The organism is Roseibium sp. FZY0029 (assembly GCF_036350355.1).
Taxonomy (GTDB): Bacteria; Pseudomonadota; Alphaproteobacteria; order Rhizobiales; family Stappiaceae; genus Roseibium.
Window position 1 is genome coordinate 56,291 of sequence record NZ_JAZDVZ010000003.1, and the last position, 57,671, is coordinate 113,961.

At 57.8% G+C, this 57,671-nt stretch carries 42 protein-coding genes (2 of these 42 running past the window's edge); 20 read left to right on the forward strand and 22 right to left on the reverse strand.

Annotation, left to right across the window (positions count from 1 at the left end):
• The 7 genes in view from tagF to V1T76_RS08840 are tightly spaced (at most 59 nt apart) and all read right to left on the reverse strand, a layout consistent with a single transcriptional unit that may run on beyond the window.
• Positions 1-494: the 5' portion of a type VI secretion system-associated protein TagF gene (gene tagF, locus V1T76_RS08810; RefSeq protein ID WP_330560293.1), read on the reverse strand. Its footprint begins 181 nt before the window's first position; only the first 494 of its 675 coding nucleotides appear in the window; its start codon is at positions 492-494; its stop codon lies beyond the left edge, outside the window.
• Position 495: 1 nt separating this feature from the next.
• Entirely contained in the window at positions 496-4,149 is a 3,654-nt protein-coding gene (gene tssM / locus V1T76_RS08815; protein ID WP_330560295.1) for a type VI secretion system membrane subunit TssM, read from the reverse strand.
• Positions 4,150-4,182: 33 nt separating this feature from the next.
• Entirely contained in the window at positions 4,183-5,784 is a 1,602-nt protein-coding gene (gene icmH, locus V1T76_RS08820) for a type IVB secretion system protein IcmH/DotU (protein ID WP_330560297.1), read from the reverse strand.
• Positions 5,784-7,118, reverse strand: a complete 1,335-nt coding sequence (gene tssK / locus V1T76_RS08825) for a type VI secretion system baseplate subunit TssK (RefSeq protein WP_330560298.1) — start codon at positions 7,116-7,118, stop codon at positions 5,784-5,786. The genes icmH and tssK overlap by 1 nt, the downstream gene beginning before the upstream one ends.
• Positions 7,119-7,177: 59 nt before the next feature.
• The gene (tagH, locus tag V1T76_RS08830; protein ID WP_330560300.1) at positions 7,178-8,896 is read right to left on the reverse strand and encodes a type VI secretion system-associated FHA domain protein TagH; all 1,719 of its coding nucleotides are present in this window, start codon (positions 8,894-8,896) and stop codon (positions 7,178-7,180) included.
• A 21-nt stretch (positions 8,897-8,917) separates the two neighbouring features.
• Complete coding sequence (locus tag V1T76_RS08835; protein ID WP_330560301.1) at positions 8,918-9,514, reverse strand: DUF6931 family protein; 597 nt, start codon at positions 9,512-9,514, stop codon at positions 8,918-8,920.
• 50 nt (positions 9,515-9,564) lie between these two features.
• Positions 9,565-11,391 (reverse strand): type VI secretion system Vgr family protein, encoded by a 1,827-nt coding sequence (locus V1T76_RS08840; RefSeq protein ID WP_330560302.1) that lies wholly within the window; start codon positions 11,389-11,391, stop codon positions 9,565-9,567.
• A gap of 395 nt (positions 11,392-11,786) precedes the next feature.
• Here V1T76_RS08840 and V1T76_RS08845 point away from each other — a divergent pair, with 395 nt between their 5' ends.
• The 9 genes from V1T76_RS08845 (at position 11,787) to tssH (ending at position 24,036) form a co-directional block, all read left to right on the forward strand.
• Positions 11,787-12,491 carry an OmpA family protein gene (locus tag V1T76_RS08845; protein WP_330560303.1) on the forward strand — a complete coding sequence of 235 codons (705 nt, stop codon included), beginning with the start codon at positions 11,787-11,789 and terminating at the stop codon, positions 12,489-12,491.
• A 115-nt stretch (positions 12,492-12,606) separates the two neighbouring features.
• Positions 12,607-13,890 carry a type VI secretion system protein TssA gene (locus V1T76_RS08850; RefSeq protein WP_330560304.1) on the forward strand — a complete coding sequence of 428 codons (1,284 nt, stop codon included), beginning with the start codon at positions 12,607-12,609 and terminating at the stop codon, positions 13,888-13,890.
• Positions 13,891-14,160: 270 nt separating this feature from the next.
• Positions 14,161-14,715 (forward strand): type VI secretion system contractile sheath small subunit, encoded by a 555-nt coding sequence (tssB, locus tag V1T76_RS08855; protein ID WP_330560305.1) that lies wholly within the window; start codon positions 14,161-14,163, stop codon positions 14,713-14,715.
• Positions 14,716-16,239: a type VI secretion system contractile sheath large subunit gene (gene tssC / locus V1T76_RS08860; protein ID WP_330560306.1), complete on the forward strand. Its 1,524-nt coding sequence runs from the start codon at positions 14,716-14,718 to the stop codon at positions 16,237-16,239.
• Between the two features lie 204 nt (positions 16,240-16,443).
• The gene (locus V1T76_RS08865) at positions 16,444-16,929 is read left to right on the forward strand and encodes an Hcp family type VI secretion system effector (protein ID WP_330560307.1); all 486 of its coding nucleotides are present in this window, start codon (positions 16,444-16,446) and stop codon (positions 16,927-16,929) included.
• A gap of 144 nt (positions 16,930-17,073) precedes the next feature.
• Positions 17,074-17,625, forward strand: a complete 552-nt coding sequence (tssE, locus tag V1T76_RS08870; RefSeq protein ID WP_330560308.1) for a type VI secretion system baseplate subunit TssE — start codon at positions 17,074-17,076, stop codon at positions 17,623-17,625.
• Entirely contained in the window at positions 17,622-19,619 is a 1,998-nt protein-coding gene (gene tssF / locus V1T76_RS08875; protein WP_330560309.1) for a type VI secretion system baseplate subunit TssF, read from the forward strand. Before tssE ends, tssF begins: the two co-directional genes overlap by 4 nt.
• Positions 19,616-21,202: a type VI secretion system baseplate subunit TssG gene (tssG, locus tag V1T76_RS08880; RefSeq protein ID WP_330560310.1), complete on the forward strand. Its 1,587-nt coding sequence runs from the start codon at positions 19,616-19,618 to the stop codon at positions 21,200-21,202. Before tssF ends, tssG begins: the two co-directional genes overlap by 4 nt.
• 26 nt (positions 21,203-21,228) lie before the next feature.
• Positions 21,229-24,036: a type VI secretion system ATPase TssH gene (tssH, locus tag V1T76_RS08885; protein ID WP_330560311.1), complete on the forward strand. Its 2,808-nt coding sequence runs from the start codon at positions 21,229-21,231 to the stop codon at positions 24,034-24,036.
• Positions 24,037-24,128: 92 nt separating this feature from the next.
• On the opposite strand, the gene V1T76_RS08890 is transcribed toward tssH, so the two are convergent.
• The 6 genes from V1T76_RS08890 to V1T76_RS08915 form a co-directional block, all read right to left on the reverse strand.
• Entirely contained in the window at positions 24,129-24,425 is a 297-nt protein-coding gene (locus V1T76_RS08890) for a PAAR domain-containing protein (RefSeq protein WP_330560312.1), read from the reverse strand.
• A gap of 107 nt (positions 24,426-24,532) precedes the next feature.
• On the reverse strand, positions 24,533-26,347 hold the full coding sequence (locus tag V1T76_RS08895; protein ID WP_330560313.1) for a M23 family metallopeptidase: 1,815 nt from the start codon (positions 26,345-26,347) through the stop codon (positions 24,533-24,535).
• 313 nt (positions 26,348-26,660) lie between these two features.
• A complete protein-coding gene (locus V1T76_RS08900; RefSeq protein ID WP_330560314.1) occupies positions 26,661-28,565 on the reverse strand; it encodes an adenylate/guanylate cyclase domain-containing protein in 1,905 nt (634 codons plus the stop codon).
• A 29-nt stretch (positions 28,566-28,594) separates the two neighbouring features.
• Positions 28,595-29,275, reverse strand: a complete 681-nt coding sequence (locus V1T76_RS08905) for a hypothetical protein (RefSeq protein ID WP_330560315.1) — start codon at positions 29,273-29,275, stop codon at positions 28,595-28,597.
• Positions 29,276-29,435: 160 nt separating this feature from the next.
• Entirely contained in the window at positions 29,436-31,061 is a 1,626-nt protein-coding gene (locus tag V1T76_RS08910; RefSeq protein ID WP_330560316.1) for a caspase family protein, read from the reverse strand.
• Between the two features lie 368 nt (positions 31,062-31,429).
• Positions 31,430-34,045: a caspase family protein gene (locus tag V1T76_RS08915; protein WP_330560317.1), complete on the reverse strand. Its 2,616-nt coding sequence runs from the start codon at positions 34,043-34,045 to the stop codon at positions 31,430-31,432.
• Positions 34,046-34,425: 380 nt separating this feature from the next.
• On the opposite strand from V1T76_RS08915, the gene V1T76_RS08920 reads away from it, so the two are divergent.
• Positions 34,426-35,277, forward strand: coding sequence for a GNAT family N-acetyltransferase (locus tag V1T76_RS08920; protein WP_330560318.1), 852 nt, complete (start codon positions 34,426-34,428; stop codon positions 35,275-35,277).
• Positions 35,278-35,313: 36 nt separating this feature from the next.
• On the opposite strand, the gene V1T76_RS08925 is transcribed toward V1T76_RS08920, so the two are convergent.
• The 7 genes from V1T76_RS08925 to V1T76_RS08955 all read right to left on the reverse strand — a co-directional run bounded on the left by V1T76_RS08925 (position 35,314) and on the right by V1T76_RS08955 (position 42,744).
• Positions 35,314-36,258 carry an ornithine cyclodeaminase family protein gene (locus V1T76_RS08925; protein WP_330560319.1) on the reverse strand — a complete coding sequence of 315 codons (945 nt, stop codon included), beginning with the start codon at positions 36,256-36,258 and terminating at the stop codon, positions 35,314-35,316.
• A gap of 102 nt (positions 36,259-36,360) precedes the next feature.
• A complete protein-coding gene (locus tag V1T76_RS08930; protein WP_330560320.1) occupies positions 36,361-37,461 on the reverse strand; it encodes a calcium:proton antiporter in 1,101 nt (366 codons plus the stop codon).
• Positions 37,462-37,596: 135 nt separating this feature from the next.
• Positions 37,597-38,376, reverse strand: coding sequence for an ABC transporter ATP-binding protein (locus V1T76_RS08935; protein WP_330560321.1), 780 nt, complete (start codon positions 38,374-38,376; stop codon positions 37,597-37,599).
• On the reverse strand, positions 38,373-39,128 hold the full coding sequence (locus tag V1T76_RS08940) for an ABC transporter ATP-binding protein (RefSeq protein ID WP_330560322.1): 756 nt from the start codon (positions 39,126-39,128) through the stop codon (positions 38,373-38,375). The genes V1T76_RS08935 and V1T76_RS08940 overlap by 4 nt, the downstream gene beginning before the upstream one ends.
• Before the next feature lie 11 nt (positions 39,129-39,139).
• A complete protein-coding gene (locus V1T76_RS08945) occupies positions 39,140-40,276 on the reverse strand; it encodes a branched-chain amino acid ABC transporter permease (RefSeq protein ID WP_442970100.1) in 1,137 nt (378 codons plus the stop codon).
• Positions 40,277-40,279: 3 nt separating this feature from the next.
• Complete coding sequence (locus V1T76_RS08950) at positions 40,280-41,308, reverse strand: branched-chain amino acid ABC transporter permease (protein WP_330560323.1); 1,029 nt, start codon at positions 41,306-41,308, stop codon at positions 40,280-40,282.
• Positions 41,309-41,397: 89 nt separating this feature from the next.
• Positions 41,398-42,744: a substrate-binding protein gene (locus tag V1T76_RS08955; RefSeq protein WP_330560324.1), complete on the reverse strand. Its 1,347-nt coding sequence runs from the start codon at positions 42,742-42,744 to the stop codon at positions 41,398-41,400.
• Positions 42,745-43,227: 483 nt separating this feature from the next.
• Between V1T76_RS08955 and V1T76_RS08960 the strand changes: the two genes are divergently transcribed.
• The 5 genes from V1T76_RS08960 (at position 43,228) to V1T76_RS08980 (ending at position 49,078) form a co-directional block, all read left to right on the forward strand.
• The gene (locus V1T76_RS08960; RefSeq protein WP_330560325.1) at positions 43,228-43,836 is read left to right on the forward strand and encodes a pyridoxamine 5'-phosphate oxidase family protein; all 609 of its coding nucleotides are present in this window, start codon (positions 43,228-43,230) and stop codon (positions 43,834-43,836) included.
• Between the two features lie 179 nt (positions 43,837-44,015).
• Positions 44,016-46,058 (forward strand): M3 family metallopeptidase, encoded by a 2,043-nt coding sequence (locus V1T76_RS08965; protein WP_330560326.1) that lies wholly within the window; start codon positions 44,016-44,018, stop codon positions 46,056-46,058.
• 75 nt (positions 46,059-46,133) lie between these two features.
• The gene (locus V1T76_RS08970; RefSeq protein ID WP_330560327.1) at positions 46,134-46,520 is read left to right on the forward strand and encodes a DUF423 domain-containing protein; all 387 of its coding nucleotides are present in this window, start codon (positions 46,134-46,136) and stop codon (positions 46,518-46,520) included.
• Positions 46,521-46,577: 57 nt separating this feature from the next.
• Positions 46,578-48,008 (forward strand): cytochrome P450, encoded by a 1,431-nt coding sequence (locus V1T76_RS08975; RefSeq protein ID WP_330560328.1) that lies wholly within the window; start codon positions 46,578-46,580, stop codon positions 48,006-48,008.
• Positions 48,005-49,078: a lysophospholipid acyltransferase family protein gene (locus V1T76_RS08980; protein WP_330560329.1), complete on the forward strand. Its 1,074-nt coding sequence runs from the start codon at positions 48,005-48,007 to the stop codon at positions 49,076-49,078. The genes V1T76_RS08975 and V1T76_RS08980 overlap by 4 nt, the downstream gene beginning before the upstream one ends.
• Position 49,079: 1 nt before the next feature.
• On the opposite strand, the gene fghA is transcribed toward V1T76_RS08980, so the two are convergent.
• The gene (gene fghA, locus V1T76_RS08985; protein WP_330560330.1) at positions 49,080-49,907 is read right to left on the reverse strand and encodes an S-formylglutathione hydrolase; all 828 of its coding nucleotides are present in this window, start codon (positions 49,905-49,907) and stop codon (positions 49,080-49,082) included.
• Between the two features lie 151 nt (positions 49,908-50,058).
• Positions 50,059-51,171 (reverse strand): S-(hydroxymethyl)glutathione dehydrogenase/class III alcohol dehydrogenase, encoded by a 1,113-nt coding sequence (locus V1T76_RS08990; RefSeq protein WP_330560331.1) that lies wholly within the window; start codon positions 51,169-51,171, stop codon positions 50,059-50,061.
• Between the two features lie 393 nt (positions 51,172-51,564).
• Here V1T76_RS08990 and V1T76_RS08995 point away from each other — a divergent pair, with 393 nt between their 5' ends.
• From V1T76_RS08995 to V1T76_RS09015, 5 genes are all read left to right on the forward strand, one after another.
• Positions 51,565-52,818, forward strand: a complete 1,254-nt coding sequence (locus tag V1T76_RS08995; protein ID WP_330560332.1) for a sarcosine oxidase subunit beta family protein — start codon at positions 51,565-51,567, stop codon at positions 52,816-52,818.
• 14 nt (positions 52,819-52,832) lie between these two features.
• Entirely contained in the window at positions 52,833-53,138 is a 306-nt protein-coding gene (locus V1T76_RS09000) for a sarcosine oxidase subunit delta (RefSeq protein WP_330560333.1), read from the forward strand.
• On the forward strand, positions 53,135-56,137 hold the full coding sequence (locus V1T76_RS09005; protein WP_330560334.1) for a sarcosine oxidase subunit alpha family protein: 3,003 nt from the start codon (positions 53,135-53,137) through the stop codon (positions 56,135-56,137). Before V1T76_RS09000 ends, V1T76_RS09005 begins: the two co-directional genes overlap by 4 nt.
• Positions 56,130-56,705, forward strand: a complete 576-nt coding sequence (locus V1T76_RS09010; protein WP_330560335.1) for a sarcosine oxidase subunit gamma — start codon at positions 56,130-56,132, stop codon at positions 56,703-56,705. Before V1T76_RS09005 ends, V1T76_RS09010 begins: the two co-directional genes overlap by 8 nt.
• A 79-nt stretch (positions 56,706-56,784) precedes the next feature.
• Positions 56,785-57,671: the 5' portion of an HD-GYP domain-containing protein gene (locus V1T76_RS09015; RefSeq protein WP_330560336.1), read on the forward strand. 475 nt of this gene lie beyond the right edge of the window; the window shows 887 of its 1,362 coding nt (coding positions 1-887); its start codon is at positions 56,785-56,787; the stop codon falls past the right edge of the window.

Below are 57,671 nucleotides of genomic sequence, written 5' to 3' on the forward strand. Positions count from 1 at the left end.
ACAGCCTCCGACCCAGGCATTGCCCGCAGCACGGCCGCGCTGCTCTTCTTGCCACCCACCTCCACCGCAAGTGGCGTTTCCAGACGAGCTACCGCCTGCTGAAAAGCTTCCAGACTTGCCTCTTCCCGCAAGGTGTCACGCAAGATCGCTTCGACACGATCGTACCAGTCCTCCGCAGGACGACTGTCTTGCTGTGCCGATTGAACAGCGCTGACCAGCGTCAGCGGAAAAGCCCGGCCAACCTTGTCGACATTCGGCATGAAAGCACCGGCGACTGGCTCAACAGGATCATTTCCCTCTGTGCAGGGGCTCAGCCAGAAGCGCCACACCGGCATGGTCATGAAGGCCTCCTCCCATCCCGCACCCAGATCCTGACGGGACTGCGCAAGTCCTGCCATCAGAAACGCCTCCCAGCTTTTCAGAAACCCGGCTGGGCACTGTCCCGTTACGAAATCCGCGCGTGCCGGCAACTTGCCGAAATAACCGGCTCCCATCCTAGAAACTCGTCGGGCAGCTGAAATCTCCCACGGCCGACAAGAAGAACGGGTTCGGACTCGTTCTCAACGTCACCGTGAAGGCAACCTGTCTGCCGCCAAGTGTTTCACGCACAACAAATTTGTTCTGACCGGAACTCACTCTGTTGTCACGAACGAAACGATAGAAGGCCCAATCCCCATGGATTTCCCGGCGTGACCGGTAGCCCGGAACTTCCGGCTGGATCACCAGAACCACACGTGGTGTCGCCGTGTTGCTGGGCCAGTCGAAGTTGGCAGGCAGCGGCTCGATTTCCGCGTTGAACCCTGGACCACGTGTCACCAGGACTAGATTGCCGTTCACTTCGAGGCTCGCAGCATCTGCCTGCTGCGACAGCGCCCGGGGAACCACCTGAAGCCCGACGGACGGGAATGCGTTCCCCGTCGGGAAGAAAGCCTGTTTGATCAGGTCCGCCCGTTCGAACTGTCTGAGCGTTGCATTCGACAAACGGTCCGCTTGCGAAACCTCCGGTTTCCAGTTCCATGGACGCGTCGAGGTATCGACGAGTGGCTTCAGGTTCTCATCAAAGAACCGTTGCATGATGCCGTTTGGCGCAAACAGCTTTGCAAACTCCGTCATCGGCACTTCGGAGCGCCCGTTTTCAAACGGATAGTTCCGGGCCACGATCCTGCGGCATTCGCCAAAAACCTGGGTGCTCAGCTTTTCGTTCAACTGCGTGATTGAGGTTTCCTTGTATTCCTCGTCGAATTCCTTGGCGGCCTGAATGATCAGCTTATCGAAGGGTGGCGGGAAACGCGTGGCGTTGCTTCTCAAAAGAGACGCCTGGATCTGCACGTTGGAATTTGCCGTTTCGCTCTGAAGCGGGTTGTTGGCAACGATCAGAAGGTTATCGAGGATGTTCTTGAAGTTCAGCAGCAATGCATCGATCTTGCGGCTGTTCTCACCTTCCACCAGCACATGATACGGGCGGAAGTGATCTTCGATCGCCTTGCCTGGAATGATGGTCGGACCGCCAGCGCCTGTGGCCGCGCCGAGCGCACCGGACAAACCTCCCGGAGCAATTGCCTGAAGCCCGGCTTCAAGGCCGATGCGCTTCAAACCGCCTGACGCGTCCAGTACGTAACGTTGAAAGATCTTCTGGGCTGCGTCGGTGCCGGCGTCTTGCGCGTTGCCCCCTGTCAGGTTTCCGGCCAGGCCTTCACCCGAGAGATCCTGCGTCAGCAGGGTTTCGCGTCGAATGCTCTCGAGAAGCTGGACGACCGGTGACGTGGGTGCCGAGACTGCCTGAAGCGTCGTATAAAGGGGCTTGTCATTGCGCATCGACTTGAATTTCAAATTGCCGAGCGCCTCTTCCCAGGCTTCGATGAAATCCTTGGTGTAAAGCGCCAGGATCTCGCCAGGGAGCGATTGGTATTGGTCGGAAAAGGCATCCGCCTCACCGACATCGCCAAACACCCATTTGTCACGCTCCAGTTCTTCGCGGATACCGGCAAGGTTCGGCAGCACCGAAAGATGGAACCCGGGATATGTGAAGAACTTGTCGACTGCGACCGTATCCAGAGTGTCGCCGTTTTCGGTCTCGAAAACGGTCTCCATGTCGGACCCGCCGCGTTGTTCTGCAATCCAGTCCTCGCTGGCTAGGCCCTTTGCGCGTGACTTGAGCAGCGCATACCCTCGCTCGGCAAGGCTGACGCGGCCGAGTTCGCGCTGCACCTCGGCAACCAGAATGCCGTCAAGCTGATCGGTCAGGACGTTGCCGCCGAAATCGAGATCCAGCATCGCCGCAACATGGCTGTTGAGCTCGTTGCGCAGGATCTCGCCCTGTGGTCCCGGAAAGCTTTGCAGGAAATCGGCGCGGAACGAATTCTTGATCTGCTCCTTGTCGATCTCCGGTGCATCGCCTGCGACCATGCGGTAGAGCTTTGCAAGATTGTAGAGCGTTTCGACATCCTGTCCGCCCGGGCCGGTGCGGTTGTCGAGCACCTCGGTCATCTGCTTTTCGATTCTCAGAAGCAAACGTGGTCGAAGAAGTCTCTCCAAACCACTTCGATAGGACGTTACACCGGCGGCTTCCAGACGTTCGCGCTGACTGAGACCAAACTGTTCCATGATCGGCGTGGGGGTATCCCGGCTCTCGTAGCCGGCAGGCAGGCCTCTCAACATGGACAGGATATAGGCGGTGTCCGCTAGATTGTCGTCCCGGACTACCCGTTCAGCCAGAACCGTTTCTCCGTTGACGCGTACCGTGTCCACCGCCTTCGCGGTTTCGTCGATCAAGGCCTTGTTGTTGAGATAGCTCATCCCCCACAAGCTGCCGAGGCCAAGGGTTACAAAAGCGATGGCCGCGTACGCCGCAATGCGCGTTGCTGTCGCCAGCCGCACAGCTTGACGGTTGTGTGTAACCCAGCCGGCTTCCCCGATAATCACCTTTGAAAGCAGATCGCGCAGGAAGTAGCTTTTGCCCTGTCCGGACAATGCCGCTGCCTGATAGGCGGTCCCGAAAGCCTGGCTCATGGAACCGATCACCCGGTCGATGGCCGTGCCCTTCTGGGTGCCGGAGGTAAAATAGAAACCGCGCAGCACCGCATTCGGGTAATACCGGCTCGGTTCGAAAATGGCATTCAGAAACCCGGTCAACCGGTCCTTGAGAGCAGCGACCTGCGTCGGAAAACCGTAGAGCATCAGCCGGGCGCGCGGATCCGGTTCTTCCTGAAGTCGATCCGCCATTTCCTCGTTGAGACGCTCCACCAGAAGGTCGAATTCCGCGGGAGCTTCCGACACCATATTCTTGGTTTTTTCGCGGGTCTGGAAGGTTGCCCCCCAGACCAGGTTGCGGCGGGTTTCCGGATAGGAACCGAAGAACTCCATGAAGCCCGCAACCGTGTCGGCCTTGGTGAATATCACGTAGACCGGGAAATCGATTTTCAAGGTCTTGTAGAGCTCGATCAGCCGGGTTCGGATGGCATCGGAATGCTGCTTCAGCTCATCGTCGGACAGGGTCATCAGGTCTTCAAGGCTGATCGACACCATGACGCCGTTGATGGGCTGCCGTGGCCGAGCCTTGCGCAGGATATTGAGGAACCCGAGCCAGGCCTCACGGTCATGCTCTTCGTCGGAATCCTGGGTCGTGTAACGCCCTGCCGTATCAATCAGCACAGCCGTTTCCGCGAACCACCAATCGCAATACCGTGTTCCGCCGAGGCCCTCCAGTTTCTGGGCTTCTCCCTTGGCGCGCGAGCCTGCGAATTTCAAACCAGAATGCATGAGCGCTGTGGTCTTGCCGGCGCCCGGAGGACCGATCATCAGGTACCAGGGCAGGTCATAGAGATAGGTGCGGGCATTTCCGCTCGAGTTCTTGAGCGTCTTCAGGGCGTCCTTCATGCGCTCGGACATGATCTGAAGATCTGCGTCGCTTGCCTTGGGCTGCAGGATCTCGCGTTCAAGTTCCCGATTTGCCTTGGCGCGCTTGTAGATCCGGTAGCCTGTCCAACCACCAATGGTCAGCAGCACGAGAGCGATCAGCGACAACCTTATCCAGAGAGGTTCGAAGGGCCTCACACCGGCGATCGACAGAAACGGTCCGCCAAACCAGATCAGTCCGATCAGGGCGAGTATGCCGATGACGATTGCCGTTATTCCGAGCCAGAATTTCATAGATACAGCCTTGTTATGCGGTTGCCCCGGATATCAGTTGTTGATCACCAGCCCAGTGGCCGGTGGTTTCAGGAAGACTTCCACACGTCTGTTAAGCGCCTTGCCTTCCTTGCTGGTGTTGGGAGCAATCGGCTCGTCCGCGCCGCGCCCTTCCACCTGCACCCGCCCAGGAGTTTGCAAGACAGATTCCATTACGGCAGCGACTGCCTTCGCCCTTTCGACAGACAGATGCCAATTGGTTGGAAACCGCGGGTTGTTGCGGATCGGGTCGCTATCCGTATGACCAACAACCAGAATTTCCCCCTCCACCTGATCGAGGGTCTGACTGACCTGCTCGACCAGTAGCTGGAATTCCGGACGCAATGTGGCCGCCGCGACATCGAATTGCGCACGCATGCGCAGCATGATCGCCGGACCCGCCTGGGAAATTTCGAGCCCTTCGAGCCCGGCCAATTGTGCGGAGACCGTATCGATGGTCGCATCTTCGGCTGGCGGGGGCGCCGGCGGCGGTTTGGGCTGATAGCCTTCGCGTGCCAACTCTATCGGCCCTGACGGATAAAGCGCGCTCGCCCGTCCGGCGACGACTTCGCTACCGCTGGACAGAAGAAGCATCAGGGTCACATAGCCACCGAGCAACAATGCTCCGGCGACTGCCGCGACAGACCAGATCGGCACGGAAAACCCTGCCCGCTTCTGCAAGAGTTCCAGGCCACGCCAATGAGGCGAGAGATCATCGCCGGGCCGTGGCCGGACACGTCGCAGAATTTCGTGAAGGTCGCGACGCTCACGCTCAAGCCCCTGCTGCCCGCCCTGGATCGCGCGGTATTTCCCGTAAAAGCCGAGCGACAGACAGGAATGCATGACCTCCAGAACACCATAGTTGCGGCCCGGGTCCTGCTTCGCCTTTTCCAGCAGTTGAAAAAACTCAACGCCGCCGGTTGCCTGACCGAAGAACTGCGTCAGCATGGAATACTGCGTCCACTGGTGACGTCCCGCCGACGGCAAATTCTGCACGATATCATCGGAGGTCGCACACAGCGCATAGGCGGCTGAACGGATCTGATCGTCCGTGATACCGGCGCTGCGCAATTCCTTCTCGAACGTCTTGATGGCGCCGTAGACGTCGCGCATCAACTGGTCGAACTGGGCATCGGTCATTGTCAGGTGAAGCCGCCCCAAAAGCAGAAGCAGTGGTGCCGCCGCACGGGAGATCGGGTTTCGGTTGGCAACGCGAATCTGGTTGATGTCCGGCATATGTGCCAGTTTCCCGGCCCCCTGCCCTGGCGCGCCACCCGGCTGCGTAGCGCCGCCTTGCGGCGTCTGATATCCGCCAGGCGGGGTTCTGAGATCCGGCGCCTGTTGCTGGCCATATTCGTAACCGGCCGGCGTCGGGGCATAAGGATCCCGGCCGCCACCTCCCGCGCTTTGCCAGGGGTCGGCGCCACCGGATTGCGGATGCTGCGGCAGCGGGGCCGCGTGCCCGGGTGGCGCATGAGGTGGTACCGGCTGCGGTGCTGGCTGCTGAGGAGGCTGTTGCCCCGGCTGCCCTTCGCTCCATCGCCCGCCCGGATTGGGCATCACAATTGTCTTTCCCTTGCGTTTGGAAACGCCAAAGGGATCGTCATTGTCGGACATCAGCGTCCCTCCCGGACGGCATAGAACTCAAGCTGCAGGTCCGGCCAGTTGCCGGAAAATTGCAGCCCGATTGCCGAATCCTGGCTGAATTCGCGCCAGAGCGGCGTCGTCTTGTCCAAGCGGAAATACACCCGGTCGGTCAGTGCCCTGATCTGCGCAGGTGGCACCGGCATGTGGATCAAGGGAATGCCCGGCAGGTTGGAATAGACGATTTGGCGCATCTGGCTGAAAGGACCGACCTTGAAGAGCCGAGGAAACTCGTTCTGAATCTCCGTCAACGGCCTGCGGGCAGCCACTTCGATGACAAAGCCCGCCTGAGAGAACAGGTTCCGGTCGACGATGGTCGACTTGAACGCATTCGGCGCAAGCTGTTCCAAAGGCAGACGGATGGCTCGCCTGTCGTAGCCGGCAGACAAGAACGCCTGGATATCAGCAAGGACCGGCTTGAAGACATCATGCAGTTTGTCGTGGTCGTAAACCGGGTAGTTGCGCGCGCGCCGCTCTTCTGTCGCGAATGTAGCCAGTTCGCCGGCAAGCTGCAGGAAGACGGAATAAAGCCTTTCGGGATGCACATAGGCCGATTTGCGCAGGTGCATCAGCAAGGGATAATTGCGATTAAGCAACTGAAGCGTCAGATAATCGAAATTCTGCAGCCCGCCGCCCGCCGAAGTGTCGGCCGCATAGCGCGCAAGTTCGCTCAGTTTACGCTCCACCCAACCGATCACGGAATCGATCCAGCCGGTCACAACGGGATGAACATGGCAGGCCAGGACCGGCGGTGCAAAGGTGCCGTCGGTGATGACGATGCGGTCCTTGATCTCCGTAATGCGGGCAACCGGCAGGCAGACCTGCCCGGGATGCGGTGTCGAGCGGATTGAATACTGCAGGCGCGGATGCGCCACGTCGATCTCTTCCTCCTGCCGAATGGTGGAGGTTGAGTCGATGATGGTCTCTCTGCCCTGAATGTAGCGCGTCGCGGCATCGTCCCGGCCGTTGGCGACTTCCACAGCATTGACGGTCGTCTCGGGAATCCCCAGCCAGACGATCTGACCGGCAGCATCTTCGGGAACATCGATGGCAGGCGGCGGCATTCCGTCCGCCGGGAAATTGAAGACCGTTCCGTCGGAAAAGATGCCGCGCCCATAGCGCAGAGCAAACCGGCATTGCTGACCGACGTCCTGGTCTATTTCCAGCTCCGAGAAGCCCCAAGGATAGGGAGAAGCAAAACGGACCCGCTCATCCACCAGATGCTCCGCGTACCGGTCGCTCTGCTGGAGATGATGAGGCCGCAGAAACAGGCCTTCGGTCCATGCAACCTTGCTATACCACGACATACAGGTACTGCTCCCTTAAAACTTTCACGCCTTCACGCCTTGAAAACCGGCGAATGCTCTTAATTCATGAGACCGGAACTCTGTTCCGGGTCGTCTCTGCTCAATTCTTCATAACCTTCGGTAAAGTATTGCGTGAAAAGCCCTACCACGCCATCGTCATACGATCCCGACAAGGAACTCCAGCGCTCCTGAATACGTTCCCAAAGCTTGGCCTTCTGATTGCCAAATGTGCTTTTGGCGACCTGACCTTCCGCTTCGATCGCCCTCGGCGAAAGCTTTTCCTCAAATCTTCCGGCTGCCTTCTGCATGGCGGCATAGGTCCAGACATGGTGTTTCTGAATGTCCTTGAAGGCCGCCTGCATGGCTTTTGAAATCGGCAAGTAGCCGTTTTCCTCCGCTCCCGGTGCCAGCATTGTCTGCAGCGCCATTTGCGGTGTTGGTGAGAATTTAAGGGCATTGTTGCCGCTGCGCATGATCAGCGTGCGGTTCGTATTCCGAGTCATCGCCTTGACCTGACTGCGTGCCTGCAAAAGGCTCATCAGATCACCGGTAATGCCTTGCAGAATGGCCCCGATTTCGCGGGCGAATTCCTCCGGGTCGCGTCCTTCAAGCATGGCTGCCGGAATACCGGCTCCTTCCGCGAAGGCCTTTATGAAGTCGACATTGCCCGCCAGGGCCCCTGGCAGCGTCGCATCTGCCGTTGCTGCCGGTGCGACGGCGGCTTGCTCCGGTTCTTGCGGGCTAACGACGACAGGCTCTTCCTGAGCAGCCTGTTTTACGGGTGCAGGCGGTTCTGGCAGGGGCTCAGGGGCAGGCTCGGGTTGAGTTGCATCCGACACCGGCGTGGTCCAGACCGGCGCCTCCGGAAAAGGAGATGCGGCCGGTTCGCTTGCTGGTGACGGGCCGGTATCTGCAACTACTTCCTGCGGGAGACTATCCTCCTGAAGGTCCGGCATCTGGAATAACGGTTCGCCAGTTTCCTGGGATGGATTTTCCGAAAGCGCCGGGAACGGAGACTGAGCTTCCGCAGCCGGGGCGCCAAAAACGGGATTGGCCCCGGCCGAGCCGGAAGGCTGCAAAAAAGGTTGTTGGGCAAGATGATCGAGCGGGTCGGCCTGGGCTGGCCTCGCTTCTTCCCGTTGACTCACATGTGCATTCGGATCGTAGAGCGATGGGTCCGCCGTTCCCCAGCCATGGCCCTGCCGGCTCCAGACATCATCGGCTGGTGTGCCGACCCCCGGGTTCGACGACGGTGGTGCATGCCGTCCTTCCATGCCGGTAACTGGTGAAGCCCAGGGCCCACCCTGATTGTCCATCGGATAGGGAGATGCCGGTCCTGCGGAAGGACCGGGACCCGTGGGCCACGCCGAGCCTGCAGATACGGGCGAGTTTTGCGGTGTATCCCACGGGTGCGATGCGGCAGAGGCAGCCGGCGCGGCTGACGCAGACTGAAACGCAGATGGTGCTTCCAGCGAAACGACGATGATGTAATCACCAATCATCAGACGGTCGCCTGAGCGCAGCACATGTGCCTTGTCCATGCGTGTCTGGCTGCCGTTCAAGAAGGTGCCGTTCGTGGAGCAGTCGTATAGAATGAATTGCCCGTCTTCAAAGCGCACTTCGCAATGCTTGCCGGAAATGACGCGCTGGGGATCTGGCAGGCTCCAGTCCAGATGTTCGTGCCGGCCAATGTCAAATCCGCGGTCGGCGCAGCTATAGGATAACTGACCGCCGGTCTCCAACCGGTCAACGTTTTCAATCTGGAGCGTTATGCGCATTCCCGCGGTTCCTCCTTGCGCTTAGGAAAAGGGTGACGAAGATGTGCCGATGGTCACGACAGGCATGGTCCCGCCTTCGGCAAAAGAAAGCCCGGCTGACAGGCAGGATTTCAAAGCGTCGTCCCGTTTGTCGGGCTCAACGGTACCCAGCGCAATCAGAACCGCAGTATTCACAGCTTTGGCAGTCAGATCATCTGGCATGTCCACACGCTGATCCTGGTTGGGTGATATCGAGCCGCCCGACCAGCCAGCGGCAAGCCCGATCCAAACGGAGGCGCTATCCTTTTTCGCTGCTTCAGCTGCTGCATGAACCGCCGAGCGGGCATCTTCGTCGCCTTCACGGACCCAGGTTTCACTCAACTGAAGAACCTGCCGGTCATGCTCGGTCTTCGCCTGATCCAGACCTGCGACGCAATTCATGCCCCACCAAACGGTTTCCCGCTTAGGCAGAACGTGCGCGAAATAAGCGATTGCCGACAGAGGTGTTTCGCCCTGTTGCAATTCCAGCGCATAAGCATCCGGCGCCATTTCCTTAGCTGGCTCAACAACCATTTCGGAGAGCTCCGGATAGGCTTCAAATACCTGGCTAGCCTTTGTAAAGCGGATCCGTGATCCCATCTGCTCTACTCCGTTTTTCTTTTGGCTGCATTGTTTCGCGAACCGGGGCATCAATTGATCATGACAAGGGCGCCCTTGATTTTCATCAAGCCGGCGGCTGTCACATTGGTCATTGTGCCTTTGGCGTTCAGCACACCAGACGCAACAACATCGATCATCGGCGCTTCGATCTTGATCGATGCAGGCGTCATCGTGATTTTGCTAGCCCCGCAAATGAACTCGATCTTGGTTCCAGCAGTCACTTTCCAGTTCATGCCGATGTTCTCTGTCGTGTTCCTGCCGACCTTTTCTTTCCGGTCGACGTCGATCTTTGTTTCACGGCAATTCTTGACATGCAGCAGTTCGTTATTCTCTATAACGGTCTCCATGTCTTTCTGGGCATGCATCCCAATGAGCTCCTCGCCCTTGGTATCATCGAGCACGAACTCGTTGTATCCGCCGCCACCGACTGTCGACTCCGACTTGATACCAGCCTTGTTTTTCTGTCCAGGCAAGTCATACGGTGGCATGTTTTCGGCATTATAGACCGTGCCGACGATAATCGGCTGATCCGGATCACCTTCCAGAAACTGCACTATGACTTCCTGGCCGACACGAGGGATGTAGATGCCACCCCAGTTTTTGCCTGACCAAACCTGCGCCACGCGTACCCGGCGAGACTGTGTCTTGTCTCGGTCCCAGTGAAAGGCGACCAGGATCTGACCGTATTCGTCTACATCAATTTCGCCCTGCCCCACGACTTTCGCCGTCTGAGGGCCAGGTATCCGCGGTTTGCGGGTCATAGCCGGCGCGCGGAACGGTATGTCTGAAGTCAGAACATCATAGGTCCCGGTATAGGCTTCGCCCTGGGCTCCACCACCACCGGTGCGATACTGCTCGGTGATGATCTGGTGGCTCGCCCGCACGATCAGGTATTCCTTGTTCTGCGGAGAGTGGGGATGGTCTTTCAGCGTGAACAGACCGCCTGCGAAGAAACGCGGCACTTCACCTGCCGTCTCGATCCGCTTGTCGGCAGCCTGTTCGGCTTCCAGGCGAATCTTGCTGAAGGTGGTGCCTTGGTTCGTTTCGGTGTAGCGGCCTGGATAGTCGTAATTTTCAAGAGACCCCGCCCGATACTTGGCACCCGCGTCACGTTCGGCTTCAAGCAAGGCGCTCGGCTTTTCAAAATCGTAGTCGTTGACCGCAAACTTTCCGGTTCGGAACTTGCGGGTCGGGATCCAGTGGTAGAGGTGCTCCTCCTTCCTCTGGCTGTCGCCGCCAAGAGCGATATAGGGAATGGAGCTGCTTCCCACGATTGAACTGTAGGACGATTTCGCGTCCGCCAGAATCATCGTATGCCTGCCGTCAAGTTGCTCGAAGAAATAGGAAATCCCGAACTCTTCCATCAACCTGCAGCAGAAATCGTGATCTGATTCCCGGTACTGTACGCAGTAGTGGATCGGATCATAGTTTTCCGTGAGTTTGTTCCTGAAGTCGGCAAAGTCGTGCTCCCCAAGAACAGCGGCAATGATGTCAGGCGCGGACATGTCCTTGAAGATTCGGCAATTGGAATTCTTGGTGAGAAGCCAGAACCAGGGTCGCACCGTCAATTTGTACACGTAATAGGAATCTCGAAAGCCCATCCATTTCGCGTCGGTCAGCAGGCCGTCGAAATATCGCGTGTCACCGTTGTTGGTGACCACTTTCACCGTCATGTGAGTCGCGATGGCCTGGTCGAAATTCAGGTCTTCCTTCTGGCTCAGAACCTCAAGCCTGATCTCGAAATCTTCGCTGAGTCCTTCGTCGCACTCGATGGTGACAACGGAAAGCTCGTCTTTGCCAAAGACCGATGTCAGCTCGGCCATACGCTTGGCTTGTTTGAGTTGTCCTACGGCCACGAAAGGTCTCCTCGGAAATAACGCGGTTTTCTGCATCTGGCAGCCCGGAGGCTACCGTGTTTCAGATACTAGGGCGTTTCCGGCAAAAATAGTGTGCTCAACAACACACTTGATGCAAATACTTTAAACTTCAAACCCTTTTGTGGCGAAGAGGACACGTCCCCCTCCCCAAACTGCGGCGAAAAACACCGCCTGATGCTTTTAAATATTAACTCAATTCAGCAATATCACCCCAACGGCTCTCCTCTTGCTTCTTGCCGATAAAACGACATACTGACATCAAATCGCACTTTAGTGACTTTCGCCACACTATTATTCTTATCCATATGGCACGATCCATTTCGACGCCCAATGCGCTATCGCATTTGAACACTCCACAAGGGAGGATTGAAATCGTGACCCTTTTTGTTTCTTCGCTCGCCCGAACCCCCGGTGCTCGCGCCGGCCTTCGCCGCTCTTTGCTGGCTGCTTCAATTTCACTTGCCGCCATAATGCCGGTCGTGGCTTCGGCCCCTGTGCTCGCTCAGGATGCCACCTACTCGGCAGATGAAGTCAGCAAGCACTTCAAGCAACTGAAGACGCGTTCACTGAAGCCGACTGGCGGAACCCGCGCGCTGTGCATCGGAACACGGGATGAATGTAATCCGAATGCCAAACCGGACGAAGGTGGTCAGGTTGCCGTCTCACAGGACGGCGCAAAGTCGGATGGCGGTGAAACCGAGCAGACCCTTGTCGTCGACCCGGAGACCAACGCCATCGACGCTGCCTTCAACCTGCTGGTTTCGTTTGAATATGCCTCAGCACGACTCAGCCCCTCCGCACAGGCGAACCTGCGCGAGTTCGCCAAGGGCATCAACGACCCGGACCTGGCTAAAGCCACGTTCGTCATCGAAGGCCACACGGATGGTATCGGCTCAGCCTCCTACAATCAGCGTCTGTCCGAAGACCGAGCCCAGGCTGTCACACAGTTTCTGGTCAACCTCGGTGTCAGCCGAAACCGTCTGAAGACTGTCGCCTATGGTGAAACACGGCCGAAGGTTGCCGATGTCAACGATCCGGCCAACCGCCGCGTCGAAAGCAAACTGGTGCTTGAACAGTAACCTTCAAGATATCCCAAAAGCCGGACCGGTACGCTTTTCGGTCCGGCTCTCCTGAATTATAAGCGGGTCCGATTCCGGGCATACAACCGGAAGGCATACCGGGCTGGGGGCACGAATGAATTTCGATCCGGAAACCTATGGCACTGAAGTTGCGCCAGGTGCAGGCTGCGGGCCGGACCTTTACGACACAGAGCCAGCCTTCGCAGCATTGCTGGATTCGTGTGAGGAACTGCTGCCTGAACGGTTCAGCGAGTTCGACCGGTCAGAAATCGATTTTACCGACCTGTTCAAGCAGATGGACGGTTTTCTGAAGCAATCCAGAGACCTGAGACTGCTCGTCATACTTGCTCAGTTCAGCCTGTTGAGCGGACAGGTCCATACGTTTGCAAACGCCATACGAATCATCCGCAAGCTGTTGGAAAATCATTGGGATGAGGTTCATCCGAGCGACGCCGACTTCGGTCACATGGAGCGAATCGGTGCGCTTGAGTCTCTCAATAACAGGCCTACCGTTGTGCTGCCGCTGGAGGCAGCGCCGTTGCTCAAGACCCGCCGAACGGGACCTATAAGCTATCGCGCGATTCAGATTGCCACCGGTGAGGCAACGGCCCGCGCGGACGAGCATACGATTTCGCTCGGAGCGATAGAGGCCGCGCTTACGTCTGGCGAACTTGAACAAGATGCCATCGAAGAAATACTCAAGGATCTTGGCGACCTTCCGGATGAGCTGCAGGCGATTGCCGACCTGTGCACCGAGAAGCTGAGGGCAAGTGGTGCCAAGGCCGCACCTCCAAATTACGAGGCTTTGTCAACTCTCCTGAAGGAGATGAACGTCGAGCTGAACACTCGCCTCGGACGTCTTACACCCGAGGAGACGGAATCGTTAGATTCCGATGACGGTGGCTCGAACGCGGCGGAGGCTGACGTCCCCCAGGCGGCTCAGTCCGAAATCCAGAACGCTGCACAGGCGAAACTCATTCTGGATGCGGTCGAAGACTACTTCGCCTCCCGGGAACCTTCGCACCCTGCCCTTTTTCTCGTTCGGGAAGCGCGCGGTCTCGTCGGCAAGTCCTATCTGGACGCCCTGAAAATCCTGATGCCTCGCAGGTTCGATGACGTTGCCCTGATACTGGGCGCAAGCGGCCTTCAGCTTTCCAACGACCGTCTTGTCGACCTGAATGACGGCGGTGATCGGGATCTGGGTGAAATCGACGATTTTGCTGTGATGGTGATCGAAAGCCGGAATGACGCGATGAGGGGAATCGCGGCGGTCAAGGGATACTATACGTCCAACGAACCAACCAGTCCGATACCCCTGTTGCTGGACGAAGCTCAAAACATGAGTTCCGGGTCATTTACCGGTCTTCTCAACCTGTTTCTGCGGCCAGAGGAGGAATGAGCGAACTAGCTATACAACCCGCATGTTACCTAGGGTTTTCAGCTTCTTACTTGACACCAAACGCCAACGGGTCCTCAATATTTCAAGAAAAATATAAACCATCGATCGTGTGACAATGATCACTTCCCGTTCCCCAAAAACGAAGTACATAGATAGCAACGAAACGCAGCGCCGACCTAAGAACAGCAATTAGCTAACAAGAGTTACGCGCTAGTATTTTACTAAAATTGACCTTTTTCTTGTGGGTCAGGAAAATGAAAGGCAAGTAAAATGGCATCGAACAGCGGGCAAGGCTTTATCAAGCGCAACAGACCTCCGCGGGTCCACATTTTCTACGAAGATCCGTTCGACGCGGAACAGAAGGTAGAACTGCCTTTCGTCATGGGCATCATGGCGGATCTTTCCGGCGATAACCCAGGTGTCGAAAAAGCTGATGTCGACGAGCGCAAGTTCCTCGATATCGATATGGACAACTTTTCCAAGCGCATGGAAGCGATCGAACCGGGCACGTCCTTTACTGTGAAGGACAAGCTGTCTGGCGAAGAAAATTCCAAGATGAGCGTCCAGTTGCGTTTCAAGAGCATGGACGACTTTACCCCTGGCCGTGTTGCCGAGCAGGTTCCCGCGCTGAAGAAATTGCTCGATGCGCGCCGCAGCCTTGCTGCTCTGCGCACCATGATGGACGGACGTGTTCAGGCAATTTCCCAGCTTGAAGAACTGACCCGGGATCCGGCCCTGATGCAGGCACTCGCTCAGAAAATGGAGGCCGACAAGGCATCGTCTACCGATAAGCAGGCAGATGGCGACGGCACGGAGGAGGCATAAATGAGCAGCACAGATACCAGCGCTCAGACAAGTGGCGCAGCAGCCGGCGAAGTCGCGGTTGAGAAGAGCCCCGAGGAATTCGCCTCGATCCTGAAGCAGAACTTCCGGATCAAGAACGAAAACGACACGGCGAACCAGTTGGTAGACAACGCCATGTCCACCTTCCTGGCCGAAGCCCTGTCCGATCAGGCGCTCATCAAGGAAGATGTGTACGACACGATCGACGAGATGATCGCGAAACTGGATGAAAAGCTCACTGCACAGGTGAACGAAATCATCCACGCGCCGGAATTCCAGACGCTGGAAAGCGCCTGGCGCGGCATCGACTATCTTGTCCATCAGTCTGAAACCGATGCGTCGCTGAAACTGCAGTTCCTGAACATCTCCAAGAAAGAACTTGCTGGTGTGTTCAAGAGCTACCGCGGTGCCAAGTGGGACCAGAGCCCGCTGTTCAAGCAGATCTACGAAGCCGAATTCGGCCAGCTGGGTGGTCAGCCCTATGGCTGCATCGTGGGCGACTATGAGTTTTCCTACGACCCGCAGGACATTACGGTGCTGCGCGGTATGGCCAAGATCTCCTCGGCCGCTCACGCTCCGTTCCTGGCGGCTGCCAATCCGCAGCTCATGCAGATGGACAGCTGGACGGAACTGCCGGCCAAGCGCGATCTGTCCAAGATCTTCGATACGGAGATCCATGCCCAGTGGCGGACACTGCGGGAATCCGAAGACGCACGTTACCTGGGTCTGACGATGCCGCGTGTGCTGGCCCGCCAGCCCTACGGTGCAAAGTCCGATCCGGTGGAAGAATTCGCCTTCGAAGAAGAATTCGGCGAAGACAGCCACAACAATTACGCCTGGATGAGTTCGGCTTACGCCATGGCTGCAAACGTCAACCGTGCCTACAAGGAATTCGGCTGGACAGTGCGGATCCGCGGCGTGGAAAGCGGCGGTCTGGTGGAAAACCTGCCAACCCACGTCTTCGAAACCGACGATGGCGGTGTGGATCAGAAATGCCCTGCGGAAATCGCGATTTCCGACAGGCGTGAACACGAGATCTCCCGTCTGGGCCTGATCCCGCTGATCCACCGCAAGAATACGGACCAGGCAGCCTTCCTGGGTGCACAGTCTGTCTTCAAGCCGCGCCAGTTTTCAGGGCCGGACGGCAAGGATGCGACCGCATCGGACAACCTGTCCGCTCGCCTACCCTATATGTTCGCGACCACTCGTTTCGCCCACTACCTGAAAGTGATGGTGCGCAACAAGATCGGTTCGACCAAGGAATCGGCGCAGCTGCAGCGTTGGCTGAACGACTGGATCATGGATTATGTCGATGGTGATCCGGACAATTCGACCGAGGAAACCAAGGCGCGCAAGCCGCTTCGGGAAGCCAAGGTCACGATCGTGCCCGACGAAGAAAACCCCGGATATTATCGGGCCCAGTTCTTCCTTCGTCCGCACTATCAGCTGGAAGGCATGGACATCGGCATGAGCCTGGCGTCCCGCATTCCGCAAGACGGCAACTGATTTCACGAATTGCCGGTGGGCGGCAGCCCGCCCTCCGGCAAGCATCCTCACCGGATGCAGCCCGGTTTTCCCGGGCGGAGGTGCAAACAAGGTGCGCAAGCGCTTAGGGGTTTGGACCGAGAGGTCCGAGGTAGTTGTCAAGAATAGCAGAGTTTGAGCCAGGAACATTTACCTGGCCCTCAACAACCAAAAGGATCTATTAAAATGGCTGTCGATTTTTATCTGGAACTTGAAGGTATCAAAGGCGAAGCACAGGACAAGACCCACAAGGACAAGATTGACGTTCTGTCCTGGTCCTGGGGCGCTTCCCAGTCCGGCACAACCCACATGGGTTCGGGTTCCGGCTCCGGCAAGGCACATTTCCAGGACCTGAGCGTTACCAAGTTCGTCGACAAATCCACTCCCGTGCTCCTGCAGCACGTGTCGACCGGCAAGCACATCACCAAAGGCACCCTGTTCGTTCGCAAGGCTGCTGGTGACACCCCGCTGGAATACATCAAGCTCGAAATGAAGGACATCATCGTGACCAACGTTTCGACCGGCGGCAGCGGTTCGGACGACCGTATCACGGAAAGCGTCACGCTGAACTTCGGTGAATACAAGTACATCTACACCGAACAGAAGCCGGACGGCTCCAAGGGTGCAGCTCCCGAGTTTGCCTGGGACATTGCAGCAAACGAAAAGAAATAAGGCTTTGGCCGACAAGGCTGCCGCGCTTCGGTGCGGCAGCCTTTTTTCGTTGGACCCTCAAATACGGAAATACGGCTTTCGAAGCCGCACCGCGAGGGGCATACTTTAAATTTTCTGGGGCAGCAGTCAGCGTGGGCTTGGCCGATGGCTAAATCAAATGTGAAAATGCACTCCCCGCTGATGTGGGCGTTCCGTGCGCTGGACGACCCGGACTACAAGGCCGCTCAAGCCAGGCAAAAAGAGGCACAGGGCAGTGAAAACCTGAAGTCCGGACGCCGGCTTTCCAGATCCTACGGGGTTTCGGAACATACGTTGCTTTCCGAAGTCCGGCGCGACCTCCAGGCGCTGCTCAACACGGTCAACCTAAATTCCACGCAGGACCTGTCCGACTTTCCGGAAGTCGAGAGCTCGATCATAAATTACGGTCTGCCAGACTTGTCTGTGCATATCGTCGATACCATCCGTATCAATCGGCTCGCCGAAGACATCCGTCAGGCTCTTCTGCATTTCGAACCTCGCATGGATCCGCGTACCTTGAAAGTGGAGCGCGACGACAAGGTCGAAAGCGACACCTTCAAGGTCAGATTTCTAATCAAGGCTGAAATTCGATGCGATCCGATCCGGGTTGCCAGTGAATTTGTTGCAGACGTCGACCCTGCTTTCGGCCGTATCAAGATCATCGGGGCAACCGCATGAACCGCGAATTTCTCGACCTGTACAATCAGGAACTGACCTATCTGCGGGAACAGGGCGCCTCGTTCGCGGAGGCTTATCCGGCTGTTGCTGAACGTCTGGGTGGCCTCCTGGAAGACCGGTCCGACCCGATGCTGTCGGGTTTGCTTGAAGGCACAGCCTTCCTCTCGGCGCGCGTCCAGCTCAAAATGAAGCATGAATTCGCCGAGTTCACCTCGAACCTGTTCGAACAACTCTATCCGACTGCGCTAGCCCCGATTCCCTCTCTGGTTCTGGCTCGGATCACACCGAAATATGGCGACGCCAATCTGCGAAATGGCATCAAGATCGAACGTCATGCGCCAATGGAAGCTGTTTTCCGCGAGCGGCAGGGTGAGGTACGCTGCCGGTTTACCCTCACCTCTCCGGTTACACTCACGCCGCTTGAGCTGACGGGGGCGAAGTACCTGAGTTCTGCAGCCCAGGTGTCAGGCCTGGGTGCGGAAATGGCAGAAGATCGGAGGGTGCGCGCCGGCCTTTCGATCACCCTAACCCACCGGATGTCCGATGATCCGGAAAACGAGGTGTCCGCCGAAGAGGCACTGAAAAAACCTGAATACCAGGTATCCGGTTGCAGGATCGACACCCTTCCAGTTCGCTTGATCGGGCCGCTTGATCTGGCGGCAAAGGTTTACGAGCAGATCTTCGGACACACGATTGCGCTCTACATCCGCACAGAGGACGCCTTCGGCCAATCCAGCTTGCAACGCCTGCCGGTTGATGCCATCGAACAACTCGGTTTCGATGAAGAAGATGCCCTGCTTCACAATGATCTGCGGCTGTTCACAGGCTTTGACCATCTTCGAGACTATTTCAACTTTCCCCGCAGCTACCTTGGCTTTCGCCTTATGGGCCTGCGCCGGTATCTGGACAGGGTCAAAGCCAAGTCTTTCGACCTGATATTCGTCTTTGATGAGGTCGAAAACCGCTTGCCTTCCCATGTCGAGCGAAAGATCTTCGCTCTTCATTCGGCGCCCGCCGTCAACCTTTTCGAACGGCAGACAGACCGGGTGCCGATCAAGAAAGGACAGCACGAGTTTGCGGTCATAACGGACAGGACGCGACCGCTGGATTACGAGGTGCATGCGGTAACCGAAGTATCCGCCCACTTCTCAGGCGGTGAAAAACGCCCGGTCGACCCTCTCTACAGCGTGGCTCCAGACACCGAAAAAGCCGGTCATGAGTGGTTTTATACGATCCGCCGCCTGCCAAGGCGTCAGTCGTCTTCCGAAATGCGGCGTATGCAGCCAAGCCCCTACATGGGCACGGAAACCTTCATCTCCATTTCCAGCGGTGCCCAGGCTGCCGCTTTGATGCAGACCGGCAAGAAACGCCTTTCGGAGTTGTCGCTCAAGGTTCTTGCGTCGAACCGGTCGCTTGCAGCAGATCTGCCCGTTGGGTCCAATCCCGACAAGTCCGAAATTGGAGATTTCCGGATCCTGGAAGATACTGGCCTCAAGGTGGATTGCGTGGCAGGACCGACGTCCCCGAGACCACCGCTGCTTTCCTACAATGAAAGACTGGGAGAACAGGGCCACGCCGGGGCGATTGCCTGGAGGCTCATCAACATTCTGGCCTTGAACCATACAGGACTGGTTCACGATGCTGCCGGGCGCGACGGCCGGTCTTTCCGCGATGTGCTGAGCGTCTTTGCACCGCTTTCCGACAGCGCGGCAGACCGCCAGGCCCAGTCCGTCCAGTCGGTATCGACCAGGCCGGTTGTGCGCCGCCTGCAACAAAAATCCGGAACAGGCGTTGCCAGAGGCCTGGAAGTCACGATCACGCTTGATGACAAGGCCTTCGAAGGCGCAAGCGCTTTCCTGTTGGGCGCTGTTCTTGACCGGTTCATCGCGGAATACGCCTCAATCAATCATTTCACCCAATGCGTCATCGCAACGACAGAGCGCGGAATAATCATGAAATGGCCGCCGCGGATTGGTGCGAAGGGAATTCTATGACCGGGCCGGCGGACAAGGATCTGACCAAAACCCGCGTTGCGCGGGAAAAGACCGTCGTACCAACGTCCGCACGGAAGGCTCCGGTGTGGCCGGCGGAAGAATATCAGGTGACGACGGCAGACAAATCTGAAACTGCCGGGACGGACACCGTCTGGACCGAAGAAGCTCGGGGCAACAACACCCCTGATAAAGCGACTGAATCGCACGAAGGACAATTGCACGCGATCGAAAAATCTGAATCCGACTCACCGGGAGATGATGCAAGCCCCTCCATCCCTGAAACACTACCGCCAGAAAAACCGGATACGGAGGTTTCTGCGCAGGATGAGACCCCTGCAGCGACGACTGAAGAAGCGCTTCAGCCTGAAAAAGCCTTGCCTCCCGTGCCAGATGCGGCAAGTGAAGAAGCCGTGCCGGAAGCGCCTCGTATCGAAGTCCCTGTCCAGCAGCAATATGCTTCATTGCTTGCAGCGCTTTCTGAACGCATCCAGAAACATCCCGGTGGACACGACCTTCTGGCAGTGCTGAGAATGCTTGAGGGGCAGACGGCCCCCGGTCGGTCCGAGCCGGGTGTGAAACCAAAGAAAGCCGAAGAACCGGCACCGCCCAGGATCGGCAAAAGCCGGCGCATGATGGAAGACATCGTCCGCTTCGGCCAGGATCCGTCGAGCGAATTCGCGACCTCCACGATCGAGCGCGCTACGCGTGACGGAGACGGCGGCCTCGTCTTGCTGGAACGTTTCCTCGGCATGCTGGGACCGCAAGGCGCCCTTCCCTCTGCCTATACCGACGAAGCAATCATGCGCGGGCTGACGGGTGACGACAGTTTTCCGCGGTTCCTGGACATATTCAACAATCGCTTCGTTCAATTGTTTTACCGCGCATGGGCAGATGCGCGACCGATCGTTCAGCATGACCGGCCGGACGATGACAGGTTTCTTGCCTATCTCGGTTCGGCAATTGGCATCGGCTCTCCGATTTATCGTGATCTCGACAGGATCGATGACCGGCTCAAGTTGCTCTATGCCGGGCTAATGTCGCCTAAGACAAAAAGCGCCGCCCGCTTGAAGGCCCTTATCACGGGTGTTTTTGACGTAAAAGTTGAAATCGATCAGTGCGTGGGAACGTGGCTGCATCTGGACAAGGACGATCAGCTCAAGCTTGGGGGCTTTGGCCCGGGAGGGGCCGGCAAGCTTGGCGCCGATACCATCGTCGGCTCAAAGGTCTACAGTGTCAGCGACAAGATCCGGATCAGGATCTTCACACGCAATTTGGAGGAATATCGCAAGTTTCTTCCACCGACGCGGGTCAAACCCAATCCATGGACAGAAAAGCTGTTTGACCTCATCGATTTTTATCTCGGTCTGGAAATTGAATACGAGATCGAGCTGGCTTTGCCCAAGAGATGCGCGTCCGCCGTTCGGATGGATGCGACCAATTCCGCAACATTGGGACATATCGGTTGGCTGAAGCCTCCTGCGTCCGTCGCCGGCGATGAGGCCGAACCGGAGGCAGAAGAAGAGGACATGCTCACCGACACCCGTTTTCGGCCAGTGCGCCGCCACACCACTGTTTATCAATAGGTCTCAAGTCCGAAGGACCGGAAATTATGAGTGACATTACGGTTGAAAAAGTAACCAGCAAAATTAACTCGGTCGCCTATGAAAGCCTGGATAAGGCCATGCGGCTTACAAAGGATGCCGGCCATCGGCACCTCGAATTGCTCCACTGGCTCTACTACCTGATCCGCAACGAAAACTCCGACCTGTTTCACATTCTTCGCCATTTCGACATCGATCTGAGTGCCGTTGACAAGGATCTTCAGGCCGCCCTTGCGGAGCTGAAGATCAATCAAACCGAATTTCCCACAATGTCCAAGCCGTTTCGCGAGGCATTGCAGGGCGCCTGGTTCGTCGGAACGCTTACCCACGGCGACTACAAGATACGGACAGCCTATGTGCTTCTTGCGATCCTCGGAGAAGAAAGCACACGGACACAGTTGTTCCAGCTATCGAAAGCTCTCAACAAGCTCAAGCACGATGAATTAGAGAGTCAACTGGATGCCATTGCCGGATCATCCGGTGAAGTTCGGTCCCGGCCGATCGACGGCTCCGGTCCTGCTTCCGGCGCTACCGCCGGCGAGCCGGGATCAGAGTCTTTGGCCGCCGGCGGCCCCGGTGAAGATGCGCTCAGCCAGTTCACCGTGGATTTCACTGCCAGGGCCCGTGCGAAGGAATTCGATCCAATCGTCGGACGGGACGAGGAAATACGCCAGGTTATCGACGTGTTGATGCGCCGCCGCCAAAACAACCCGATCCTGACCGGGGAAGCGGGTGTCGGCAAAACAGCTATCGTTGAAGGCTTTGCGCAGAAAATCGTCTCCGGGGACGTTCCCCCGGCGCTCCTGGGCACTCGACTATGCGCCCTGGATCTCGGCCTGCTTCAGGCCGGCGCATCGATGAAAGGTGAGTTCGAGAAACGGCTGCGTGCAGTCATCGATGCGGTCCACGGATCCATTGTGCCGACGATCTTGTTCATTGATGAAGCGCACACGCTGATCGGTGCTGGTGGCGCGGCTGGAACGGGCGATGCGGCCAATCTTCTTAAGCCTGCGCTTGCCCGCGGCACGCTCAGAACCGTCGCTGCCACCACATGGTCGGAGTACCGGCAGCATTTTGAAAAAGACCCTGCCCTTACTCGGCGCTTTCAGCCTGTCCAGGTTGATGAGCCGGATGAGGAAAAGTGCTTTGCCATGGTGCGCGGCCTGCTGGGCCCGATGGAAGATCATCACCAGGTCCGCATCCTCGATAGCGCTGTTCGGTCGGCGGTATCGTTGTCACATCGTTACATTCCAGCGCGCCAGTTGCCGGACAAGGCGGTCAGCGTTCTCGACACCGCCTCGGCTCGCGTCAACATCTCGCAAGCAGCACAGCCAGCCCGGCTGCTGGACCTTGTTGCCCGTAAAGGTTTTCTGGAAACAGAGAAACAGGCCCTGACGAACGACGCCGAACTGGGCGTCGACCATCAGGAGCAACTCGACGCCCTTTCCGAAGCGATTGCGGAAACCGAACGCGACATCGAGACGGTTCGCAATCAGTGGGAAAACGAGCGGAAACTGGTTGCCGGCATCCGACGCCTGAATGCGGCTCTAGCAAAGCTGCGCGGTGTTGAACCTGCCCCTCATCCGGAAAGCGAAGCAATCGAAGATCCGCAGCACGACAAGCCCGCTCTGGTTCCTATCGACGAGATCGAGCTGGAACTTGATGTGGACCTGACCAACGAAGACGCCATTCGCGAATCGCTGCAAGCCATGCGCACGGAACTTTCGGAAATCCCGGAAGACGATCGCATGGTCTATGCCTATGTCGACGATGAAGCTGTGGCCAGCATCATTTCCGACTGGACGGGCATACCGGTCGGCAGGATGGTGCAGGACGAGATGCAGACAATCCTGACGCTGACCGACAGTCTCAACAAACGTGTGATCGGTCAGGCTCACGGTCTTGCGATGATCGCAAAGCGTATCGAAACAAGCCGGGCTCAGTTGGGCAACCCGGACAAACCCATCGGCGTGTTCATGCTGTGCGGCCCATCCGGTGTCGGCAAGACCGAAACCGCGCTTGCGCTTGCCGAAACGCTATACGGCGGCGAAGAAAGCCTGATCACCATCAATATGTCCGAGTTCCAGGAAGCGCATTCCGTTTCCGGTCTCAAAGGTGCTCCTCCGGGATATGTAGGCTATGGCGAAGGCGGCCGGCTGACCGAAGCCGTGCGTCGCAAGCCTTACTCGGTGGTGCTTCTGGACGAGGTTGAAAAGGCGCACCCGGATGTTCACGAAATCTTCTTCCAGGTTTTCGACAAGGGCTGGATGGAAGACGGCATGGGCCGGAAGATCGACTTCCGCAACACGCTGATCCTGCTGACGTCGAACGTCGGCACGGACATCATCATGAATGCAGCGAGCCATATGCTGGATGCGCCGGTTTCCAGCGATCCGGACCTTGCCGCGACAGACCCCAATGCTCCGGATCCGGAAAAGCTTGCGGAGACCCTGAGACCGGCTTTGCTCGACGTGTTCCCGCCCGCCCTGCTCGGCCGTATCGTGACCATCCCCTATTATCCGCTGTCGCCTTCGATGCTCGGATTTATCGTCAGGCTTCAGCTCAACCGCATTGTCAAGCGGGTCAAGCAGAACCGGGATGCCGTGCTGAACTACGGAGAAGATGTTGTCAGCCATATCGTCTCGCTGTGCCGCGACCCGGACAGCGGCGGCCGCATGATCGACAACATTCTGACCAACGATCTTCTGCCGAAACTGTCGCGTGCGTTCCTGACCGCGCAGATGAACGGCGAAGACTTGAAGGGCGTTACCTTGAAGGCCACCGAAACAGGGATTGAAATCGAGCCGGAAAGCTGAGCCAGAAACACTAAAACGCCGGACAGGTTCAAGAACCTGTCCGGCGTTTTGTTTCCGGGTCGAGAAAATGTTCCTCTTCAGGGTGACAGAAGTCAGCCGCCGATAAGAACCGTGAAGTCGCCGGTCGTTATCACGCCGCCCTTGGCTGTCGGATCTCCTATCCGTGCTGCCGGCAGCATGCCGACAAGGACGGTCAGCGACCCCATAACGATAGGATCGACATTTGCCGGCGGCGGGCCAACGCAAACGCACATGTCCGTCATTCTTGCGGCAGGACGCATCCCGATCAGAACATTGATCTTGCAAGGCGGTGCGATCGGCAATCCCGGAGGGATAGGCGACATCGGACACACATGGAAATCGCCCAGGCGGGCAGCTGGTCTCGTCATGGCAGCCTCGTGTGGTGTTACACTCTTGCCAGAATGAACGTTCCTGCAGCAATTACTGCGACCTGCATCACAGTCTGGCGCAATTCAGCGCTTGTGCAAGACCTCTTTCACTGCACACTCAGAATATCGGCGATCACCGTGCGATAATCCTGCAGGTCCTTGCTTCCGACAGATTGCGGTGTGTCTGCTCCGGTTTCCATTTCAAAGGCCAGTGGATCCGTCGGTTCGCCCCTGTGCCTGATTTCAAAATGCAGGTGCGGACCGGTGGAAAGCCCGGTAGTTCCCACATAGCCGATCAGATCACCAGCCTGCACGACCGATCCAAGCTGAATACCGTCGGCGAACTCATGCATATGGGCATAGCGGCTTGTGATGCCGTCCTTATGGGTGAGTTCAATGAAGTTGCCATAACCGCCGCGGACATCCCGGTAAGTAACCTTGCCAGAAAAGGCTGCGTGGATTGCAGTGCCGGTGGGAGCCGCCCAGTCGACCCCGGCGTGAAGGCGTTCGGTCTTCTTGATCGGATGAAACCTCATCCCGAATTTTGACGTCAGCACGCCTTTGACCGGAACGAGCATGGCACCGGACACACTGACCTTGCCGCCTTCGTTCACGCAGGCAAATCCCCGATTGCCCGGTGCCTTGAGCACGTAGCAGCGAACCGACCAATCGTCCCCTCGCCGCACGCCTGCGAAAAGCACCCTGCCGCCGCCGCGTTTCTCGTCCCGCGCAGAATCCGTGAATACGAGTGTGACCCTTTCGTCCGGTTTGATCGCCCGCTTGAGGTCGGTCATGGGAGCGAGATAGGCGATTGCCTCGCCCACGATAGAAGCGGGCACGGCATTTCGAACCGCGGTCGCATAAAGACCGTCGATCAGGCGATGGGTGTTGGCAGGCTGCGTCGCTTCCTCGGCCGACGGTTTTTCTTCAACGATGGTCTTGCCGAACCAGGGGTCGGCCCCGGCCACATAGCTTTCCCCGTCCCGTCCGGCTGAATAGGCCGCCGTCCCCACATAGCCTTCGCGGCCATATATCGATATCTGCACGGGCCGGTAATAATCGCCAATCCGGCCGACCTTGTTCGGCATGCGAACACCACGCACAGCGATCTTATCGCCTGCGATCAAATCGCTTTTGTCGAAGTTTTCCTGAACAAACTTTATCAGCGGGTCGAGGACTTCTTCGTCGAACCCGTTGCCCTTCAGGAATTCCTTGAGCGAGGCCGGCTTTGCCACTTCCTCGCGTACTTCAATGCGGCTTGGCCCCTGACCGATGGGACGTTCGGTCAAATAAAGGTTCAGCGTGTCGGTCGATGGCTTCAAGAACACCGGCAAGTCGGGAGAACTGTCGTCGGCGGGGCTGGCATCTTCTTCAACGACAATGCCCTCGGCCTCGTCGCCGCCGCCGAAATTACCGAACTGAAAGTCTGCTTCGCTGCCCGGCGCACGAATAACAAGATTGCCATCATCGTCGAGCATCTGACTATCGAGTACGAAAGCGGCGACAGAAGGTACCGACGCCTCGCCGTCGCCAACCGCAGCGGCCGGCACCGGTCTTTCCGACAGATCTATCCGCCGGCTGGCCGCACCATCTTTCAGGAGCACCGGGTCCCCAGCCAACGGAATGACGGCGGACAGCGCCATGTCGAAAAACGGGTCAGCCGGGACATCGAGGTCCTCCTCATTCGTCAGCGCCGCATTCTCGATATCCTGTTCCAAGAACTGGGCACTGCCGTCCGTTTCCTCCGGACCCTGCGCTTCCGGCCCCTGCGCCTCTGAACCCTGTTGCGCTGCATTTTCTGACGCGGAACTTCTTTCCAACGCGTCGACGAGTTGCTGCGTTCCGCTTTCCTCAGGCGGTGACAGGGAAATCGCGCCGGAAGAAATCAGATGAGCAATGCCACCTGCGGCGCCGCCCAGCACAAGGAAGCCTATTGCCAGCGCGGCATAGAGAAGGACGGGAGACCGTTTGGGAGCGCCTGCTTTTCCAATTGAAGGCGCAGGCTTCGCTGGCGGGGGGGCAGCAGGCCCAGCCGGAGGGGCTTTGTGTGACGGACGGATCACGGTCCTGTCAAACTCAGGGCGATTGCCACCCGGATTTTGGTTGTCAGGCCATTGAACCATAGTGAGACCTTAAGCGCAGCGCCAGTGCTGCTCAGGCTGCGAATAACCAGTTACCCGATCATGCCGGATGATTGGGAAAGATGCAAAAAATGCTGTGTTTGAAGGAGCTTCGTCAGGATCGTGGAAAAGTCACCAGCTTGCTCCTGTCCTGCTCGTCACGGGCTTTCACCCGCTGGTCTTCCGGCTCCATGTACATTTCAGGAAGGTCCAGCGTGTAAACGCAGATGTCGGAACTCAGACCACGCAATTGCCCCTTCCATATCTCCGAAACCGGATAGGACGCGGGCAGTTTCTCGGCAACCGATTGGCTGACAGCAAGACGAACCTTGTGGTCCTTCGCAACGGATTCAATCCGGCTGGCCGTGTTGACTGTGGTTCCCATGACCGTAAAAGAGCGGCGATGTTCGCCGCCAATATCACCAACCAGAACAGGTCCTGCATTGAGCGCGATACGCAAGTCCAGCGGCGGTTGGCCGGTGATTTTCCGCAACCGGTCGAGCAGATTTATGATTTCGGTTGCTGCATCGACAGCCGATTGTTCCGGGTGAGCGACCGTGTTGGGTGCGTTCCAGACCGCCATGATGGCGTCGCCAATGTATTTGTCGATGTACCCTTGATGGGCGGTGATCACCTGCCCGATCCTGTCGAAACAGGAGTTGACCACGCGCACCACGTCCTGGTCGGCGAGTTTTTCCGACATCTTCGTAAAGCCGACAATGTCGATGAAGGCCACGACAACATGCCGGGTTTCTCCCCCGAGCGCAGGCAATTGCTCTGAGCTTGCCATCAGCTTGATGACATCTGGCGCTAGGTAATGGCCAAAGAGCCTCACCAGAGATCTTTGACGGCGTTGAAGGATGCCAACCTTTCCGACAGCGGCGACTATGGTTGCAGAGACAAAGGCAACCGGCGCGACGCCCGGTGACGGAAACATCCCGAATTCGATACTGCCCAGACTAAGCCCCAGGCCGCAGAGCACACCGCCCACGGCCACGAAAGGCAAAACGAACAATGGCAGGGAGAGGCCTGCAAGAGTGCCAATGACTGCGAAGAGAACGGCAAAAGCAGGAACCACACCGGCGGGCGGTTCGGTTACAATTCTGCCAGCCAGCGGAGAGCCGATGAAATCGGCCAGCACGAACACACCGGCCGTTTGCGGTTGAACCCGAGGCCGTCCGCTTGGTCCGGTCTCTGCCTGCTGGTCGGAGAGATGTGGCAGAAAACGGTCTGAAAAAAGATGCTCGTCTTCATAGGGCAAAAGCCCGCCGAACAGGACGATCCGGCCTTCGGCAAACCGGGCAAGTTCCTGTCTGCCTTCCTCACTTTCCAGGAGTTGGAGGACATCGATGAGAGAAAGATAGGGAACGGAGGTCGCCAAGCGGGCTGAGGGTACCGGTATATAGGTTTCGGAGATCTCGGCTCCTGCCATACCGAGTAGCGCATCGATCAAATGGGGCGACTCGGTCAGAGGCAAATTCGGCTCGTGCCGCCTGACCACACCATCGCTATCAGTCGAAACGATTACCGACCTTACGCCTCCTTCACCGGCCGCGGCGGAAAACATGCGCTGGGGCACGCCGATTTCGGTATGAGCGATGAAGACCTTGCCTCGGTTCTGATAAAGGAACCGCTGGAACGCCAGATCAAACCCCTTGAGCCTTGCCTCGCCGGTGCTTGGATCCACAAATCCGTCTGCGCTGTAGGCGAAGACAAAATCATATCCCAGCGCAACGGCCCCGGCATTCAGCATGGCCTGTCCGGCTTCCGCCAGAACCGGGGTCATCAACACACGCGGTATCGGCGCCAGCCGGTCGGAGTTGAGGGCCTTTTGATCAAGACCGACCACGACAACAGGAGCAAGATCTGCCTGCTCCTTGTCGTGCAAGTGGGCCTTGATCTGGAACAGGCGGTCTGTCACCCAGCCTTCCCAGATGGCCTTTTGAGCGGATAAACCGATGGCGATGCCAGCCCCCACCGCAACGAGCGCGATGAGAATGATGAGCTGCTTGCGTCCCATGGCCGCGTCCGCGAACCGGCCGCCAAATATCATTTCACGATGACAACCGCGGTTTTCCGTCCGACCTGGACCGGATCTATGGTGATCGTACGCATGACGACACCATAGTCAGGCGCCTTGCCTTGCAGGAATAGCTCAACTTCAACCGCTTCGTCTTCCGGCTCGCGATCCGGCATGTCGGTAAGGATGTTGTCGAGCATGTCGAAACGCTTGGGTTCACCACCTCCGAAGGAAACAAATACGGTGTCGTATTGGTCGCGCAGCTTGTTGTCGAAACGCAGCATCAACGACGCGGCTTTCTTGTTTTCCAACGTCAGCCCACGCAGTGTGACAGTCAGGCCTTTGTCTGCCTTCTCGCTTTCGGTGCCGCTGTCGGCCTGCAAGCAGTTGCCGGCTCTCAGAACCGACTGCTCAGACCCTTCGGTCGTATAGCCTTCGGAAGAAACCTTCAGCACACCGGCCTGGATCCTGACTTCCTGGCACGCCGAATAATCCAGCAGATCGACATGTCCGGTCGTGCCGAGGTCCACCACATCGCCGGGCATAAGCTCGGTAAACGCGGACACATCAACATCTTCCGACTTGTCGAGCACAAGCGCGATCGGGTCTGCAAGTGCAGAACCCGCCGATACCGCAAAAATCAAACCGGCGAGAGCACTGGTGCTCCGCAAACTTCGCCTTGAACAGGCATGCTTCAAAATCTGTGTCATGAAAGGCTCCTGATTCCCTGGTCTTTCCAATGCGCCCGGCCGTTACGATGAAGCCCAGCGCTGTCTATTGTTCAATATTACCAGAGGATGGCGTAATGAGTGTGGCCATGGTCACAAAAATTCTTTTCAGCCGCAACAGGATAGTAGCTGATCTCCGGCCTTAGCCAGCGGGCTGCGTATAGACGCCGGCAATCCCCACCGCATCGGCACTTTGGGAAATCAACTCCAGCAGCTTGGGCGACAGTTCGGCGCTGAGAGGTTTACCGTCGAGCGCAGACAACACACCGACCAATTGAGGCATGGGTTGGGATGACCGCACCATGATGATGTGATCGGCTCCGAACGGCTGAGCCGCCCGAAGGTTGAGCACATATGGTCTTTCTGCCTCAACCATTGTGTCCTTGCCCAGCGGATCTGCCTTCTTGTTGGGAGCAAGCAGACGAAGTGTGCCATCTGCCTCCAATGCGAACACCGCCATATTGCCTGCCTGGTCAGAGGTAAGCCCGACCTTGAACGCATCGCCTTCCGGAATATGCCCGACAGAGGGTTGGAGCGTTCCTTCGATAGGTTGTCGCTCTCGTGACAAAGCATAAAGGTCGGCCAGAAAGCCCCATTTGGTCACGACGTCTGCAAACTGGCCGATGTTTGTGGCCTTGCCACGCAGCACCACGTCGCCGAATTTTGTCAGGACGTCACCTTCCTCGATATCCCAGAACAGATCCGCTGTGCCATCCTCGACCACTTTCAACCGGCCTTCCTGTTTGCTGGTCAGTTGCTGCAAGGCCGGCGTGGCCTTGTCCGAGCTTGCAGACAGAGTGAGGACACCTGTTTCCTGCGCAAAAATCTGCTGACTGACGCGTGGCAGGACGGCGGCGCGGCTTTCACTGCTGATGCTCAGGCTAGGCGACTGGCGGCCTTCTGTTGCCACACGCACGGTTTCCTTCAGGAACAGGCTGAGTTCCTGCATGGATATACCGCCATCACGATCCAGATCCGCCCTTCCCTCAACACCGCGCGCAAATGCCCAGCTCAGCGCACCACGCGGTTCTCCGGCTATCACCAGCTCGGGGATCACCTGACCGTCTGCCGTAGCTCCGACATAGATGACATTGGGCATGTCCTGAACGTCCTCGGACAGAGGCGCGTTTTGGGCCAGGAAGGGAGGAAGAGAATGAGAGCGCAGGGCATCGTTCTCGAAGGGCGGCAGACCGACCAGCCGGGTCCCCAGTCTCGTGACACGTGGGTCCACAGACCGGGTCATCGTTCCCGAGTGGCAGCTATCGGCCAGTACCAGCACATTGCGCCCTCCGGCGGCCCGAAGCATTGCAGCAATGTCGTCGTCTCGCAGTCTCTCGGCATTTCCCGGAGCGGAAATGTCGAAGCCGGCAAGAAGAAACACTTCATCCAAGCCGTCTTCTTCAGATCCCTTTACCCACTCAGGCTCCTGAGCACCGTGCCCTGCGTAGGACAAAACAAGAACATCGTCAGAGGCGGAGCGGGAAATCAGGTCTTCCCAGGATGACAGGATCGCCTGCCGGGACGCATCAGCGTCCAATAATGTGGTCAGATCGGTAACACCGGCGGCGGTCAAGGTCTGGGCGATGTCCCGGGCGTCATTCACCGCCCCTTTCAAGGGAGAGACATGCTGATAGGCGTCAACTCCAATGACAAGAGCGCGCCACTGCCCGGCGTCAGCAGAAGTGCTGACGCTCACTGCGAGGAAAAACAGGCCGCACAGTCTGGCCCAGACATGTCGTCTGGTCGCCAGGCCAATTGAAACAAACATCGGTGTTACCTTTTCTGCGCGAGGTCAGCCCCAGCTACCGCCGCCACCTCCGCTCGGGCCGCCGCCGCCACCACCGCCGCCGCCGCTACTTCCGCCTCCGCTATTACCACCCCCGCTGTTGCCACCGCCGCTGTTGCCACCGCCGCTGTTGCCGCCGCCATTGTCGTTATCACGTGCGGCAGGGTCGTTGATCGGGTCGTACACGGGTCTGGATGCCCGAGTGCTCGTTGAAGGTGCTGATACTGGCTGCGTTACTGTCTGTGGAGCCGGGTTTTGCTGTGTCTGGCATCCTGCGACCAAGAGGCTCAGCACTCCGGTAACCGGCAGTAAGAACAAAAAGGTTTTCACCTGAATATCTCCCTCAGTGATTAGAACAGATCATATCTGGGGCGGTCCTGCTCCCATTGATGCTTGATCAGAGCGATCAGGGCGTCGTCGCCGTTGGCGGGTGATCGACCCGAGGCTTTGAAAAAGTCCGCCAGTGCTTCGCGGGTTTTCCGGCCAGGCTGACCGTCGACGGGCCCCGGATCGAAGCCGAGGTCGGTCAAGGCTTGCTGCATGACCTTCGCCTTGAGGTTTTTACGCGATTCGCCGAGAGCTTTCCGTGCCTGTTCCGCAGCCTGCGAGGAGGGTTCGACGGCGACTGCCATGGCCAGCATGCGAATACGGTCCTGCCCAGCTGCGTCTCCATCCTTCTGACCGAGCATCCAGGCGGTGTTATAGGCGCCCCAGGGATCGCCACGCTGAGCGCTCTCGCGGAACCAGCGCGTTGCCTCTTCGTCGTTTTTCTCTACGCCCTGGCCGTTGTAGTAAAGCAGTCCGATAGCCGTGCCTGCGGCTGGATGGCCGCCGTCATGTGCTTTCCTGAACCAGCCAAGCGCCGCTTCGTAATCCTGCGGCACGCCTTTGCCATCGCGGTAGAGCGTTCCCACATTGAGGAAACCGTAGATGTCGTTCCGGGATGCCGAGCGATTGTAGTAGTAAACGGCACGGTCGACGTTTTCTTCCACGTGCTGGCCATTCAGATAAAACCCGCCAATGGCATTGAACGAGAAGGTGTGACCTGCCTCCACCGACTGGAGCAGCTTTTGCAAACCGTCTTTTTCGTTTTGCGCGGTACCTTCCCCCTTGATTTCGGCCATTCCCAGGGAATGAAGCGCATAGGCGTCGCCCCGTTCCGCTGCCTTGCGGTAAAGTTCGACGGCCTTCTTGCGATCCCGGTCGATGCCGGCGCCCAGAAAATACATTCGCCCCAGCACCTGGCCTGCCCGGACGTGCCCCATCTGGTAGGCCTGTTCGAAGTAGCTGATAGCCTGCTTCAGGTTGCCTTCGGCGAATGCACCACGGCCGCGCTGGAAAACGAAACGGCCGATCTCCGGATAAGCTGCCATCGCTTCCGCGCAGGCTGCATCCACCGCAGCCGGATCGAGATCGTTTGCCAGACGCCCCTCCGTCACAGCCTGCAAATCGAACGGCTGCGTTGCCAGGCGGTCGCACTGCGTGACGCGGGGCTGCACGATCTGCGTGATCGTTTGGGCCGACCTGCCTTCTACCGCCGGCAATTCCAGTGCGAATTTCCGCGCTTCACGTTCGCTGCCGATCTGTGGTCGAACGGTCAGCGTCGCCAGCGCGGAGACAGGAAACCGGTCACCGGCCTGCAGAAGACGGTTGTCGGATGAAAGCTGCAGGTCGCTATCAACGGAGACGACCTTCAGCCAATCGCTCGTTGCCGGCAAATCTTCAACTGGAGCTTCAGGGTAGACCGGCACAGCGCCGACGCCGATGTTGGCATCGACGGCCCCCTTGGATGCAGCGTCTTCAAGCCATGCGAGAAGGGCCTCAAGCCGCTTCGTCCGGTTTTCGTCCTCCTGGCTGTCTTGGGCCGGTGTCTCATTCTGCGCAACGGTAATGGAAGCGATGGCCGATGCAGACCCACCCCATTGGTCTTCCACTTCGTAGGAAATCAATTCCACGTCGCCGGGTTGCGCGCCTTCCGGCACGAACTCGAGACTGGCAAGCTGCGCCGCGTCTATGACATCTCCTTCGGCGACAGCCTGTCCGCCGGGAAGCTTCAGGGAGCCCTTCTCAGGCAGCAAGGTCAACTTCGCCTTCAGCCAGCCGCCTTCCGGCTGCACCGGTTCGGGTATGCCGATCGGCACGGGATCCACCGATGCCGGCACACTCACTCTGTGATGGGCCGTCACGATCGGAGCGGGCTTGGGCGGCACGAAGTAGAAACTGGTGACGAGCGTTGAATCCTCATAAGGGATCTGCTGCCCGCCGGTCTTGCGCACCACATCGTCCCGAACCTTGGTCATCAGGTCCTTGATTTCGAGCGCTGGATCCAGAGCATTCTCGACCACCGAGGAGGTGAACGGGCTCATGGGACCCTTGCCGTCATAGGCAACCTGGCCAGGACGCGTAGCATAGGAAATGAAAGTACCGAGCTTGTTCGGAATCCTGCGCAGGCCTCTTGTCTTCCCAAGCGCGTATTCTTCCTCACCCCAAAACAGGCTTGCAATTTCGAAGGGATTGTCGCGGCAGGCATCCAGCATGACGATCTGCAGGCTGGAAGCGGCCTTCATGTAGTCGAGAAGATGCGAAACCTTGAGGCTTTCGAACTCCAGATCGTATTGAGACGACAGTTTGGCATCGACGGGAAGAATGAAATTGGCGTCGCCAACCTGAAGCGCGTGGCCTGAGTAATAGAACAGAGCCGTATCGCCATCATTGAGTTCACGCAGGAACCGGCGGACGACCTGCTCCAGATCCTTCTTGTTCAAGTTGGTGCCAATGGTTACGTCGAAATCCGCCTCCCGGAGGATTCTGGCGATCTCCGTCGTATCCTTGACGGGATTTTCGAGCGGCGTGACATACTGGTAATCCTGGTTACCTATAACGAGCGCCACTCTCCGGCCGTCATCGGTCTGTGCATTCGCATGGCTGGATGGAAACGCAAGGGCAACGCCGACCGGAAGGCTCAACAGCCCCATCCTGACTGCTTTCCTCAATCTCCAGGCCGGTCTGGTGGAGATGATTGATTTGCCAACCTGTGTGGCAAGAGGTCGATAATCCCGTTTTTGCATAACGTCCTCAGCGCTTAAATCTGCGTGAAACTATTGCGCTAGAGCTGTTGCCTGTCTGTGACGAAACTCACATGGAGACACTTCTGGCTCGCCGATGCCCACCACATGCCTTAAGGGAAAGTGATGCACACTTGTGAAGTCGACGCAAGGGAGACGACGTTCGCAATCGATGGCAGCTTATGTGAAAACGACGAAAATGCCTTCCTGGTGCAAGTGTTTCTTTTCATTCCGAGTCATCCTACGCTGAGGCAAAAGCCCGCAGACGCTCAGGAGGCCAGATGACAGACGCATTCAGGATTCGCCAACTGACTGAAGACGAGATCCATATACCGCTCGAGCTGGCTGCGGAGGAAGGGTGGAATCCCGGACTGGAAGACGGCCCAGCCTTTTTCACGGCAGATCCGAACGGGTATTTTGCCGGCGAAATTGACGGGAAACTGATCAACGTCATCTCGGCGGTCCGCTACGGCGACACCTTCGGCTTCATCGGACTTTACATTTGCAAGCCCGAGTTCCGGACCATGGGATACGGTCACCGTATATGGGCCCATGCGATGAACTACCTGGGACCGAGGGTCATCGGACTGGATGCGGTCAAAGAGCAAACCGCCAGTTATGCCCAGCACGGCTTCAAGTCGGTCTATCGGAACATCCGGCACGCAGGGATCTCGATGTGCGACACGCCAATGGACCCGCGTCTTGCGCCGCTTGGCCACGGTCTTTTTCCCGGTATTCGTGATTACGATCAACGTTTCTTCCCGGCAGAACGCACGCAGTTTCTGAAAACATGGGCTGCGCCCATGCTTGAAACACGCAGGGGTTTTGCATTCGTCGAAGATGGCCATGTTCGAGGTTACGGTGTTATCCGTCAGTGCCGTGAAGGCTACAAGATCGGGCCGCTCTTTGCTGATGAGCCGGAAATCGCCGACACCCTGTTCCGGACACTCGCCGGCCAGGTCAAGGGGCAGACCGTAATCCTGGATACGCCAGAACCAAACGCGGCAGCGCTGCTGATGGCTGAGAAATACGAGCTGTCACCGGAATTCGAAACGTTCCGCATGTACCGCGGTCCTGCTCCCGATCTGCCGCTTGATCAGCTCTACGGCATCACGACGTTTGAATTGGGCTGAGGCGGCGGACCATCTCTGCCCTTAAACGTCCCGCCGTCAGTGCTCGACGGACTGATAGGCGAGAATGGCGCCGGCAAGGTCTTCCAGGGCTGCACCGACGGATTTGAACATGGTAATCGCTTCGTCGCTCTGCCGGCCTGGGTGTTCGCCGCGGCAAAGCTCGTAGAGATCAGCCTTGATTTCACCCGGGCTCAACAAACCTGACTTGATCGGCTGCACGATGTCACCGCCTTCGGACAGACACCCGTCTCGCGTATCAACGAAAATCTCGGCCCGTTTGATGAGGTCATCGTCGCTCTCACGCATGCTCGGCTTGAAAGCTCCGACCAGATCCACGTGTGTGCCCGGCTTCAGCACCGCTCCCTTGATCAGCGGCTCGGATGACAGTGTCGCGGCGCTGACGATGTCTGCTTCCCCGAGCGCTTCCTTTAAACTTGTTGCCGTCTTGAGCTTCACTGGAAACTGATCGGCCAGCGAACGCACGAGTTGATCCGTCTTGTCCCTGGACCGCCCCCAGATGGTGACTTCGTCGATGGAACGAACGGCCATGTGTGCGGCGATCAGGTTGGGCGCAAGCCGTCCCGTTCCCAAAACTAGAAGGTGCCGCGCGTCAGACCGGGCCAGGTAGCTGGCAGCCAGCGCGGAGGCAGCAGCGGTTCGCCGGGCGGTCAGTTCGCCGCCGTCGATGAGCGCCAGCATTTCTCCGGTCCGGGCATCCGACAAAAGGTATTGTGCGGAAATAGCGGGAAGATTGCGTTCGGAATTGCCCGGAACCACGTTGACGACCTTCACGCCCGCGTAGCCCCCCGGCACCCACGCCGGCATCAGCAGGACCGTTGCGTCCGGCTCGCCGGGTACTTCCATGTCGTGATGGTGGCGCGTCGGCATAACACAGCCCGACCGGAACATCTTTGCCAGTGCGTCTATCAGGTCTGGAAATGGCAACGCATCGCGGGTCTGGTCTTCGGTCAAAAGCAGCATGTTAGGCCAATCTGTTGAGAGTTAACTTTTAAGAATACAAATCATATTCGCGGGAGCAGTCCAAGCAGAAGCCGTGTTTAAAACCGCTGCGGCGCCGAAATTTCAGGACAAATCGAAGATCATCATCACGTAAGCAGCGAAAAGGGCCAGATGGACAGCGCCCTGGAGATAATTCGTTGCCTTGCTGCCGAACGTCAGCAAGCTGATGAACAGGGTTAGAACAAGCAAGATGATTTCAGCGGGTTCCAGTCCAAGTTCTATTTTCAGACCGGTGACCCATCCAACCAGAAGAACGGCAGGTACCGTCAGACCGATCGTGGCCACGGCTGAGCCAAGGCAAATATTCACCGCGCGCTGAAGCTTGTTGTCTCGCGCTGCCTGCAAGGCACTCAGACCTTCGGGCATCAAAACGAGCGCTGCGACGATGAAACCACTCAAGGCCAGAGGCGCCCCCAATCCCTCAATGCCGAACTCGACATAAAGCGCGAGCTTCTTTGACAGGAGAATGATCGGCAGCAGAGAGGCAAGCAAACCAACGATATGAAACGGCATTGACCGAACGACTACAGGATGATGCCCCTCCTCTTCACCGTCGAGATCAGGTTGCCGGAAAATATCACTGTGCGTGACTGTCTGGATCGCCAGGAAGACCCCGTAAAGCAGCAGGGACATGCTGACATCGAACACCGATTGCAACGGAGACAATTCTCCGCCGGGTGCCGAGTGGGTTATGCGTGGCAGCACCAGTGCAAAAATGGCAAGCGGGACCAGCACCGACAAGAACGCGTTTGCACCCTGCAGGTTATAGGTCTGGTTCTTGTGACGCAGACCTCCTGCCAGAAGACACATCCCAACGAGCCCATTGAGCACGATCATTACAACCGAGAACATGGTGTTGCGCGCCATTGTCGGCACGGCGTCTCCCGACAGCATGACCGCTACGATCAGTGCGACCTCGATGCCAATGACTGCCAGGGTCAGAATCAATGTCCCGAAGGGTTCTCCGAGCAGCGTTGCCAGGCACTCCGCATGCCGGACAACCGAAAATGCGCACCACATCACCGTGAGGAAAATGACTGCGAGCAGAAGCAGCGATGGGACGATCCCGATTTCTGCCGGTTTCAGTGCATCACCCAGGAAGATGAATGCTACAAAGACTGCAAATCCTGTAAGGCTCGGCAATTCCGATTTTAGGCTGGTCACAAAGAAACCCGATTAAAAAATGAAAGCATTGACGACACACTATAGCCCGTCGCTGTCACCTTCAACCAATCCCGGCAGACAAAAGAAAAGGCCGGCGCTATGCGCCGGCCGATCATTTACCAATGTTCCGATGGATCAAATCGCCAGGTATTCCTGTCGCAATTGGGCATTGTCGAGAACATCCTGCGCCGCTCCGTCAAACACGACTTCGCCCATGTCCAGGATGACTGCCCTGTCCGCAAGATGAAGCGCCGCAATTGCGTTCTGCTCAACGATAATGGTCGTGATACCGAGGTCCTTAACGCCCTCCAGGATGCGCTCGATCTCCTGAACGATCACCGGAGCAAGACCTTCGTAAGGCTCGTCCAGCAACAGCAGCTTGATGTCGCGCGCAAGGATGCGGGCAACGGCCAGCATCTGCTGCTCTCCGCCGGACATGGTGATTGCTTCCTGCGACCGGCGCTCTGCCAGACGAGGAAAATGCTCATAGATGCGCTCGATCGACCAGCCAACCGGCTCAGCGATCTGTGACAGTTCAAGATTTTCCTGTACCGTGAGGCCAGGAATGATGCGTCTGTCTTCCGGCACGAGGCCAACGCCCTGACGTGCGGCCTGGTAGCTCTTCATGGAGTGGAGCGGCTTGTGATCAAGCCAGATCTCGCCGTGCTTCAGTTGCGGGTCGTCCATACGGGCGATCGCACGCAGTGTCGAGGTCTTGCCAGCGCCATTGCGGCCAAGAAGTGCCAGGATCTCCCCTTCGCGAATGTCGAAGCTGACACCCTGAACAATATAGCTTTCGCCATAGTAGGCATGCAGATCCCACGCCGATAAAAATGCCGGTGCTCCGCCTTTTGATTTGCGCGGCGGCACGCCGGGAGCGGATCTGCCGCTGAACTGATCGTCTATTAGGGTCACAGATGCGCTCCTCCGAGATAAGCTTCCTGCACGCGCGGATCCCCTTTGATTTCTGCGGGCTTGCCTTCCGCGATGATCGTTCCCTGTGCGAGCACGGTCACCTTGTCGGCGAGCGAAAACACAACATGCATGTCGTGCTCGATGACCACCTTGGTAATACCGCGACCGGCAATCCGTTTCAGAAGATCGATCGTGTTGTTAGTGTCGGCGCGAGACATGCCCGCTGTCGGTTCATCTAGAAGCAGGAGCTTCGGATCCTGGGAGAGGCACATGGCCAGTTCGAGCCGGCGTTTGTCTCCTCGTGACAGGGAACCGGAGATAACGTCCTTCTTCTCCGCCAGACCGACATCCTCCAGCATGTGGAGCGCCTTGTCCTGGATCTCCGTATCCGCATCCAGCCGCTTGAACGGCCGCAATGAGAACTGTCCGTCGCGCTTGGCCATGGTCGGAATGATGACATTCTCCAGGAGTGTGAGTTCCGCGAAGATTTCCGGCGTCTGGAACACGCGCGAAACACCGACCTGGTTGATCTCGTAGGGCTTCATGCCAGTCAGCGATATATTGCCGAACTTGACGGTGCCTGTATCGGGGATCAACCGTCCGATCATGCAGTTCAGAAAGGTCGACTTGCCTGCACCATTCGGTCCGATGATCGCGTGAACTGTGCCTTGCTCAACCGAGAAATTGACATTGTTGAGGGCTCTCAGACCGCCGAACGACTTGTTGACGCCCTCTACACGTAGGATTTCCATATTCTTGTTCCTTACTCTGCAGGGGCGGTTGCGCGGTTCGGCTCGGACTTGCCGGACGAGCGCTTGAACAGCTTACCGATCCGGGACACGCCTTCCATGATGCCACCAGGCAGGAAGATAACGATCAGCATGAAGAGAACACCGAGCGTTAGATGCCAGCCTTCACCGACGAACAGGCCTGCAACGGAAATGACCGGGCCTTCGATAAAGTCGGGAAGGAAACCGAAAATCTCATGCAGGGTCTGCTCGTTGAAGGCAGAGAAGATGTTCTCGAAATACTTGATCAGGGCCGCACCGAAGATCGGGCCGAGCAATGTGCCCGCACCGCCGAGAATGGTCATAAGAACGACCTCACCGGATGCGGTCCATTGCATGCGCTCAGCACCTGCGAGCGGATCGGTGATGCACATCAGTGCTCCGGCCAGACCTGCATACATGCCAGAGATCACAAACGCCGCCAGTGTGTAGGGACGCGGATTGAGGCCGGTGTAGGTCATGCGGTTCTGGTTGGTCTTCACAGCGCGCAGCATGATTCCGAATGGTGACCGGAAGATCCGCTGGGCGATGAAGAAACCGATCAGCAGAATGACTGCGCAGAAGTAGAAGCCACCCCACCCGGTCATTTCAACGCCGAACAGGTTCGCGATCAGGGGGCCTTCCTGACCACCATTGCCATCGAACAGGCGCGGGTCGCTGCGTAGAACACGCAAGCCCGTTTCACCGTTGGTGATCGGCGTCAGAACCGAATAGGCCAGATTGTAAGACATCTGGGCGAAAGCAAGGGTCAGGATCGAGAAGTAGATGCCCGACCGGCGCAGCGACACATAACCGATGGCCAGGGCGAAGATGCCGGAGGCGATGATTGCCATGATCACGGCGGGGATCGGGTTCATGCCAAGCAGCTTGAATGTCCAGACCGCGGTATAGGACCCGACACCCAGAAAGGCCGCGTGACCGAAGGACAGGTATCCCGTCAGACCGAACAGAATGTTGAACCCGGTTGCGAAGAGACCGAAGATTGCAAACTTCTGCAGAAGGTCCGGATAACCCGCCCCCACCGGCTCCAGCCAGATCGGCATGGTGAGTACCGCAACAGCGAAGACGGCGAAGAAGATGTAGTCGCGTGCAGGAGATGTTTTTGTAGACATTTCTTAGTTCTCCATGACGCCCTTGCGGCCCAGCAGCCCGCGCGGACGCACGAGAAGGATGACCACGGCAACGAGATAGATGATGATCTGATCGATGCCGGGCAGGATGGCCTTGATTTCGTTCATCGACGCGAAGGACTGCAGGATACCGAGCAGGAAACCTGCCGCGACCGCTCCTGGCAGCGATCCCATGCCGCCGACAACCACCACCACAAAGCTGAGGACAAGGAAGTCCATCCCCATGTGATAGTCAGGTGGCAGGATTGGCGTGTACATGACCCCCGCCAGACCGGCGACCACGGCAGCAATCGCGAAAACGATGGTGAAACGGCGTTCGATGTTGATGCCAAGCAGCCCGACCGTATGGCGGTCGGCCATGCCGGCACGCACGACCATGCCGAATGTGGTGAATTGCAGAAAGGCGAACACGGCTGCGATGATTGCGCCTGCGAAGGCAAGATAGACCATGCGCCAGTAGGGATAGACGATCACGCCAGGATCCATACCGAGGGCAGCTCCGATGTCCGCAGCACCACGCACGGCGTCAGGCGCTGTTTGCGGGATCGGGTTGGCACCAAAGATCGACTTGATGATTTCCTGAAGGACGATAGCCAGACCGAACGTGACGAGGATCTGATCGGCATGTGCCCGGTTGTAAAAATGCTTGATCAGGCCGCGTTCCATGATGAAGCCGAAGAGCAGCATAACGGGAATGGCAAGCAGGATGGAAACCGGCACAGAATAGTTGAGAACCCAGTGACCGAAATCGCCCAGATAGGCTTCGATATAGGGTGTCCGGATCTCGAGAGGCGTTCCCCAGGCCGTTGTCTTGGTCGGGTCCGTAGTCACGATCTCCAGGCTGAGCAGCTTGTTGAACGTCACCGCGCAGAACGCACCCAGCATGAACAAGGCACCATGCGCGAAGTTGACGACCCCGAGGGTCCCGAAAATCAGGGTCAGCCCAAGAGCAATCAGCGCATAGGCGCCGCCCTTGTCCAACCCGTTCAGCAGTTGAAGAATAATCACATCCATGGTCTTGCCGCTATCTGCTGCGTCACTTGCCTCTTGATAAGCAGCAGCCGCCGGCGGAGATCCTCCGGCGGCTGCCGACGTTCAAGGGCTTATGCGCCGTTGTTGCACGCCCCGAGTTCGCCACCCAGCATGTCTGCCGGGTATTCGACCTGCGAACGCGGAGTGATTTCCACCACTTCCAGAAGGTCGAACTGGGAGCTCGGGTTTTCCTTACCCTTCACGACCAGAACGTCCTTGAAGCACTGGTGATCGTCGGCGCGATAGAGGGTCGGACCATTGCCCATGCCGTCGAACTCGAAACCTTCGAGGGCCGCGGCAATTGCACAAGGATCGAACGTGCCTGCCCGCTGTGCAGCGTCGGCATAAAGCAATGTCTGCACATAGCAGGTGTGAGCAGCCTGGCTCGGCGGGAAGCCGTATTCCTGGCCGAAGGACTTAACGAAAGCCTTGGAGCCTTCATCCTGCAGTGACCAGTGCCAGTTGGTGGAACCGAAGATACCCTTCACGTTTTCACCGGCACCCTGTGCCATCAGGCGGGAATAGAGCGGAACGACGATCACGAAGTCCTTGCCGTTGACCTGCTTGTCGCGCAGACCGAACTGAACGGCCTGGGTCAGGGAGTTCACCATGTCCTTGCCGTAGTGGTTCAGGACCAGTACGTCGGCACCGGAGTTTAGAACCGGCGTGATGTACTGCGAGAAGTCACCTGCACCAAGCGGTGTGCGAACGGCAGCGACCGTCTCCCAGCCCATGCCTTCGGTGTACTTCTTGATGGATTCTTCCTGCGACCAGCCCCAGGTGTAGTCGGCCGTCAGGTGGTAGGCCTTGCGGTCGGTGCCGTAGTTGTTCTTCAGCACCGGTGCCAGCGCAGCGCCGGACATTTCGGTATTGAAGAAGTGGCGGAAACCATTCTTGCGCTTGTCCTTGCCGGTGGTGTCGTTGGAGTGGGTCAGACCGGCCATGAAGATGACGCCTGCTTCCTGGCAGAGCGACTGAACGGCAATCGCGACGCCGGAGGACGAACCACCGGTGATCATGATCGCGCCGTCTTTTTCAATCATGCGCTTGGCGGATGCACGCGCCGCGTCTGATTTGGTCTGCGTGTCACCGGTAACGAAGGCGACCTTCTTGCCGTTGACGCCGTTGCCCTGAAGTTCCTTGGAGGAGAAGGTGTTCAGCAGACCGCCGTCGCCTTCACCGTTCAGGTGTTTCACAGCCAACTGATAGGCACGCAGTTCGTCCGCCCCTTCGTCGGCATAAGCGCCGGTCTGCGGAACGTTGAAGCCCAGAACGACTTCAGCGCCTGTCGGCTCGTTGAGGTAACCGGCAGACCATGCGCGACTGGTGAAAATGGTTGGCGTTGCCAGAGCGGCACCGCCCAGAGCACCAGCGCGCAAAATGGAACGACGATTGAGGGGTTTACGAATTAAGCTCATACTTTCCTCCCAGAAAGGCGTTGCGTGCCCACCTCGGGCACGCCTGCAATAGCTGTACAGCTGCAAGCAATTCCGGCTTTTTCCCGTCCGGGATCCCGGCTCCTCCGCACCAAAACTGCAAGCTGCAACGACTGTAAAAAAATCCTCTGCAAAACAGCAATACGACTATCGGATCGACCTGCATAAATCGATCATTATACTTTCGAAGTATTCGTAGAGATTTTTTTGCATTATTCGCGAATTATATCGCAATGCAGCATTTTTGTTCTTCTTAAAATTCAGCCACTTGCCGATCATTCATACCGCAATGCGAAATTACCTCCACGTTAGGCGGCAAAAATCCAAGAATTCAAGGCGTTAGACCAAAGTGCAAGGTTGTGTGAAGGTCAGAGTAGCTACGGGACCAAATTGACGGCGACCAATCCGGACGGATAAGCTACGGCTCTCGCCTTCTTTCGCGCACAACCGCCCGGAATCACTTACATGAGCATCCTCACTACCCTTGAGGACCTTCACGCACACTACGGCACGGCCGGTGAAGCGTCCCTGGTCAAGGAAATCGACCACCTGAGCCCGGCTTACCGGACCATCATAGAAGCATCGAGCTTCTGTACGCTCGCAACCTGTGGCCCGGAGGGGCTCGATTGCTCTCCACGCGGAGACGACGGAATGGTTGTCAGGATAAAAGACGACCGCACGCTCCTGATGCCTGATCGGCGCGGCAACAACCGGATTGATTCCCTTCGCAATATCGTTCGCGATCCTCGCGTTTCGCTCATGTTCATGGTGCCCGGCTGGAACAACGTTCTGAGGATCAATGGCAAGGCGGTTGTCTCAGTCGACGCAGACCTCATCGCCGGCTTCGAAAAGGAAGGCCATCTGCCGCGTTCGGTGATCGTCGTCACGATCAGCTCCGTCTACTTTCAATGTGCACGGGCAATCATGCGCGCCGGTCTCTGGGAGCCTGAGAACAGGATTGCCAGGGGAGACCTGCCGACACCCGGTGCAATCATGGAGGAGATCAAGTCGAGTTTCGATGGCAAAGCCTATGACCAGGAATGGCCTGAGCGTGCCAGAAACTCGATGTGGTAGAAGCTTCCAGGCACTCACGCCGAAAACAAACTTATAGGTGGTTTTGCCATCACCGGTCGCCTCACACTTAGTGAGGCCAGACTAGACGCGAACCACTATTTGGCTGGCGGGTGCTTGGAACCGGCAACGAACTGCGCCATATGTCGCTCACATCCTTCAAGATACCTTTCGAGGCTCAAATGACCGTCAATCCGCTTCTTGCCGACTGGACCACACCGTTCGATCTGCCCCCCTTCGAAGCCATCGCTCCCGAACACTTCGAGGAAGCCTTCGACGTGGCCATGGCAGAGGCCCAGGTCGACACCGACAGGATTGCCAATCAGGACACGCCGCCGACTTTCGAGAACACCATCGTCGCCCTCGAAACATCGGGAAAGAAGCTTACGAAGGTGGCAAGAACGTTCTTCAATCTGACCGGTGCCCATACCAACGAGGCCATGCAAAAGATCGAACGAGACGTTGCGCCGAAACTGGCCAAGCATTCCTCGGAAATGCTGCTCAACTCTGAACTATTTGGACGCATTGAGGCGTTGTGGCAACAAAGAGACACTCTCGGCCTCAACGCAGAAGAGGCACGCGTTCTGGAGCGGTATCAGAAAATGTTCCAGCGCGCCGGAGCCGGTCTCGACGAGGCGGGCAAGGCACGGATGGCTGAGATTTCGCAAAGACTTGCCACTCTCGGCACCAGCTTTTCCCAGAACGTTCTCAAGGATGAGTCGGACTATCAGCTCGTTCTCGAAACCGAGGAAGACCTTGCGGGATTGCCAGACTTTCTGCTGACGGCTGCCGCAGAAGCTGCAAATGAACGTGGGCTGGATGGAAAACACGTCATTACGCTCTCGCGTTCCTCAATCGAGCCGTTCCTCCAGTTTTCCACGAACCGTCGCCTGCGCGAAGAAGCTTTCAAAGCCTGGTCTGCCCGTGGGGAAAACGGTGGCCAGACGGACAATCAGGCCATCATCATCGAAACGCTCAAGCTCAGGGACGAGAAAGCCCGGATGCTTGGCTTCAAGAATTTTGCGGAATTCAAACTCGACGACACCATGGCCAAGACGCCTGAGAATGTCAGAGGATTGCTCGAAAAGGTTTGGGAACCGGCTGTCGCTCAAGCTCGGGAAGAAGAAGCAAAACTTGCAGAGATGGCCCGCAGTGCCGGAGAAAATCATTCAATCGAGGCCTGGGACTGGCGTTTTTATTCCGAAAAGGTCCGCAAGGCGGAGCACGACCTGGATGAAACGGAGCTGAAGCCATATCTGCAGCTTGAAAACATCATTCAGGCGGCTTTTGACACCGCAACACGTCTCTTCGGGCTGACCTTCAAAGAACTCAAAGACCTGCCGGTTTACCACCCCGATGTCCGGGTATTTGAAGTTCTCGGCAAGGACGGCAAACATGTGGGTCTCTTCCTTGGAGACTATTTCGCACGGTCGTCAAAACGCTCAGGTGCCTGGATGAGCGCCTTCCGCTCACAGCACAGGCTGGACGGTGACGTCACGCCGATTATCGTCAATGTGATGAACTTCTCCAAGGGCGCCAAGGGACAGGCCACACTTCTGACCTTCGACGACGCTCGCACGCTGTTCCACGAGTTCGGCCACGGCCTTCATGGTCTCCTGTCGGACGTAACCTACCCGATGATCTCGGGCACTAGCGTCTCGCGTGATTTCGTCGAGCTGCCTTCTCAGCTATACGAGCACTGGCTGTCCCAGCCCGAAGTGCTTTCGAAATACGCGGTTCACTACAAGACCGGCGAATCGATGCCCAATAAGCTTCTCGAAAAGCTGCTCGCCGCCGCCAATTTCAATCAGGGCTTTGCGACAGTCGAATATACTGCATCCGCGCTGATCGATCTCGAGCTGCATCAGTTGGACAACCCGTCTGAACTTGATATTGCGGCCTTTGAGAAGGAAGAGCTCGGCAAGATGGGCATGCCCCGTGCCATTACGATGCGTCATCGTATCCCGCATTTTCAGCATGTCTTTTCCGGCGATGGCTATTCGGCTGGATATTACAGCTACATGTGGTCGGAAGTCATGGACGCGGACGCTTTCGAAGCCTTTGAAGAAAAAGGCAATGTGTTTGATCCGGAAACGGCCGAAAAACTGCTGATCAACATCTATTCTGCCGGTGGCCGGCAGGACCCGGAAGCTGCTTACCTGGCATTCCGGGGCCGGGCTCCCCTGATTGACGCTCTTTTGGAAAAGCGCGGGTTCGCTGCCTGATCCAGCTCATTCTCAATACCCGCCGGTTCAAACCGGCGGGCTGATCTTTCCCATCCACCACCGGACACCACCATCATGCAGCCACAGGCCACCCCCACCGCTCCAATGCTCAGAGTGGGCCTGATCCTGTCCGGCATCATCGGCGCCGGCGGTGTCGTGAGCCTGGCGCTTTCCGCCCATGCCAACGCTTCCAACTTGATCGAAACCGCTGCCCAGATGCTTCTGTTTCATGCACCGGTTATTCTGGGCATCGGCCTTCTCGGTCAAGTCCGACGAGTGCCGCTGCTTCCTGCCGTTCTGGTATTGCTTGCTGCGGGCCTGACCTTGTTCTGCGGTGACCTGCTGATGCGCGCCTTTCTGGAAAGACGCCTGTTTCCGATGTCTGCCCCCATCGGAGGGATGATGGTGATCCTCGGATGGCTGGTGCTTGCGCTCTGTGCTTTACGTGTTCGGCCCAAGTGACTAAAAGCCATCTGATAGGTTATTCCGGTAAAGCCAGAACGAATTCGGATTTTTTTAGTGACTGTTTCCGCGCAAATTTCAGATGACGCCCGCAAGGCCGGTGTTGCGACCACCCAGGCCGACGACTTCGTGCCACCCTACCCGTTCCGCTATGAAAAAATGCCGCCGGTCTGGAGCCTGATCGGCATGGCCAAACGCAATTTCCTGTCCATCTGGGGCGTTGACGACTTTCAAAGCCGTCTCAGAAGCAAAAAGATCTTCACGCGGGAACTGGTGATCTGCAACCGCCCGGACGTGGTGCGAGAGGCGTTTCAGACCAACCACGAGGTTCTTCAACGCAAGAGCCCGCAGATGCGTCATGCGCTGCAGCCCCTGCTCGGCGATGGACTATTCATCAGCGATACGGAAACCTGGGCCAAGCGACGCAAGGTCGTGGCGCCGATCATTCACGGGTCGCGGGTCAAAGGGTTCGCCCCGATCATGATCGAGACCATCGAGGAAAAGCGCGCTGACTGGGCCGCCCAGGGCGAAGGAGCCGAAGTTGACGCACTCGCCGACATGGCCCACCTGACTGCAGAAATCATATGCCGGACCATTTTCGGAAGACAACTCGGCAAGGACCATGCCGCTGAAGTCGTTCAGGGTTTTTCCGACTACCAGCGCCATATCGACCAGATTGACATTCTGTCTCTGTTCGGTCTGCCCGAGTGGCTGCCGCGCTTTCGTGGCCGCGCGATCAAGAAGCCTGTCGAGCGTATCATGACGGTGCTCGACAAGATTATCGCCAGCTACGAAGCGCAAAAGGAAGGCGGCGAAGCATCCGTCATCGGCGGCTTATTGGAAGCGAGGGACGAGAACGGTGAACCGCTCAGCCGCGACGCCATCATCAGCGAAGCGGCCGTTATCTTCATGGCGGGACATGAAACCACCGCCAACACGCTGGCTTGGGCCTGGTTCCTGCTATCCAAATGCGACAAGAGCCGCACCAAGCTGCAGGCCGAACTCGATACTGTCCTTGCCGGCCGGTCGCCCACGTTCCAGGATGTGCCCAACCTGCCCTACACCAAGGCTGTGATCGAGGAGACCTTGCGACTTTATCCACCGGTGCCGATCCTCGCACGCGAAGCAATGGCAGACACCAGCATTGGCGGCAAATCCGTTCCCAAGGGGTCCCTGGTCATGGTGGTTCCGTGGCTGATGCACCGCAATCCGGTGCTTTGGTCGAAACCGGATGTCTTCTATCCTGGCCGCTTCCTCAATCCGAAATCGAAGAAGCCCAACAAATATGGCTACGTGCCCTTCAGTATCGGACCGCGCATCTGCGCCGGACTTCAGTTCGGCATGACGGAAGCCATTCTCAGCCTGGCTATTCTCGCGCAGGATTTTGAGCTGAAGCTGAAAGAGGGAACGGACGTTCAACCGGTGGCCCGGCTGACCCTTCGCCCAGGCGAGAACCTGCCTATGACGCTGCATCCGCGCTGTGCATGACGAAACAGACGCGGCTGGAAGATATTCCCTTCGCCGAAACCTCAGCGGAAGAGCTTGCAGCCCCGCGCCTGAGGGACATCGTCTCTCAGGACGAAGCAACGCGGAAGGCTGCTCGCCTTCACTGGGTTGCGCATGTCAAAGACGGTGTGCTCAATACGATTTTTCATCATTCGTTGAAAGTGTGTCCCCCGGGGTTCGCGTCCGGCTTCGGCAATCTGCTTGTGCCGATGATGCGCTGGTCTTATCGCGACAAGCTGTTTCCGCAGCGCATCAGCCGGAATTTCGAAACGCTCACCGTGGGACGATATGTTGATGAGGCAGACCGTAACGCCGGACTGGACCGATGGTGGCATAACATCGGCCGGACAATATCTGAATTCTGTGTTGTCAACAAGTTATGGAAAAAATCTAAAATTGAAGTTGAAGGTCTGGAGCATCTGAAAGAGGCGCAAGCCAAAGGCGCGCCTGTGATCTTCACATCCGTGCATCTTGCCACTTGGGAGGCGCTTTTCGTTGCGATCCATGAGGGGCTTGCCGGACCGAGTGTTGGCCCTTTTCAGCCTGAACCAAACCGCTTCAAGAATCGGATCGTCCATGCCATTCGGAAAGAACGGAACCAGTATCTCTTCCCACCAGGCCAAAGAAGCGCATACCGGCTGCATCGATTGATGACCAGTGGCCGGTATTCCATGACCATATTCGTGGATGAAGTTCGCGACAAACAGGTTCATTTGCCGTGTTTCGGCCGTGCGCTACCGTCGAGGGGAAATGCGGTTGTTGCCGTGAAACTCGCCAACTCCTGCGGCGGTACGATCATCCCGACTTATCTGACCCGGCTGGGTCCGGCCCGTTTCAAGATGATCCTCCTGCCGCCCCTAGAAAGACAGGAAGGCTCTACCGACTACGATATTCGGGAGACGATCCAGGCCATGAACGATGTGTTCGAGCCAATCGTGCTCGAACACATAGAAGAATGGTACATGTTGGGCGAATTGAGGCTAACCAGAAAATTCGCCGAAAGCGCCTACGCGAAGGCCTTGCGTGAAAAGAACCAGGCCAGAAGGGCTTAGGTCAGCCCTTCAACCGCTCGGCATGCCAGGCAACATGGTCGCGTGCGAACGTGGACACAAAATAGTAGGAATGATCATAACCTGCCTGCAACCGGTAGGTATGAGCCGTCTTCGTTTCGATCAACGCATCAACGAGGGCACCGGGTTTGAGCAGATCGTAGAACTGATCGCTGGCGCCCTGATCAATCAAAATGTCACCTGCCCAGCCCGTTTGCCCAACCAGAAGCGTTGCATCGTGCGCTTTCCAGAGAGTTTCGTCGGCCCCGAGATAGGCGCCAAGCTGTTTGCGGCCCCAGTCGGAAGCCGTCGGGTTTGCAATCGGCGCAAAGGCGGACAGCGACTGATAGTGCCCGGGATATTTCATGGCCAGTGTCAGCGCGCCGTGCCCGCCCATGGAATGCCCGGTGATGCCATGGTGAACCGAGACCGGGAAGTTTTCGGTCACCAGATCGCGCAATTCGCTGGCGATGTAGGTTTCCATCTGGAAGTGCGGCGTCCAAGGTGTTTCTGTCGCGTTGACATAAAACCCGGCGCCCTGACCCAGATCGTAGGCTTCGTCATTGGCAATGCCCTCGCCGCGCGGGCTCGTATCCGGGAAAACGACTGCAATACCGAACTCGGCGGCATGGGCCTGCAGACCGGCCTTGGTCATGGCGTTTTCATGGGTGCAGGTCAGGCCCGACAGGTACCAAAGACACGGAACCGGTCCGTCCTTGGCCTGCGGGGGAACGTAGACCGCAAAGGTCATCTCACAGCCGCAGGCTTCCGACATATGGCTGTAGACACCCTGTGTGCCACCAAAAGACTTGTTTTCGGAGAGGGTTTTCATTGTCAATCAATTCCAATCTCTGAATAGCTGCTAACCTCAAAGGACTTATCCGGCCTTGCTTCGCCAGAGCGAAGAGACGCAGCATGCGCGTCCCCGCTTTCGCAGGGACGACGCTTTGGCAAAGTATCGGCGTTTTACGCCTGATGCGCGATCAGTAAACCACCACCGAGCGGATCGATTCACCCGAGTGCATCAGATCGAAGCCCTTGTTGATGTCTTCGAGCGGCATCGTGTGGGTGATCATCGGATCGATTTCGATCTTGCCGTCCATGTACCAGTCGACGATCTTCGGAACGTCGGTGCGGCCTCGTGCGCCACCGAATGCCGTGCCTTTCCAGACGCGGCCGGTCACAAGCTGGAACGGACGGGTCGAGATTTCGGCACCCGCCGGAGCAACACCGATAATGATGCTTTCGCCCCAGCCCTTGTGGGCAGATTCCAGCGCCGTGCGCATGACGTTCACATTGCCGGTGGCATCAAAGGTGTAATCAGCGCCGCCCTTGGTGAGGTTCACCAGGTACGGCACAAGGTCTCCCTCGACTTCGCTCGGATTGACGAAGTCCGTCATTCCGAAACGCTCAGCCATCTCTTTCTTTTCCGGATTCAGATCAACGCCGACAATCTGGTCGGCACCGGCAAGGCGCAAGCCCTGGATAACGTTCAGACCGATGCCGCCGAGACCAAAGACAATCGCGCGCGATCCGATTTCAACCTTGGCGGTGTTGATCACTGCGCCAATGCCGGTGGTCACGCCGCAGCCGATGTAACAGACCTTGTCGAAAGGGGCGTCCGGACGGATCTTCGCCAGAGCGATTTCCGGCACGACCGTGTAGTTGGAGAAGGTCGACGTGCCCATGTAGTGCAGAATCGGATCGCCATCGAGGGTCGAGAATCGGGACGAGCCGTCCGGCATCAGCCCCTGACCCTGCGTTGCACGGATCGACTGGCAGAGGTTCGTTTTCGGGTTGAGGCAGTACTCGCAGGTCCGGCACTCGGGGGTATAAAGCGGAATGACGTGGTCACCCGGCTTCAAGGTAGTCACACCCGGACCAACCTCGACAACGACACCTGCCCCTTCGTGCCCAAGAATCGCTGGAAACAAGCCTTCCGGATCCGCACCCGACAAGGTGAACTCGTCGGTATGACAGATGCCGGTGGCCTTGATTTCCACCAGCACTTCAAACGCACGCGGGCCTTCCAGCCTTACGGTGGTGACTTCAAGCGGTTTTCCGGCCCCAACGGCCACAGCGGCGCGAACTTCCATGAAGGATATCTCCTGATGTGTGTTTCACCGGCAGAGTTAACGTCCGTGTCTGCAAATGCAAGAACGGATGCGACCTCTTGTGCCGGTATTGCGGATCTCGATGGACTTCATTGAGAAAGTCACCTTTCGAACCTCGCAGAAACTCTTTGGTTTTGTGACTTTTTTCGCGACTGACACCATTCGCCGCAACACGTTCGGAGCCCATGTCGCATTCAGACAAGCATGCGACTGAAACCTTATACGCAACTTCGCCGCCAATCGCGAATATGCCTCGCAATGGACGAGCCTTTGTCGCTATCGGTAAAGTCGTCGTCCTATTGCGTATTGACCCTGACGGCCGGCCGACCGGATTCATCCAGTTTGCTCGCCGGCAACGTGCGGAGCCGCTGCTTCATGAAGCGATATTCCTTTCTGGAACTGGCCAAAAACGCCTTTTCCGCGCACCAGAACTGGGGCCGCCATTGGCGGGCGCCGGAACCCAAGGCCGAGTATGACGTCGTCATCGTCGGAGCTGGCGGGCACGGACTGGCGACAGCCTACTACCTTGCCAAGGAACACGGCATCCGCAATGTCGCGGTGATCGAAAAAGGCTGGCTCGGTGGCGGCAACACGGGTCGGAATACGACCATCGTGCGCTCCAACTATCTTTGGGAAGAGAGCGCCGGGCTCTACAATCACGCAATCGGCCTCTGGCAAAATCTGTCTCAGGAACTGAACTACAACGTCATGTATTCCGCACGTGGCGTGATGATGCTGGCGCACACCGTTCATGACGTTCAGGTCGCGCAGCGGCACATCCATGCCAACCGTCTGGCCGGCGTTCAGAATGAATGGCTGACACCGGAAGAGGCAAAGGAATATTGCCCGCCGCTGAACATTTCAAAGAATATCCGTTACCCGGTCATGGGTGCAGCCCTGCAGCGTGTCGGTGGAACCGCCCGCCATGATGCGGTTGCCTGGGGCTATGCACGTGGCGCAGACAACCTGGGTGTCGACATCATCCAGAACTGCGCCGTCACCGGCATCCGCCGCGGCCAGAACGGAGCTGTCGAAGGCGTTGAAACGGTGAAAGGCTTCATCAAGGCAAAGAAGGTCGGTGTCGTCGCCGCCGGGCATACGTCCGTCGTCATGGACATGGCCGGTGTCCGTCTGCCGCTGGAATCCTTCCCGCTGCAGGCACTGGTGTCAGAGCCCGTCAAACCCGCCTTCCCGTGCGTTGTCATGTCCAACACGATCCATGCCTATATCTCACAGTCCGACAAGGGAGAGCTTGTGATCGGTGCCGGTACGGACCAGTTCGTCTCCTATTCCCAGGCGGGCGGCATCCACATCACCAACCATACCATCGACGCGATCTGCGAACTGTTCCCGCATTTCCGGCGCATGCGCATGCTGCGCAACTGGGGCGGCATCGTCGACACGACGCCTGACCGCTCTCCCATCCTGTCGAAAACACCGGTCAAGGGACTCTACGTCAACTGCGGCTGGGGCACCGGCGGATTCAAGGCGACACCCGGATCCGGTCACGTCTTCGCGCATACGATTGCCAAGGATGAGCCGCACCCGATCAACGCACCTTTCAGCATCGACCGGTTCCGCACCGGCCGCCTCATCGACGAAGCCGCTGCCGCGGCCGTGGCCCACTAGGGGAGATCACAAGAATGCTGCTGATTTATTGCCCCTATTGCCAGGTCGAACGCGCTGAAACGGAGTTTGCCTGTCGCGGCGAGGCCCATATCGTGCGTCCGGCTGACCCGAGCAAGGCGACTGATGAAGAGTGGGTCGAATTCTTGTACATGCGCGATAACACCAAGGGTGTTGCCGCTGAACGCTGGCGGCATATCCACGGTTGCGGGCGTTTTTTCAACGCAGTCCGCGACACCGTCAGCGACAAGTTCCTGAAAATCTACAAGACCGGCGAACCGAAACCGGATCTTGAAGCGCTTGCCAAGGAGGCCGGCAAATGAGCCAGCCATTCCGTACAGAAAAAGGCGGCCGGATCGACCGCGCCGAACAGCTTACCTTCACCTTCGATGGCGAGGAAATGCAGGGCCACAAGGGCGACACCCTTGCCTCGGCACTTCTTGCCAATGGTGTGCACCTGGTCGGCCGTTCGTTCAAGTACCACCGTCCGCGCGGCATTCTGACCGCCGGATCGGAAGAACCGAACGCCCTGGTCGGGGTCTACCGCAACGGCGACCAGACGCCGAACCTGCGCGCGACCCAGGTCGAACTCTATCAGGGCCTGGAAGCCATCTCGCAGAACCGTTTTCCGTCGCTGGGATTCGATATCGGCGCCGTCAACGATCTGCTTTCGCCGCTGTTTCCAGCCGGTTTCTACTACAAGACGTTCATGTGGCCGCACGCCTTTTGGGACAAGGTCTATGAGCCGATCATCCGTTCGGCTGCCGGGCTCGGCAAACCGCCGAAGAACCCGGACCACGACGTCTACGGCAACATCTACGCTCACTGCGACGTCCTCGTCGTGGGATCGGGCCCGACCGGTCTCGCCGCAGCACTGGCTGCTGCGGAAACCGGGGCCAAGGTCATGCTGGTGGATGAGCAGGCTGAATTCGGCGGCTCGCTGCTGTCGGAAGCCAGTGCAAGCATCGACGGAAAGGATCCCGCGGACTTCGTGACGGAAACCATCGCCAAACTTGCCGCGATGGACAATGTCACACTGCTGCCGCGCACAACGGCCTTCGGCTACTTTGCGCATAACTTCATTTCGCTGGCCGAACGCGTCACCGAACATCTTTCCAACCCGGACCCGAAGCTGCCGCGCGAAAGGCTGTGGCAGGTGCGGGCCAAGGAAGTGGTGATCGCAGCCGGCGCAATTGAACGTCCGATGGTGTTTCCGGAAAACGACCGCCCGGGCATTCTGCTCGCAGACGCCGGACGGACATATCTCAACCGCTATGGTGTGAAGGTCGGACACAAGGTTCTTGTGGCAACGGCTTGCGACAGCGCATGGCAGGCGGCATTCGACCTCGCCGATCATGGCGTTGACGTAGTCGCGATTGTCGATATGCGCGAAACGCCACCGGAAAGTCTGATGGCCATCGCCGAAGCCCGGGGTATTCGTGTCGAGGCCGGATGCGTCGTCACCGGCACGCTCGGACGCAAGCGGGTCAAGGGAGCCTTGATCGGCCGCATGATGACCTCCGGCCAGGTTGCCTCAGGCGGGCAGATCGCGTGCGACGCTCTCCTGATGTCCGGCGGCTGGACACCCACCGTCAGCCTTTATTCCCAGTCTCGCGGCAAGGTCGTGTGGGATGCGGAAAAGGGAGCCTATGTGCCCGGCCTTTCTTTTCAGAAAGAACGCTCGGCAGGTGGAGCCAAAGGCCTTTACGGGCTTCAGGCAACGCTTGAAGACGGCTATGCAGCTGGGGAAGAAGCCGCAAAGGCGGCAACCGGCAAGTCCGCCAAGGTCACTTATGCTTCCGCAACCGGAGGAGAAGCCGGTTCCGGCGGTATCCTTGGCGCCCTGCCCCACGACCGCAATGCGTCAAGGGTCAAGGCTTTCGTCGATTATCAGAACGACGTAACCGCCAAGGACGTCAAGCTTGCCGTGCGCGAAGGCATGCACTCCATCGAGCATATCAAGCGTTACACGACGACCGGCATGGCCACTGACCAGGGCCGCCTTTCAAACATGAACGCGCTGGAAATTGCCTCAGGCGCTTTGCAGAAGCCCATGACGGATGTCGGTCTCACCACGTTCCGTCAGCCCTATACGCCGACGACCTTCGGCCTCTTTGCCGGTGTATCGCGTGGCGACTTCTTCGACCCGGTGCGCAAGACCCCTTCTCATGACTGGGTTGTCCAGAATGGCGGAGTGTTTGAAGACGTCGGTCAGTGGAAACGCACCTGGTATTTCCCGAAGAACGGCGAAGACATGCATGCGGCTGTTGCGCGCGAATGCAAGACCGTTCGGGAAAGCGTCGGCCTGTTCGATGCCTCCACTCTCGGCAAGATCGAAGTTGTCGGACCGGATGCGGCCGAATTCCTGGAACGGATGTACACAAACCCGTGGAAGAAACTGGCTCCGGGCCGCTGCCGCTATGGCCTGCTGCTCAACGATGCCGGTTTCATCACCGACGATGGCGTTATAGGCCGCCTTGCGGAAGACCGGTTCCATGTGACCACCACGACCGGTGGTGCGCCGAGTGTGTTCGCCACCATGGAAGACTACCTGCAAACAGAATGGCCGGATCTAAACGTCTGGATCACTTCGACGACCGAGCAGTTTGCGGTCGCCGCGGTTCAGGGGCCGAGGGCTCGGGAAGTCATCGCACCCTTTATCGAAGGTGTCGATCTCTCCGCGGATGCCTTCCCGCACATGAGCGTCAAGGAAGCCACCTTTTGCGGTGTTCCCTGCCGGCTGTTCCGGATTTCGTTCACCGGTGAACTGGGTTTCGAGATCAACGTGCCCCGCCGTCATGGCAAGATGATGTGGGAAACGCTCGCCAAGGAGATCGAAAAGCACAACGGCACCGTATACGGCACGGAATCCATGCACGTTCTGCGCGCCGAGAAGGGCTACATCATCGTTGGTCAGGACACCGACGGAACCGTAACCCCGCAGGATGCCGGCATGACCTGGGCGATCGGCAAGAACAAGTTCGACTTCGTCGGCAAGCGTGGTCTTGCCCGTCACGATCTTGTCGCTGACGGTCGCAAGCAGTTCGTTGGCCTTCTGACGAAAGACCCGAAAGTGAAGCTGGAAGAAGGTGCGCAGATCACGACTGCCGAGCAACCTGCGACCGGGACACCAGCAGAAGGTCACGTGACCTCGTCTTACTACAGCCCGGCGCTTGATCGAACGATAGCCCTTGCGATCGTGAAGAACGGCCACGCTTTGGAAGGCAAGACGCTCTATGTGCCGATGCCGACCGGCAGCATACCGGTCGAAGTGACCAGCACGGTGTTCTATGACAAGGAAGGAGCACGGCTCAATGTCTGAACTTCTGGCAAGCGATCTGATCACGCCGGACGCGGGTGAAACACCGCTTCTCAGCCTGCCGTCCGTCTCCATTTTGAAAGCCGTCCCGTTGACGCGCCTTTCGCTGCGCTGCCGGGAAGCCGCGCAAAAGGACGCCGGAGCAGCATTTGGCGCCGTACTGCCCCTGTCCCCCCTGTCGAACACGACGGCAGACAAGCGAGCCGCTCTTTGGATGGGGCCGGACGAGTGGACATTGCTGGCACCCGAAGAAGACCTCAAGACCGTGTTCGACGGGATCGAGGAAAAGCTCTCCGATCAGCCTCACGCCCTGGTCGATATATCAGATCGGTCGGAAACGATCATCGTCAGTGGCGACAAGGCCGCCTGGTTGCTCAACACGGGGATCTTCATTGACTTCTCGCCGGAGGTCTTTCCCGTCGGCACGGTGACACGAACGCTGTTTCACAAGTCGCCGGTGATGATCTGGCGGATTGGTGCGGACACATTTGTGGTGGAAGCCTGGGTTTCCTTCATGGACTACGTGTCCGGTCTGCTTGTCCAGTCCGCTGGAGAGTTGGCAGCAGCCTGACAGGATCTGGTGCAAACACCCGATCTTAACAAAGCTCTGCGAGCCTCGCGCAACTCATTGCTGCGCGAGGCTCGCTTTTATGTCCGAACAGGTTTCCAGAAAACTCCGGCTGGCGGAGCTGCTTGGTGCGCTTAGCCACGCGCTGGACATCACGGAAGGCCAGCCGCGAGGCCACTGTGTGCGCTGCTGCTGGATCGGCATTCATGTCGGCCGGCACATTGGCCTCAATGACGCACAGCTGAGTGATCTCTATTACACCTTGCTTCTCAAAGACCTCGGCTGCTCAAGCAATGCCGCCAGGATCTGTGAGCTCTATCTGACTGACGACCTGACCTTCAAACACGACTTCAAGACGATCAACGACAGTCTGCCTGCTGCCCTGCGCTTCGTACTTTCCCACACCGGACTGAAGCACGGCTTTGCAGAACGCGTTCGCGCCATCGTCAACATTCTCCAAAATGGCGGCGACATCGCCAACGAGATGATCGAGACGCGCTGTACGCGCGGTGGCGACATCGCCCGCCAGATGCATTTCTCGGAAACGGTCGTTTCCGGAATTTACAGCCTGGATGAGCATTGGGACGGCAAAGGCCGGCCGCACGGAATTGCTGGCTCAACGATCCCCGTGTTTTCCCAGATCGCCTTGCTGGCACAGGTAATTGATGTCTTCCAGATGAACGCCGGTGTCGATGGCGCGCTGAACGAACTGAAAGAACGAGCCGGTAGCTGGTTTGATCCGGCCCTGGTTGCCGCTGCAGAAAGTGTTGCGAGAGATCCCCTGTTCTGGAGCACGTTGAAATCGGAAAACCTCGACAAGATCGTCTATGGTCTTGAGCCGGCACAGAACACACGTTTTGCAGATGAAGAGCAGCTTGACGACATTGCCCACGGCTTCGCGCTGGTCATCGACTCCAAAAGTCCCTTCACCGCCGGTCACAGCGAGCGGGTTACGCTCTACACCGACAT

Coding starts and splice junctions, on each gene's coding strand:
- icmH (WP_330560297.1), bottom strand. CDS start 5,784: ATGTCCGACAATGACGATCCCTTTGGCGTTTCCAAACGCAAGGGAAAG.
- V1T76_RS08950 (WP_330560323.1), bottom strand. CDS start 41,308: ATGGATGTGATTATTCTTCAACTGCTGAACGGGTTGGACAAGGGCGGC.
- V1T76_RS08890 (WP_330560312.1), bottom strand. CDS start 24,425: ATGACGAGACCAGCTGCCCGCCTGGGCGATTTCCATGTGTGTCCGATG.
- V1T76_RS09000 (WP_330560333.1), top strand. CDS start 52,833: ATGCTGCTGATTTATTGCCCCTATTGCCAGGTCGAACGCGCTGAAACG.
- tssC (WP_330560306.1), top strand. CDS start 14,716: ATGAGCAGCACAGATACCAGCGCTCAGACAAGTGGCGCAGCAGCCGGC.
- tssM (WP_330560295.1), bottom strand. CDS start 4,149: ATGAAATTCTGGCTCGGAATAACGGCAATCGTCATCGGCATACTCGCC.
- V1T76_RS08920 (WP_330560318.1), top strand. CDS start 34,426: ATGACAGACGCATTCAGGATTCGCCAACTGACTGAAGACGAGATCCAT.
- V1T76_RS08900 (WP_330560314.1), bottom strand. CDS start 28,565: ATGGGACGCAAGCAGCTCATCATTCTCATCGCGCTCGTTGCGGTGGGG.
- V1T76_RS08925 (WP_330560319.1), bottom strand. CDS start 36,258: ATGCTGCTTTTGACCGAAGACCAGACCCGCGATGCGTTGCCATTTCCA.
- V1T76_RS08980 (WP_330560329.1), top strand. CDS start 48,005: ATGACGAAACAGACGCGGCTGGAAGATATTCCCTTCGCCGAAACCTCA.
- tssF (WP_330560309.1), top strand. CDS start 17,622: ATGAACCGCGAATTTCTCGACCTGTACAATCAGGAACTGACCTATCTG.
- V1T76_RS08995 (WP_330560332.1), top strand. CDS start 51,565: ATGAAGCGATATTCCTTTCTGGAACTGGCCAAAAACGCCTTTTCCGCG.
- V1T76_RS08905 (WP_330560315.1), bottom strand. CDS start 29,275: ATGACACAGATTTTGAAGCATGCCTGTTCAAGGCGAAGTTTGCGGAGC.
- V1T76_RS09010 (WP_330560335.1), top strand. CDS start 56,130: ATGTCTGAACTTCTGGCAAGCGATCTGATCACGCCGGACGCGGGTGAA.
- tagH (WP_330560300.1), bottom strand. CDS start 8,896: ATGCGCATAACGCTCCAGATTGAAAACGTTGACCGGTTGGAGACCGGC.
- V1T76_RS08965 (WP_330560326.1), top strand. CDS start 44,016: ATGACCGTCAATCCGCTTCTTGCCGACTGGACCACACCGTTCGATCTG.
- tssB (WP_330560305.1), top strand. CDS start 14,161: ATGGCATCGAACAGCGGGCAAGGCTTTATCAAGCGCAACAGACCTCCG.
- V1T76_RS09005 (WP_330560334.1), top strand. CDS start 53,135: ATGAGCCAGCCATTCCGTACAGAAAAAGGCGGCCGGATCGACCGCGCC.
- V1T76_RS08940 (WP_330560322.1), bottom strand. CDS start 39,128: ATGGAAATCCTACGTGTAGAGGGCGTCAACAAGTCGTTCGGCGGTCTG.
- tssG (WP_330560310.1), top strand. CDS start 19,616: ATGACCGGGCCGGCGGACAAGGATCTGACCAAAACCCGCGTTGCGCGG.
- V1T76_RS08960 (WP_330560325.1), top strand. CDS start 43,228: ATGAGCATCCTCACTACCCTTGAGGACCTTCACGCACACTACGGCACG.
- V1T76_RS08850 (WP_330560304.1), top strand. CDS start 12,607: ATGAATTTCGATCCGGAAACCTATGGCACTGAAGTTGCGCCAGGTGCA.
- tssK (WP_330560298.1), bottom strand. CDS start 7,118: ATGTCGTGGTATAGCAAGGTTGCATGGACCGAAGGCCTGTTTCTGCGG.
- V1T76_RS08955 (WP_330560324.1), bottom strand. CDS start 42,744: ATGAGCTTAATTCGTAAACCCCTCAATCGTCGTTCCATTTTGCGCGCT.
- V1T76_RS08945 (WP_442970100.1), bottom strand. CDS start 40,276: ATGTCTACAAAAACATCTCCTGCACGCGACTACATCTTCTTCGCCGTC.
- V1T76_RS08865 (WP_330560307.1), top strand. CDS start 16,444: ATGGCTGTCGATTTTTATCTGGAACTTGAAGGTATCAAAGGCGAAGCA.
- V1T76_RS08990 (WP_330560331.1), bottom strand. CDS start 51,171: ATGGAAGTTCGCGCCGCTGTGGCCGTTGGGGCCGGAAAACCGCTTGAA.
- tssH (WP_330560311.1), top strand. CDS start 21,229: ATGAGTGACATTACGGTTGAAAAAGTAACCAGCAAAATTAACTCGGTC.
- V1T76_RS08970 (WP_330560327.1), top strand. CDS start 46,134: ATGCAGCCACAGGCCACCCCCACCGCTCCAATGCTCAGAGTGGGCCTG.
- V1T76_RS08910 (WP_330560316.1), bottom strand. CDS start 31,061: ATGTTTGTTTCAATTGGCCTGGCGACCAGACGACATGTCTGGGCCAGA.
- tssE (WP_330560308.1), top strand. CDS start 17,074: ATGGCTAAATCAAATGTGAAAATGCACTCCCCGCTGATGTGGGCGTTC.
- fghA (WP_330560330.1), bottom strand. CDS start 49,907: ATGAAAACCCTCTCCGAAAACAAGTCTTTTGGTGGCACACAGGGTGTC.
- V1T76_RS08835 (WP_330560301.1), bottom strand. CDS start 9,514: ATGGGATCACGGATCCGCTTTACAAAGGCTAGCCAGGTATTTGAAGCC.